This is a genomic window from Bacillus sp. PK6-013 (assembly GCF_054161445.1).
Genome location: NZ_CP096417.1, coordinates 922348 through 980018 on the forward strand (window position 1 = coordinate 922348; position 57671 = coordinate 980018).

Annotated in this window: 62 protein-coding genes (2 of these 62 only partly in view); 38 read left to right on the top strand and 24 right to left on the bottom strand. The window is 45.2% G+C overall.

The window, feature by feature from the left end; all coding sequences use genetic code 11:
* Positions 1-313, bottom strand: partial view of an NAD(P)/FAD-dependent oxidoreductase gene (locus tag M1E03_RS04570; protein ID WP_458110699.1) — the start only. It extends 755 nt beyond the left edge of the window; the window shows 313 of its 1068 coding nt (coding positions 1-313); the start codon lies at positions 311-313; its stop codon lies beyond the left edge, outside the window.
* Between the two features lie 271 nt (positions 314-584).
* On the opposite strand from M1E03_RS04570, the gene M1E03_RS04575 reads away from it, so the two are divergent.
* From M1E03_RS04575 to M1E03_RS04595, 5 genes are all read left to right on the top strand, one after another.
* Entirely contained in the window at positions 585-821 is a 237-nt protein-coding gene (locus M1E03_RS04575; RefSeq protein WP_003184941.1) for a YuzB family protein, read from the top strand.
* Positions 822-977: 156 nt separating this feature from the next.
* The gene (locus M1E03_RS04580) at positions 978-2195 is read left to right on the top strand and encodes a NupC/NupG family nucleoside CNT transporter (protein WP_020452827.1); all 1218 of its coding nucleotides are present in this window, start codon (positions 978-980) and stop codon (positions 2193-2195) included.
* A gap of 126 nt (positions 2196-2321) precedes the next feature.
* Positions 2322-3179, top strand: coding sequence for a diaminopimelate epimerase (dapF, locus tag M1E03_RS04585; protein ID WP_101561510.1), 858 nt, complete (start codon positions 2322-2324; stop codon positions 3177-3179).
* 73 nt (positions 3180-3252) lie between these two features.
* On the top strand, positions 3253-3618 hold the full coding sequence (locus M1E03_RS04590) for a HesB/IscA family protein (protein WP_020452825.1): 366 nt from the start codon (positions 3253-3255) through the stop codon (positions 3616-3618).
* A 102-nt stretch (positions 3619-3720) separates the two neighbouring features.
* Entirely contained in the window at positions 3721-4200 is a 480-nt protein-coding gene (locus M1E03_RS04595) for a GNAT family N-acetyltransferase (protein WP_020452824.1), read from the top strand.
* A 104-nt stretch (positions 4201-4304) separates the two neighbouring features.
* Here the strand turns inward: M1E03_RS04595 and M1E03_RS04600 are convergent, their stop codons facing one another.
* Positions 4305-4529 carry a cold-shock protein gene (locus M1E03_RS04600; protein ID WP_020452823.1) on the bottom strand — a complete coding sequence of 75 codons (225 nt, stop codon included), beginning with the start codon at positions 4527-4529 and terminating at the stop codon, positions 4305-4307.
* Positions 4530-4671: 142 nt separating this feature from the next.
* Between M1E03_RS04600 and M1E03_RS04605 the strand changes: the two genes are divergently transcribed.
* Positions 4672-4872, top strand: coding sequence for a hypothetical protein (locus M1E03_RS04605; protein ID WP_020452822.1), 201 nt, complete (start codon positions 4672-4674; stop codon positions 4870-4872).
* A gap of 34 nt (positions 4873-4906) precedes the next feature.
* Here M1E03_RS04605 and yumC read toward each other — a convergent pair whose 3' ends face one another.
* A complete protein-coding gene (gene yumC, locus M1E03_RS04610) occupies positions 4907-5905 on the bottom strand; it encodes a ferredoxin--NADP reductase 2 (protein ID WP_023856177.1) in 999 nt (332 codons plus the stop codon).
* Positions 5906-6262: 357 nt separating this feature from the next.
* Here yumC and M1E03_RS04615 point away from each other — a divergent pair, with 357 nt between their 5' ends.
* The 4 genes from M1E03_RS04615 (at position 6263) to M1E03_RS04630 (ending at position 8992) form a co-directional block, all read left to right on the top strand.
* Positions 6263-7480, top strand: a complete 1218-nt coding sequence (locus M1E03_RS04615; RefSeq protein ID WP_162157327.1) for an NAD(P)/FAD-dependent oxidoreductase — start codon at positions 6263-6265, stop codon at positions 7478-7480.
* Positions 7481-7669: 189 nt separating this feature from the next.
* The gene (locus M1E03_RS04620) at positions 7670-7798 is read left to right on the top strand and encodes a YuiA family protein (RefSeq protein WP_033155022.1); all 129 of its coding nucleotides are present in this window, start codon (positions 7670-7672) and stop codon (positions 7796-7798) included.
* Positions 7799-7872: 74 nt separating this feature from the next.
* Entirely contained in the window at positions 7873-8193 is a 321-nt protein-coding gene (locus M1E03_RS04625; protein ID WP_011198260.1) for a YuiB family protein, read from the top strand.
* A 133-nt stretch (positions 8194-8326) separates the two neighbouring features.
* Complete coding sequence (locus tag M1E03_RS04630) at positions 8327-8992, top strand: 3D domain-containing protein (RefSeq protein ID WP_023856175.1); 666 nt, start codon at positions 8327-8329, stop codon at positions 8990-8992.
* Between the two features lie 43 nt (positions 8993-9035).
* On the opposite strand, the gene M1E03_RS04635 is transcribed toward M1E03_RS04630, so the two are convergent.
* Complete coding sequence (locus M1E03_RS04635; RefSeq protein ID WP_003184918.1) at positions 9036-9512, bottom strand: divergent PAP2 family protein; 477 nt, start codon at positions 9510-9512, stop codon at positions 9036-9038.
* A gap of 165 nt (positions 9513-9677) precedes the next feature.
* Here M1E03_RS04635 and M1E03_RS04640 point away from each other — a divergent pair, with 165 nt between their 5' ends.
* Both M1E03_RS04640 and M1E03_RS04645 read left to right on the top strand, forming a co-directional pair.
* Positions 9678-11168 carry a leucyl aminopeptidase gene (locus M1E03_RS04640; RefSeq protein ID WP_020452817.1) on the top strand — a complete coding sequence of 497 codons (1491 nt, stop codon included), beginning with the start codon at positions 9678-9680 and terminating at the stop codon, positions 11166-11168.
* Between the two features lie 152 nt (positions 11169-11320).
* Positions 11321-12649, top strand: a complete 1329-nt coding sequence (locus tag M1E03_RS04645) for a Na+/H+ antiporter family protein (RefSeq protein WP_025809768.1) — start codon at positions 11321-11323, stop codon at positions 12647-12649.
* A gap of 78 nt (positions 12650-12727) precedes the next feature.
* Here M1E03_RS04645 and M1E03_RS04650 read toward each other — a convergent pair whose 3' ends face one another.
* Positions 12728-13324 carry a biotin transporter BioY gene (locus M1E03_RS04650; protein ID WP_020452815.1) on the bottom strand — a complete coding sequence of 199 codons (597 nt, stop codon included), beginning with the start codon at positions 13322-13324 and terminating at the stop codon, positions 12728-12730.
* A gap of 103 nt (positions 13325-13427) precedes the next feature.
* On the opposite strand from M1E03_RS04650, the gene M1E03_RS04655 reads away from it, so the two are divergent.
* Both M1E03_RS04655 and M1E03_RS04660 read left to right on the top strand, forming a co-directional pair.
* Complete coding sequence (locus M1E03_RS04655; protein WP_035337616.1) at positions 13428-14021, top strand: sulfite oxidase-like oxidoreductase; 594 nt, start codon at positions 13428-13430, stop codon at positions 14019-14021.
* Positions 14022-14065: 44 nt separating this feature from the next.
* Complete coding sequence (locus tag M1E03_RS04660) at positions 14066-14278, top strand: hypothetical protein (RefSeq protein ID WP_023856171.1); 213 nt, start codon at positions 14066-14068, stop codon at positions 14276-14278.
* Between the two features lie 52 nt (positions 14279-14330).
* On the opposite strand, the gene ald is transcribed toward M1E03_RS04660, so the two are convergent.
* A complete protein-coding gene (gene ald, locus M1E03_RS04665) occupies positions 14331-15470 on the bottom strand; it encodes an alanine dehydrogenase (protein WP_128823051.1) in 1140 nt (379 codons plus the stop codon).
* A gap of 110 nt (positions 15471-15580) precedes the next feature.
* A complete protein-coding gene (locus M1E03_RS04670; protein ID WP_020452812.1) occupies positions 15581-16819 on the bottom strand; it encodes a PucR family transcriptional regulator in 1239 nt (412 codons plus the stop codon).
* 134 nt (positions 16820-16953) lie between these two features.
* Here M1E03_RS04670 and M1E03_RS04675 point away from each other — a divergent pair, with 134 nt between their 5' ends.
* The 10 genes from M1E03_RS04675 to M1E03_RS04720 all read left to right on the top strand — a co-directional run bounded on the left by M1E03_RS04675 (position 16954) and on the right by M1E03_RS04720 (position 30712).
* Entirely contained in the window at positions 16954-18411 is a 1458-nt protein-coding gene (locus M1E03_RS04675) for an alanine/glycine:cation symporter family protein (RefSeq protein WP_458110791.1), read from the top strand.
* Positions 18412-18744: 333 nt separating this feature from the next.
* Entirely contained in the window at positions 18745-19041 is a 297-nt protein-coding gene (locus M1E03_RS04680) for a WXG100 family type VII secretion target (RefSeq protein WP_003184900.1), read from the top strand.
* A gap of 80 nt (positions 19042-19121) precedes the next feature.
* Positions 19122-19361, top strand: a complete 240-nt coding sequence (locus M1E03_RS04685; RefSeq protein WP_020452810.1) for an EsaB/YukD family protein — start codon at positions 19122-19124, stop codon at positions 19359-19361.
* Positions 19362-19375: 14 nt separating this feature from the next.
* Positions 19376-20701 carry a type VII secretion protein EssB gene (gene essB, locus M1E03_RS04690; RefSeq protein WP_224146415.1) on the top strand — a complete coding sequence of 442 codons (1326 nt, stop codon included), beginning with the start codon at positions 19376-19378 and terminating at the stop codon, positions 20699-20701.
* Positions 20702-20737: 36 nt separating this feature from the next.
* Positions 20738-25222: a type VII secretion protein EssC gene (essC, locus tag M1E03_RS04695; RefSeq protein WP_059231514.1), complete on the top strand. Its 4485-nt coding sequence runs from the start codon at positions 20738-20740 to the stop codon at positions 25220-25222.
* Positions 25219-28326 carry a type VII secretion protein EsaA gene (gene esaA / locus M1E03_RS04700; RefSeq protein ID WP_458110700.1) on the top strand — a complete coding sequence of 1036 codons (3108 nt, stop codon included), beginning with the start codon at positions 25219-25221 and terminating at the stop codon, positions 28324-28326. Before essC ends, esaA begins: the two co-directional genes overlap by 4 nt.
* Positions 28316-28804, top strand: a complete 489-nt coding sequence (gene essA, locus M1E03_RS04705) for a type VII secretion protein EssA (protein WP_025809752.1) — start codon at positions 28316-28318, stop codon at positions 28802-28804. The genes esaA and essA overlap by 11 nt, the downstream gene beginning before the upstream one ends.
* A 12-nt stretch (positions 28805-28816) precedes the next feature.
* Positions 28817-29272, top strand: a complete 456-nt coding sequence (locus M1E03_RS04710) for a hypothetical protein (protein WP_023856164.1) — start codon at positions 28817-28819, stop codon at positions 29270-29272.
* Between the two features lie 20 nt (positions 29273-29292).
* Positions 29293-30024: a (S)-benzoin forming benzil reductase gene (locus tag M1E03_RS04715; RefSeq protein ID WP_101561515.1), complete on the top strand. Its 732-nt coding sequence runs from the start codon at positions 29293-29295 to the stop codon at positions 30022-30024.
* Between the two features lie 157 nt (positions 30025-30181).
* Positions 30182-30712 carry an HD domain-containing protein gene (locus M1E03_RS04720; RefSeq protein WP_020452803.1) on the top strand — a complete coding sequence of 177 codons (531 nt, stop codon included), beginning with the start codon at positions 30182-30184 and terminating at the stop codon, positions 30710-30712.
* Here the strand turns inward: M1E03_RS04720 and M1E03_RS04725 are convergent.
* From M1E03_RS04725 to M1E03_RS04735, 3 genes are all read right to left on the bottom strand, one after another.
* Positions 30709-32172, bottom strand: a complete 1464-nt coding sequence (locus tag M1E03_RS04725; RefSeq protein WP_458110701.1) for an esterase/lipase family protein — start codon at positions 32170-32172, stop codon at positions 30709-30711. The two genes, M1E03_RS04720 and M1E03_RS04725, sit on opposite strands and share 4 nt — an antisense overlap.
* A 146-nt stretch (positions 32173-32318) precedes the next feature.
* Positions 32319-33215: an alpha/beta hydrolase gene (locus tag M1E03_RS04730; RefSeq protein WP_095292394.1), complete on the bottom strand. Its 897-nt coding sequence runs from the start codon at positions 33213-33215 to the stop codon at positions 32319-32321.
* 170 nt (positions 33216-33385) lie between these two features.
* Positions 33386-33820, bottom strand: coding sequence for an Rrf2 family transcriptional regulator (locus tag M1E03_RS04735; RefSeq protein WP_020452800.1), 435 nt, complete (start codon positions 33818-33820; stop codon positions 33386-33388).
* Positions 33821-34007: 187 nt separating this feature from the next.
* Between M1E03_RS04735 and M1E03_RS04740 the strand changes: the two genes are divergently transcribed.
* From M1E03_RS04740 to M1E03_RS04770, 7 genes are all read left to right on the top strand, one after another.
* A complete protein-coding gene (locus tag M1E03_RS04740) occupies positions 34008-35117 on the top strand; it encodes an AI-2E family transporter (protein WP_023856161.1) in 1110 nt (369 codons plus the stop codon).
* 56 nt (positions 35118-35173) lie between these two features.
* A complete protein-coding gene (locus M1E03_RS04745; RefSeq protein WP_020452798.1) occupies positions 35174-35395 on the top strand; it encodes a spore germination protein in 222 nt (73 codons plus the stop codon).
* Positions 35396-35468: 73 nt separating this feature from the next.
* Positions 35469-35717 (top strand): YueH family protein, encoded by a 249-nt coding sequence (locus M1E03_RS04750; RefSeq protein WP_020452797.1) that lies wholly within the window; start codon positions 35469-35471, stop codon positions 35715-35717.
* 93 nt (positions 35718-35810) lie between these two features.
* Positions 35811-36212, top strand: coding sequence for a YueI family protein (locus M1E03_RS04755; RefSeq protein WP_026580054.1), 402 nt, complete (start codon positions 35811-35813; stop codon positions 36210-36212).
* A 185-nt stretch (positions 36213-36397) separates the two neighbouring features.
* On the top strand, positions 36398-36949 hold the full coding sequence (locus tag M1E03_RS04760) for a cysteine hydrolase family protein (RefSeq protein ID WP_020452795.1): 552 nt from the start codon (positions 36398-36400) through the stop codon (positions 36947-36949).
* Positions 36950-37026: 77 nt separating this feature from the next.
* Positions 37027-38436, top strand: a complete 1410-nt coding sequence (locus tag M1E03_RS04765; protein ID WP_229029889.1) for a nicotinate phosphoribosyltransferase — start codon at positions 37027-37029, stop codon at positions 38434-38436.
* 176 nt (positions 38437-38612) lie between these two features.
* The gene (locus M1E03_RS04770; RefSeq protein ID WP_020452793.1) at positions 38613-39833 is read left to right on the top strand and encodes an EAL and HDOD domain-containing protein; all 1221 of its coding nucleotides are present in this window, start codon (positions 38613-38615) and stop codon (positions 39831-39833) included.
* 41 nt (positions 39834-39874) lie between these two features.
* On the opposite strand, the gene M1E03_RS04775 is transcribed toward M1E03_RS04770, so the two are convergent.
* On the bottom strand, positions 39875-40222 hold the full coding sequence (locus tag M1E03_RS04775) for a hypothetical protein (protein ID WP_223254849.1): 348 nt from the start codon (positions 40220-40222) through the stop codon (positions 39875-39877).
* Positions 40223-40707: 485 nt separating this feature from the next.
* Between M1E03_RS04775 and degQ the strand changes: the two genes are divergently transcribed.
* From degQ to M1E03_RS04805, 6 genes are all read left to right on the top strand, one after another.
* Positions 40708-40848 (top strand): degradation enzyme regulation protein DegQ, encoded by a 141-nt coding sequence (gene degQ, locus M1E03_RS04780; protein WP_003184860.1) that lies wholly within the window; start codon positions 40708-40710, stop codon positions 40846-40848.
* 186 nt (positions 40849-41034) lie between these two features.
* Entirely contained in the window at positions 41035-41916 is an 882-nt protein-coding gene (locus M1E03_RS04785; protein WP_458110702.1) for a polyprenyl synthetase family protein, read from the top strand.
* Positions 41917-41919: 3 nt separating this feature from the next.
* Positions 41920-42093, top strand: coding sequence for a competence pheromone ComX (gene comX / locus M1E03_RS04790; protein ID WP_009329510.1), 174 nt, complete (start codon positions 41920-41922; stop codon positions 42091-42093).
* Between the two features lies 1 nt (position 42094).
* Positions 42095-44395, top strand: coding sequence for an ATP-binding protein (locus tag M1E03_RS04795; protein ID WP_039072957.1), 2301 nt, complete (start codon positions 42095-42097; stop codon positions 44393-44395).
* Positions 44396-44481: 86 nt separating this feature from the next.
* Positions 44482-45120: a response regulator transcription factor gene (locus tag M1E03_RS04800; RefSeq protein ID WP_003184849.1), complete on the top strand. Its 639-nt coding sequence runs from the start codon at positions 44482-44484 to the stop codon at positions 45118-45120.
* A 16-nt stretch (positions 45121-45136) separates the two neighbouring features.
* Positions 45137-45526, top strand: coding sequence for a hotdog fold thioesterase (locus M1E03_RS04805; protein WP_009329508.1), 390 nt, complete (start codon positions 45137-45139; stop codon positions 45524-45526).
* A 36-nt stretch (positions 45527-45562) separates the two neighbouring features.
* Here the strand turns inward: M1E03_RS04805 and mnhG are convergent, their stop codons facing one another.
* From mnhG to M1E03_RS04840, 7 genes are read right to left on the bottom strand one after another with little or no spacing between them, the layout of a single operon-like run.
* The gene (gene mnhG, locus M1E03_RS04810) at positions 45563-45937 is read right to left on the bottom strand and encodes a monovalent cation/H(+) antiporter subunit G (RefSeq protein WP_023856153.1); all 375 of its coding nucleotides are present in this window, start codon (positions 45935-45937) and stop codon (positions 45563-45565) included.
* Positions 45921-46205 (bottom strand): Na(+)/H(+) antiporter subunit F1, encoded by a 285-nt coding sequence (locus M1E03_RS04815; protein ID WP_003184842.1) that lies wholly within the window; start codon positions 46203-46205, stop codon positions 45921-45923. Before M1E03_RS04815 ends, mnhG begins: the two co-directional genes overlap by 17 nt.
* Complete coding sequence (locus M1E03_RS04820) at positions 46205-46681, bottom strand: Na+/H+ antiporter subunit E (RefSeq protein WP_020452787.1); 477 nt, start codon at positions 46679-46681, stop codon at positions 46205-46207. The genes M1E03_RS04815 and M1E03_RS04820 overlap by 1 nt, the downstream gene beginning before the upstream one ends.
* A gap of 5 nt (positions 46682-46686) precedes the next feature.
* Entirely contained in the window at positions 46687-48165 is a 1479-nt protein-coding gene (locus M1E03_RS04825; protein WP_023856152.1) for a Na+/H+ antiporter subunit D, read from the bottom strand.
* Positions 48158-48499, bottom strand: a complete 342-nt coding sequence (locus M1E03_RS04830; RefSeq protein ID WP_020452785.1) for a Na(+)/H(+) antiporter subunit C — start codon at positions 48497-48499, stop codon at positions 48158-48160. Before M1E03_RS04830 ends, M1E03_RS04825 begins: the two co-directional genes overlap by 8 nt.
* Complete coding sequence (locus tag M1E03_RS04835) at positions 48499-48930, bottom strand: Na(+)/H(+) antiporter subunit B (protein ID WP_003184834.1); 432 nt, start codon at positions 48928-48930, stop codon at positions 48499-48501. The genes M1E03_RS04830 and M1E03_RS04835 overlap by 1 nt, the downstream gene beginning before the upstream one ends.
* On the bottom strand, positions 48927-51329 hold the full coding sequence (locus tag M1E03_RS04840; protein ID WP_023856151.1) for a Na+/H+ antiporter subunit A: 2403 nt from the start codon (positions 51327-51329) through the stop codon (positions 48927-48929). The genes M1E03_RS04835 and M1E03_RS04840 overlap by 4 nt, the downstream gene beginning before the upstream one ends.
* Positions 51330-51574: 245 nt before the next feature.
* On the opposite strand from M1E03_RS04840, the gene M1E03_RS04845 reads away from it, so the two are divergent.
* Positions 51575-51808 carry a hypothetical protein gene (locus M1E03_RS04845; RefSeq protein WP_043054453.1) on the top strand — a complete coding sequence of 78 codons (234 nt, stop codon included), beginning with the start codon at positions 51575-51577 and terminating at the stop codon, positions 51806-51808.
* Between the two features lie 59 nt (positions 51809-51867).
* Here the strand turns inward: M1E03_RS04845 and M1E03_RS04850 are convergent, their stop codons facing one another.
* The 6 genes from M1E03_RS04850 to malK all read right to left on the bottom strand — a co-directional run.
* Positions 51868-53211 (bottom strand): 2-hydroxycarboxylate transporter family protein, encoded by a 1344-nt coding sequence (locus M1E03_RS04850; RefSeq protein WP_023856149.1) that lies wholly within the window; start codon positions 53209-53211, stop codon positions 51868-51870.
* Between the two features lie 273 nt (positions 53212-53484).
* A complete protein-coding gene (locus M1E03_RS04855) occupies positions 53485-54276 on the bottom strand; it encodes a phosphatidylserine decarboxylase (RefSeq protein WP_080131481.1) in 792 nt (263 codons plus the stop codon).
* Positions 54277-54318: 42 nt separating this feature from the next.
* Entirely contained in the window at positions 54319-54801 is a 483-nt protein-coding gene (locus M1E03_RS04860; protein WP_020452781.1) for a DedA family protein, read from the bottom strand.
* A gap of 6 nt (positions 54802-54807) precedes the next feature.
* On the bottom strand, positions 54808-55344 hold the full coding sequence (gene pssA / locus M1E03_RS04865; protein ID WP_020452780.1) for a CDP-diacylglycerol--serine O-phosphatidyltransferase: 537 nt from the start codon (positions 55342-55344) through the stop codon (positions 54808-54810).
* A gap of 525 nt (positions 55345-55869) precedes the next feature.
* Positions 55870-56577 carry a response regulator gene (locus M1E03_RS04870; RefSeq protein WP_020452779.1) on the bottom strand — a complete coding sequence of 236 codons (708 nt, stop codon included), beginning with the start codon at positions 56575-56577 and terminating at the stop codon, positions 55870-55872.
* Positions 56570-57671, bottom strand: the 3' portion of a protein-coding gene (gene malK / locus M1E03_RS04875) for a malate sensor histidine kinase MalK (RefSeq protein WP_023856146.1). 500 nt of this gene lie beyond the right edge of the window; only the last 1102 of its 1602 coding nucleotides appear in the window; the start codon falls outside the window, past its right edge; it ends in the stop codon at positions 56570-56572. Before malK ends, M1E03_RS04870 begins: the two co-directional genes overlap by 8 nt.

Below are 57671 nucleotides of genomic sequence, written 5' to 3' on the forward strand. Positions count from 1 at the left end.
AGCCCAGCCCGATGACGGCGTCATCATAAGATATCGGCTCCCTGTCATGAAACAAAACTTTTTTTCCTTCCAAATCAACAGACGAAATCGTCCCGTATTCAATCTTTAACTTCGGGTGATCCGGGAAGGACACTCTGATATGATGATCGGAAATCGTCCCCGCAGCCAGTGCGTAGTACTCCGTTTTCAAACAATGGTAAGGGTTTTTGTCGATTAAAGTGATCATCACATCATCTGGCAGCTGGTTAGGCAGCAAACGATGAATGATCCGCATATTTCCGTACCCGCCGCCGAGCAAGACTAAATTTCTCATTGGTAATTCCCCTTTTCCCCTCAGATTAAGAAACTAACCTTTTTCATTGCAAAATTAAAAAACTATGTAAATACCCTCTAGAATTATATCTAATTTGATGTAAAATCACAATATTTCTCGGGAAAATAACCTACATATCGGCTTTAAATCGATAATTAGTAAAACCCTTTAAGGTATTAATATGTTACAAAAGCTTTATTCCTCAGCCTAAAACTTTGACTATTGAAACGTAAATAGGGTACGATAAAAAAGCGATGTGAGGTGAAATAAAGTGTTTCCAATCGTTGAGTTTTGCGTCAGCAATCTTGCCCAAGGTTCTCAGGAAGCAAAAGAAATATTGGAGAAAGATCCGAATCTGGACGTCGTCGAATACGGCTGCCTGAGTTACTGCGGACAATGCATGCAGACCATGTATGCTCTTGTAAACGGAGAAATGGTGACAGCGAATAATCCGGCTGAATTGGTCGAAAATATATACAAGTTCATTGATGAAAATGAACTTATTTAAAAACGGGGTCATCTTGGTGATCTCGTTTTTTCATGCAAAGCCTTCGTTTGAAAGGGTTTACATAAAAAGAGAAAAAATTCTTAAAAATTTTTGTGGACAGGCCAATCATTAATTGTTATCTTAATAAAAGTTTAAAAAATAATAAGAGGTGTGGTCATGAACATTTTATGGGGACTTCTTGGTATTCTGGCGATTTTCGCGATTGCTTTTCTGCTTTCTGAGCACAAGAGTAAAATTAACATAAGAACGATTTTAATCGGTTTGGCGATGCAGCTCCTGTTCGGATTCATCGTTCTCAAATGGGAAATGGGGCGGGAAGTGTTTCTTTCGTTTACGAAAGCCGTTCAGCATCTCGTCAATTATGCGAATGAAGGAATCAGCTTTCTCTTCGGGCCTCTCTTGCAAGTAGGAGACAGCGCTGCCTTCGCTTTAAGCGTTCTTCCTGTTATCATCTTCTTTTCATCGCTGATTGCGGTTCTTTACCACTTACGGATCATGCAAGTCATCATCCGCTTTATCGGCGGCGGATTGGCAAAACTGCTCGGAACAAGCAAAACGGAATCTCTTTCTGCAGCTGCCAATATCTTTGTCGGACAAACTGAGGCGCCGCTTGTGATTAAGCCGTTTATTGCAAACTTAACAAAGTCGGAGCTGTTTGCCGTTATGACAGGCGGACTCGCATCAGTGGCCGGTTCTGTTTTGTTCGGTTACGCCCTTCTTGGGGTTCCTCTCGAATATTTGCTTGCAGCGAGCTTTATGGCTGCACCCGCGGGCTTGATTATGGCAAAAATGCTTATTCCCGAAACTGAAAAATCGAAAATTGAAGAAAAAGATATTCAAATGGCTGAAGACGAAGACGCAGCAAATGTCATCGATGCCGCTGCAAAAGGGGCATCAACAGGTCTTTCTCTTGCTTTGAATGTCGGTGCGATGCTCCTTGCATTTGTTGCTTTGATTGCCGTTTTAAACGGAATTCTTGGAGGAATCGGTGGATGGTTCGGTTTTAAAGACCTTTCGCTTGAATTCATTCTCGGCTATGTATTTGCACCTCTCGCCTTTGTCATCGGCGTCCCTTGGGATGAAGCAGTTCAGGCCGGAAGCTTTATCGGTCAAAAGCTCGTACTGAATGAATTTGTCGCTTATTCCAATTTTGCTCCGATGTTTGATCAGCTTTCCGTCAAAACCGCTTCGATTATCAGCTTTGCGCTGTGCGGTTTCGCAAACCTGTCTTCTGTGGCGATTTTGCTCGGAGGATTGGGAGGAATGGCGCCGAACCGCCGTTCCGATATCGCCCGTCTCGGCTTGAAAGCCGTTGCTGCCGGAACATTGGCCAACCTTACAAGCGCGGCGATCGCCGGTATGTTTATCGGATAACATGATAAAAGCTCCCTGCAAATGAACGCAGGGAGCTTTTATGTATGAAAAACGGGGGATAGCCATATTGTATCCATCCCTTTCAGCTTTTATACTAGAAGAAAGTAAAAAAATGTGGAGGCGGCTATGAATTCTTTTCGTTTTACTAAAATGCACGGCTTAGGAAACAGCTATATATACGTCAATCAGTTTGAAGAACATCTCCCTGAGGAGCTGTTGTCAGATTTGGCCGTCAAAGTGTCTTCCGTTTACACCGGAATCGGTTCAGACGGAATGATACTCATCTGTCCTTCAGATCAAGCGCCGGTTAAAATGAGGATTTTCAACAGCGACGGATCTGAAGGCAAAAACTGCGGAAACGGTTTGCGCTGCGTTGCAAAATACGCGTATGAACATAAACTGGTGAAGGAAACATCCTTTTTAATTGAAACTCTTTCAGGCTTGGTAAAGGCTGAGATTGAAGTGAAGGAAGGAAAAGTTGTATCGGCTACAGTCGATATGGGTGAACCGCGCCTTCTCAAATCAGATATGCCAATGCTCGGTGAACAGGGATCGGAGACGATCAATGAAAAGATGATATTCGGCGGCCGGGAAATGAAAGGTACCGCTGTATCCATGGGCAATCCCCATATCGTCTTTTATTTAGACGATATTGAAAAAGCGCCGCTTACGTCGATGGGACCGCTCATTGAAAAAGATGAAAGGTTTCCGGAAGGGGTTAACGTAGAATTTGTTGAAGTCGAAAACGGCAAAGAACTCCATTTCCGTGTATGGGAAAGGGGTTCAGGAATTACCCAGGCATGCGGAACGGGCGCCTGCGCAGCCGCAGTGAGTTCGATACTCAACGGCTATTCCAAACGAGACACGGACATTACTGTCCATCTCGCCGGCGGCGATCTGATCATTAATTGGAAAAATGACGGACGCGTCATGATGACAGGACCCGCTGAAACGGTATGTGAAGGCGAGTTTTTTATATCATGAGTCGGTCCGTTTGAGAAATCGGGCGTGCAACTTTATAATAAAGTACACATGAGCTTTTAGGAGGTGTGATGTTATGAGCGAAAAAACAGTTACGGTCACGGAAGCGGCTGCTCTTCATATCAAGGATATGATGAAAGAGCATGAAGAGGAGAACGCATTCTTGAGAATCGGAGTAAAAGGCGGCGGATGCAGCGGTCTGTCATACGGCATGGGTTTTGAACACGAAAAAAACGAAGACGACAATGAATTCGTCCAGCATGGAATCACAGTGCTTGTAGATCAAGAAAGCCTGGATATTATGAACGGTACGGTCATTGATTTTAAACAATCGATGATGGGCGGAGGCTTCACCATCGATAATCCAAATGCCATCGCTTCATGCGGCTGCGGATCATCATTCAGAACCGCAGTGAATGCAGGGAAGCCTGAAGAGTGCTGACATATTGGCATCAGGTCAACGATATGGAATGAGAAAAACGCCTTTCATTGCGATGCATCATCGTGACGAAAAGGCGTTTTATTATGATCTGGGGGGAAAGAAATGAAACTCGTATCAACGCTCGGCTTGTCAAAAGCGGACGTTACCGCGTTTTTTCATAAGCATTGGGGAAGTCCGGACATGGTCAATTCACACGGAACATTCCGCTGCGATGAATTGGAAGGATTCGCTGTGACAGATGAAAAAGGCGATATAAAAGGCCTGATTACGTACTTCATCGCCGGAAACGAATGTGAAGTCGTCTCCTTGGACAGTATTGCCGAAAACAAAGGGATCGGCTCACTCCTTTTAAACGAAGTGGAACGTGCTGCAAAGCGAAAACAGTGTCAATCGATTAAACTGATCACGACGAACGATAATATGCGGGCGTTTATGTTTTATCAAAAGAGAGGCTATACAATGGCCGAGCTGTATGTAAACGCAGTTGAAGAAGCAAGAAAAGTAAAGCCTGAAATTCCCTTTGCCGCTGATAACGGCATTCCGATTCGGGATGAGATTCTTTTGGTAAAAGATTTAACATAATCTGTTTTCCGCTTCGCTCGGGAAATGCCGGAAGGCAGCAATGCAGCCACCCCGCTCAAGTGCTGAGCAAGGTTTTTGCAACGGGGCTTCCGGAACAATCGTGTTTATTTCTGGTTAAAGATTCGGTTGAGATTGCTCGTGTTGTTGGTGATTGAGGTGATATAGCGGCTTCCGCTTACCATTTCCTTGTTGCACAGAGGGCATAGAGGGCGATCGCTGCTCGTGAAATTTTTTCTCATCCATCCGTTGCAGTCCTCAGCGGTACATTCCCACGTACTGATATCTTCCTTTGGCAAAGGCTCTTGATTGCGATTGTTGTAGTAAGACATATCGTCACTTCCTAACAAGGGTTTTTTGGAGTTCATTTAAGAATATTTTGTGAATCTTAAGACATTCTATTCGTCAATTTGTTATTCTATACTGGACAGGTTTATTTAGAGTCCAAGCCCAGTAAAGAAAAGGGGTTCAACCATGGAAAAAATCAACTGCAGAAGCTGCGGCGGGCTTACGCCTTACGATTCAAAAGTCTGTGAAGCATGCGGCTGCGAAAAACCGCTTCCAAAAGCACAGAAAATTACGGACCGGATTGTCTTGACTGCGGCGGGAGTGGTCGGTATCTTAACGATTGTGCTGATTTTGGGAACGATCTTCTCATATTTGAATATCATATAATGAAAAGGAGCCGGTGTCAGGCTCCTTTTCATTTTTATTTGTTTTCAAACATGCTTGTAGAGTGCAGCGGCTGCACGCGCGCTTTAGGATCCATGTAAGCTTTTGCATTATTGACAGCGGTCGGTGCTTCTCCAAATCCGCTGGCAATCAGCTTGACTTTTCCTTCGTATGTGCAGATGTCGCCGGCTGCATAGAATCCCTCGATGTTCGTTTCCATTGTGGACTTGACGACGATCGAATTTTTCTCGATTTCAAGCCCCCAGTTTTTGATTGGTCCGAGAGATGAAACAAAGCCGAAGTTGACGATCACATCGTCGACATCGATGATTTCTTTTCTCTCGCCTTTCACTTCCTCGATGACGATCTGTTCAATCCGCTCGGCGCCGATCAGTTCGGTCGGAACAAACGGTGTCAGCACATTGACTTTTGAATTGTGCAGGTTTTCGACGCTGTGTTCATGTGCGCGGAATTTATCGCGGCGATGAATAATTGACACCTCTTTAGCGATCGGTTCCAGCATGAGCGCCCAGTCGACGGCGGAGTCGCCGCCGCCCAACACCGCAACGCGTTTGCCCGCAAATTGATTCAGATCATCTATAAAGTAATGAAGGTTTGCATTCTCGTATTGAGCCGCAGATTCAAGCTCGAGCTTTCTCGGCTGGAATGCTCCGTTTCCAGCTGTAATAATCACCGTTTTAGAATAGTGGATTTCTTTGTTGGTGACGAGCTTGAAAATGCCGTCTGCTTGTTTTTCAACGCTTTCGACGGCTTGTTCCAGACAAACGGTCTGATCAAATTTCGCCATTTGCTCTTTTAAATTGTCGACCAGCTCCTGAGCGCGGATTTTAGGGAACCCGGCTACATCGTATATGTATTTTTCGGGATACAAAGCGGACAGCTGACCGCCTAGCTGCGGCAGGCTTTCGATAATTTTGACGCTCGCTTGCCGCATTCCGCCGTAAAATGCGGTAAACAAGCCGACAGGGCCGCCCCCGATAATTGTAATGTCATATACTTTTGAGTCTTCACGCATGAAAATAATGCCCCCTAAATGAAAATTGTTCTTAATTATATCATATCACATAAAATAAATACGAGCGCGTCTGTTTTTTTAAGATCGGAAAATATTACCGTCTGATCTAAAGTCTGCCGCCCGAGCATATTTAATCTTGAAAAAGCAAAAGCGAGCGGCTATGATGTAGTTGTGAACATTTTGTTAAAGATTCGTGAATATTTTTCGACGCACAGCCGAAAAACATTCCGTTGTTCGGCAAATTAAAGTGAAGGGTTTCACAAACTTTTTTTCATAAAAAGCCTGAAGCCGGCAGAAGATAACCCAAAGGCTATTTTTAATCCGGCTTAGCAGTAAAATACAGAAAAGGTGGATGTGATTCCGTTGAATAAGCCAAAAGTAGTAGTATTAGGTGCAGGTTATGGTGGATTAATGACCGTTACGAAACTTGTTAAAAAAATCGGCGTCAATGAAGCGGATGTTACGCTTGTCAACAAGCACAATTATCATTATGAGACAACCTGGATGCACGAAGCGAGCGCAGGTACGCTTCATCATGACAGATGCCGCTATCAGATTAAAGACGTCATCAATACATCCCGTGTCAATTTCGTTCAGGATACGGTAAAGAAAATCGATAAAGAAGGAAAGAAAGTCGTCCTTGAAACCGGCGAGCTTAGTTACGACTATCTTGTCGTAGCGCTGGGGGCCGTCCCTGAAACTTTCGGAATTTCTGGATTGAAAGAGTATGCTTTCTCCATTTCAAACATCAACTCGTCCCGGCAGCTTCGCGAGCACATTGAATATCAGTTTGCGACGTATAACACAGAAGCCGAGAAGCGCCCGGAACGCCTGACGATCGTTGTCGGAGGAGCGGGTTTTACCGGCATTGAATTTTTGGGCGAATTGGGCAACCGCATTCCTGAGCTGTGCCGCGAATACGATATCGATCGCCAGCAGGTTCGTTTAATATGCGTGGAAGCCGCGCCGTCCGTTCTCCCGGGCTTTGATCCGGAGCTTGTCGATTATGCGGTCAACTACCTTGAAGGAAAAGGCGTTGAATTCAAAATCGGCACGGCGGTGAAAGAATGCACGCCTGACGGAATCATCTGTGGAAAAGACGATCAGACCGAAGAAATCAAAGCAGGCACTGTCGTATGGGCCGCAGGTGTCCGCGGCAACCCGATCATAGAAGAATCAGGCTTTGAAAACATGCGCGGCCGTGTGAAGGTAAAACCTGATCTGCGCGTTGAAGGCCATGATGATATATTTGTTATCGGAGACTGCTCGCTGATCATAAATGAAGAAACCGAAAGGCCTTATCCGCCGACTGCGCAGATTTCCATGCAGCAGGGCGAAACGTGCGCAAACAATTTGGCCGCACTGATTCACGGCAAAGAAACGGAAACGTTCTCATTCGATAATAAAGGCTCTGTCGCTTCTCTCGGCGAACATGATGCAATCGGCGTCGCATTCGGGAGAAAGATGACGGGAACGACGGCGTCCATGATGAAAAAAATTATCGACAACCGCTCGCTGTTCCTGATCGGCGGGCCGGGACTTGTTCTGAAAAAAGGAAAGTTTAAATTTTTCTAAGCGGAATCGAAGCCTGCAGCGGAAGCTGCGGGCTTTTTATTCGGGGTTAAAAACTTCAAAAACGAAAGAAAAAGGAAGATAGCTTAGCTTTTAAGCGCTTACATCGAATGATCTGTTATATTTTCTGACTTTATTATTGACAATGTTCATGATATATTATCAGAAAATTAAGAAAAAGGTGAGTAACTAATGAAGACGACATCAACCCATCGCCTTGAATCAACCTGTACATTTTGTTCGGGAAAAGGCTATTTTCAGCTTCTGCTCGGTGGTTCGGAAACGTGCAACAACTGCAAGGGAACGGGAAAAGACCGCTGATCGCCGCTTTCCAATGATTGACTCAAGTTCCTTCCCCAATGTACACTAAAAGAGGTGAATTGGGGGTGGAGGCTTTGATTAGTTTACCAGTTGTCATCATTTCAGTTGTCTTATTTTTCGTCCTGTTTTTCGGCATCGGTTTTCTGCTGAATATGCTGCTCAGGATGTCATGGATCATGGCTGTCATTTATCCAATTGTATGCCTTTTCATTGTGAATAAAGAAAAGCTGATTCGCTATGTAGAGGCGCCGGGAGAGGCATTTTCCGGCCTTTTTGACAGAGTGGCTTCATTGGCAGCTGCCGATATCATCATTTTAGCCAGCGGAATGGCCGGAGCCCTGTTGTCGGGTGTTACGATTAAAGCGTTGCGAAAAAGGGGATATCAAATGTTTTAAGCCTTCTTCTTCAAGGGAGAGGGTTTTTTGAATTTAATTTTTTCACTTTTCTTAAAATTTTTCCGCCATCTGAATATTTCTGTTTCCGCTTGGAAACAACTAGATGGTGAGAGGAGTGGAAGATTTGAGAAAAGTGATGACAATGTTCCGGCGTTTCTTGATGACAGTTTTGTTTGTCTTTGCTTTTATGACGACCTTCTTTGCCGTTTCAGGCGTGGAAGCACAGGACATATCCAGCTGGGCGAAAGAACGCGATTTGTCCTTGAAACAGCTGATGCTCACCTTTAAATCACTTCCGAAAGAAAAAGCGGAAAAAACGTCTCTGTCTGCCGCAGAACAAATTAAAAACAAACCGAAATCGCTTGAAGATGCCTTTGACTGGACCAAGTATCCGAAGCAAAAAGTCACCGCGACCGGATATACAGCAGGGGCGGAATCGACGGGAAAACAGCCTCATCATCCAGATTACGGGATTACATATTCGGGAGTCAAAGTTAAAAGAGATTTATATTCAACCGTTGCTGCCGACCCGTCGGTCTTTCCGATCGGCACGATATTGTTCATACCGGACTACGGCTATGGCGTTGTTGCGGACACCGGATCAGCCATCAAAGGGAACCGGCTTGATTTGTACTATGAGACGGTTGAAGATGTTTATAAAGAGTGGGGCAAAAAAACACTTGATGTGTATGTCATTAAAAAAGGAAACGGCACCATTACCGAAGAGGATCTCCTGAAACTGAATGAAAATAAATCGATGCAAGTATTCAGACAAAAATATAAAATGGCGAAAGAATAAGAAAAAACGTTTAAGACCTGTGCGTCTTAAACGTTTTTTTGCTCTACATCAATAAGTAATCGAGAAGCAGCGTCAGGGCAATGCCGGTCAAACCGCCGAAAAAAACTTCAATCGGCTGATGGCCGAGCAGTTCCTTCAGCTTCTTCTGTTTTTCTTCCTGATGGCTTTTAGGGAAATCTTTCGCTTCGTTGACAAAGCGGTTAAAATCGCGGACAAGCCGGTTGATCACTGTTGCTTGTTCTCCGGCATGTCTTCTCACTCCGGTTGCATCAAACATCGTAATAACGGCAAATATTGCGGAAACGGCGAACAAAGAAGAATCCATCCCGTGATCAAGAGCCACGCCGGTTGAAAGCGCCGTAACGGCTGCTGAGTGTGAGCTCGGCATTCCGCCAGTGCTTGTGACGAGCCGCCAATCCCATTTTTTCGAGACGACAAAGTAAATGGGCACCTTGATAAACTGAGCGAAAAAGATCGCGGCAAAGCTCGCCAGTAAAGGAAAGTTTGTGAGGATTTCCATTTTGCAGAACATCCTTTCTATAAAGAAAATAGAGATGAATTCAAAAAAGCACTCAGTTATTTGCTAAAATATATAATATGAAACCCCATCGGGAAAAAATGTTTTTCCTATTATAACATTGTTGTTTCAATTTTACTCACTTTGCTGATAAGGAGCTGTGAACGCATGTTTTATGCCTTTAAAGACTTCGAAAAAAAAGAAACGCTTTTAATCGGACTGTTTAAAAAAAGCCAGCTGTACGGGAAGGCGGAAGAAATCGACCGCCTTTTGGACGGCCAGCTTTCTCAGCTGCTGAAAGACGGGGATGTATCTTCCAAAAAAACGAAAGTGTCTAAAATATTTACCCCTTCCCTTCAGGGAGTCAAACGCATCTATATCGTCGGATTGGGCCGTGAAGCGGAATTTACCTTCGAGGATGCGAAACAGTGCTTTGCCGAAGCTGTTCAGCAGATTCACAAAGATCGAAAGCAGGAGTTAACCGTCATGCTCGACAGCTTCGTATCTGAAGAGGTACCAGCCGCTGACGCCGCGCATGCATTGGCTGAATCGTGCATGCTGTCATGCTATGAAGTGCAGGATTACAAGCACAGAGCAAATGTACCTGATCAATGCCTGCAAAGCGTCTATGTTTTGACAGACCATGACCTGAAGGAAATTCAGGCGAGTCTGCATGTCGGGCAGGTGTACGGAAATGCGACGAATTCGGCGAGAACCCTCGTGAACATGCCGGGGAACATGCTGACAGCGGCGGATCTCGCGTCATACGCCGCTGAATTGGCAGCAAAATACGAATTTGAATGTGAAATTCTCGAAAAGGCTGAAATGGAAGAGCTCGGGATGGGCGGTCTCCTCGCGGTCAACCAAGGATCAGAAGAGCCGCCGAAAATGATCGTCTTAAAATATCAGGGAAAGGAAGCATGGGATGATGTCATCGGTTTAGTCGGCAAAGGGATCACGTTTGATACCGGCGGCTATTCGATTAAGACGAAGAGCGGCATTGTCGGCATGAAGTCAGATATGGGCGGAGCCGCCAGCGTTTTGGGAGCGATGGAAGCGATCGGTGAATTAAGGCCGGAACAAAACGTGCTTGCCGTGATCCCATCGACTGATAACATGATTTCGGGAAGCGCAATGAAGCCGGACGATGTTATCGTTTCCTTGAGCGGCAAGACGATTGAGATCTTGAATACGGACGCCGAAGGAAGGCTGGCGCTCGCTGACGGACTGACATATGCAAAGCACCACGGAGCCTCCGTGTTGATCGATGTCGCGACACTGACCGGAGGTGTCGTCGTAGCTCTGGGAACGGAAACGACAGGCGCGATGACAAATCATGATCCGCTTTATCAGCAGGTGAGACAGGCGGCTGAAGAAGCGGGAGAAGCGATTTGGCAGCTTCCGATTACAGAAAAAGACAAAAAAAGAGTAAAAAACAGCCAAATGGCCGACCTTAACAATTCACCGGGCAGGGAAGGCCATGCGATTATGGCCGGAACGTTCCTCGGTGAATTCGCCGAGCGGACGCCATGGGTTCACCTTGACATCGCCGGAACGGCAACGACATCTCAAAGTTCATGCTTTGGACCGAAAGGCGGAACGGGCGTGATGGTAAGGACGCTTGTCACGTTTGTCGAGCGGTTTTCGGATCAATTGTAGGTTTTTATCCCCTTTGACAGAAGGGGATTTTTTTTATGAAAAATACAGAAGAGCCTCATTGACGCATTCATAAAACATGTGGTAATATACGTTCATTACTTTAATTATCTACTACATTAGCAAACTAAAGCGTTTGTTCGGAGGTTTCAAATATGAATGCAGTTGTGATTGCTGTTATTGTCATGCTTATATTAAGCCTGCTGCGAGTCAATGTTGTTCTTGCCTTGATTGTGGGCGCTCTTGCAGGAGGTCTGACGGGCGGTCTCGGTCTCGGCCAGACGGTCAGCGTATTCACGGAAGGACTCGGCGGGAACGCAACCGTCGCTGTCAGCTACGCGCTCCTCGGCGCATTTGCGGTCGCTTTGACGAAAACGGGTCTTCCGGATGCCATGGTTGAAGCTGCTGTCAAGCTGATCGGCAAAGAAGGCGATACAAGGCGCAAAACCCTTTCAAAAGCGCTGATCGTCTTCGTGATTTTAATCATTTCTTGTATGTCTCAAAATATCGTTCCGGTTCATATCGCATTTATCCCTGTTTTAATACCGCCGTTATTGAAAATTTTGAATGAGCTGCAAGTGGACCGCCGCCTGATTGCGTGTGCGATGACATTCGGATTGACAGCTCCGTATGTTTTGCTTCCCGTCGGCTTCGGTCAGATTTTCCAGGGGATTTTGAAAGACAATATGAAAGATGCCGGCCTTTCGGTCACATTGGCTGATATTCCGATCGCCATGATCATCCCGATCGCCGGGATGATTGCCGGTTTGGCTGCTGCTGCTTTTGTATACCGCAAACCGCGCACGTACGAAATGAAGGAAATCGCCGGTCAAAAATCGGCGGCTTATACGAAAAAAAGCCTTTCGATTGCCGCTTTGGCCATCGCTGTATCACTAAGCGTACAGCTTTATTTGTCTCAAAGTTTAGACGTCGACGGAATGATCTTCGGCGCGCTCAGCGGTTTGGCGGTCTTGTTTTTAAGCGGAGCGATGAAGCGCGGCGAAGCGGACGAATTGATCACAAACGGCATGAACATGATGGCGTTTATCGGATTTGTGATGCTGGCCGCAGCCGGTTTTGCCAATGTGCTTGAGAAAACGGGCGATGTCAAAGCCCTTGTTGAAGCGTCAACAGGTTTCATCAGCAATAATCAAGTGATCGGCGCATTGCTGATGCTGATTGTCGGTTTATTGATCACAATGGGGATCGGTTCATCATTTGCGACGATTCCGATTATCGCAACGATATTTGTGCCGCTTTGCATGCAGCTTGGCTTCAGTCCGATGGCGACCATCGCTATTATCGGGACGGCGGCGGCTCTCGGGGACGCCGGTTCACCTGCGAGCGACAGCACGCTTGGCCCGACATCAGGCTTAAATGCAGACGGACAGCACCACCACATTTGGGATACTTGTGTTCCGACATTCATCTTTTATAATATTCCGCTGATTTTGTTTGGCTGGATCGCGGCGATTGTTCTTTAAAAAAATTCCCCTCACTTTGAGGGGAATTTTTTTCTATGTTTGTTAAAATAAAAAGAGAACCGCACCGCCTGCTCTTAATTAATAGGTCGGGTTTCTTCTGAAGCCTGCGCCTTTTTGAACCGCCCGGAAAACCTTTGAGGCGAGCGCGGCGAGCAGAACGGAGAATGCCAAGTCTTTCACGAAGAACCAGGTCATCATCTTCCAAACGGCAGAATAAGACAACGGTGTATTGAGCCAAGTTGAAAACGCGAGATACGTATAATTGACGCCAATCAGATAAATGATTAGTGTACCGATCAATGAAGCTGTGAAAAAGTGGCCAGTTCTCGGTTCTGATACTTTGTCCGTGATCCAGCCCGCGGCATATGCGGCAGGAATGTAGGATAGAATAAATCCGGCGCTTCCTTTGAAAAGAACGGAAATACCGCCTGAAAAAGAAGCGAATACAGGAGCGCCTACAAAGCCGACTAACGCATAAACGATCATGGATAGCGCACCTAATTTGCGGCCGAGCAGAAGCCCGGCAAGCAGACAGAAGAAAGGCTGCATCGTAAGCGGAATACCGCCGATTTGCAGAAACGGGGCAAACGAAGTGATATTAGCGCCGATCCCCATGAGGGCGGCAAACATTCCGACAAGCGCCATATCAGCGGCGCGAAGTTTCTTTTTATTCATGATCTTTGTTCCTCCTCAGTGATTCAACACAACCTTATCGTAAGAGATCGTAAAATAGTTTGTCAACCACTTTTTAAACAAAGTTAACAAAGGGGGTTCTTTCGTGTTTTTTGGAAAAACAAAACCGCACAAGTCCGACAGGGTGCCTCCAAACCAAAATGTCACGACATCTTTTCCTGTTCTTCATGCAGGCGATGTTCCGGAATACAAAGACCTCTCAAAATGGAATTTGCAAGTCTACGGACTTGTCGAACAGCCGCTCCTGCTGTCTTTGAATGATCTGCATGACATGCCGCAGAGCGAAGTGTCCAATGATATTCATTGTGTAACAGGCTGGTCCAGGCTCGATAATGTCTGGGAAGGGATCAAAACAAAGGAGATCGCTGAAAGAGTAAAGCCGCTTCCCGAAGCCAAATTTGTCATCTTGCATGCAGAGGAAGGCTGGACGACGAATGTTCCGCTCGAAGACTTTTTAAAGGATTCGTCTCTTTTGGCTCATTCCCACAACGGCGCCCCGCTCACACCGGAGCACGGTTTTCCGCTAAGAGCGGTCATGCCGCATCTGTATTTTTGGAAAAGCGCCAAATGGCTGAGGGGCATTCAGTTTACAAAGGAAAACCATCCGGGCTTTTGGGAGAAAAACGGGTACCATATGAGGGGAAATCCTTGGAAAGAAGAAAGGTACAGCTTTGATTAGCGGGGGAGGATGAAATGTTTTTCGTATAGCTGCTCATATTTTGCATGCTGACCGTATGTTTTTGGCTTTTGATCGCATCATTCAAGAAAAAGGCTTTTGCTGTTTTATTAGCGCTGACAGCTGCGGCGGTTTTGCCGCTGTTTGCCGCAGCCGGCGATGCCTCAGACAGGACGCTGTGGAGAATCGTTCTGTTTGCGGTGATCCCTGTTTCTGTGATTACCGCAAAATTGATTCAGGATCGGCGGAAAACGGAATAAAAGAAAAAGACAGAGTCTCGGAGCTGTTTCCCGGGGCTCTGTCTTTTTGATGCTATGCACCGGTGGCTGACGACGAATTTTCGATCGCAAGCTCTGCCGGAACGTAATCATAGTTTAAGTCTCTGGCTACGGCTTCATAAGTAATATGGCCGTTTGCTGTGTTTACGCCGGCTTTTAGCGCACGGTTTTCAAGTATTGCTTTTTCCGCGCCCTTATTTGCGATTTCAAGCGCGTACGGAACTGTTACATTCGTCAGTGCGACTGTGGATGTCCGCGGAACGGCCCCGGGCATGTTGGCAACGGCGTAATGGACGATTCCGTGTTTGACATAGGTCGGATCGTCGTGGGTTGTGATGTGATCCACCGTCTCGACGATGCCGCCTTGATCGATTGCGACGTCAACGATCACCGAGCCCGGTTTCATCTGTTTGACCATCTCTTCTGTCACTAAAGTCGGCGCTTTGGCACCCGGGATCAGCACCGCGCAGATGAGGAGATCGGCTTCAGCGACGGCATCAGCGATGTTGACCGGATTGGACATCAAAGTTTTGATTTGGTTGCCGAATTGATCATCAAGCTGGCGCAGACGTTCCGCGCTTAAATCGATCATCGTCACGTCAGCTCCCAGACCCGCCGCGATTTTTGCCGCATTTGTGCCGACAACGCCTCCGCCGATGATCGTCACTTTCCCGCGCGCGACTCCTGGTACCCCGGCCAATAGTATGCCTTTTCCGCCTTTCGGCTTTTCAAGGAACTGGGCGCCGATTTGAGCGGCCATCCGCCCGGCTACCTCTGACATCGGCGTCAGTAAAGGAAGGGAGCGGCCGTCGCTGACCGTTTCATAGGCAATGGCTGTCACGCCTTTTTGCTTTAATGCTTCAGCCAGGGAAGGCTCTGCGGCCAGATGCAGATAAGTGAACAAGATAAGCCCTTCTCTAAAATACGGATATTCTTCAGGAAGCGGCTCTTTGACTTTCATCACCATATCAGCTGCTTCCCAGACGGCTTTCGCCTGTTCTGAGATCTCCGCTCCCACTGAGACGTAATCTTCATTTTCAAACCCGCTTCCAGCCCCCGCGTCTTTTTCGATGATGACGCGGTGTCCTGCCGCGATCAGTTGAGAAGCTGCACCGGGAGTCAAGGCAACACGGTTTTCATTGTTTTTGATTTCCTTCGGTACGCCGATAATCATCCCATCATTCCTCCTTTTTCTGTAAAAATGTTGTTGTTTTAGTTTATACTGACTTTTTAGAATTTTCTTTGTTTGAATCGAAAAATAAAAAAACATGCATTTGTGGAATTTCACAAATGCATGTTGCGAAGCTTGATTTCCAGATAAATCGTAAATTTTTCATTGATGTTTTTTAAATCGATTTCGGCGATTTTACTGATGCGCTTCAGCCTGTAGTTCAGCGTGTTGACGTGAATGTTCAGCTTTTTGGCGGCGGTGTTGACGTTGCTGTCGCATTCGATAAACTGCTCAAGCGTCTCGACAAGATTGGAGTGGTGCTCCTTGTCATATGCTTCAAGCTGCATTAAAGAATAGTTTGGATAGCTTGCGTGTTTCCGTTTTTCGCTGAGCACGTCGAGATACTGATAGATGCCGAGTTCTGAAAAGCTGACGAGCTGCCTTGTTTCTTCGGGAAAACGCTCCTTGACCTTCAGCGCCGAGAGCGCTTCCTGATAAGACTGGTGTACAAGGGTGATCAAGCTGTACATTCCGCCGATCGCAATCGTGCAGTTGTTCAGTTTATAGCGCTCTTCAAGCTGCTTTTGTATATTCGCGGCAAATTGCTTTAAATCATTGAACGGCTGTCCCTTTTGCCCCGTTTTTGGCGAAGCGAGGACAATCAGCTCATTATAATCGATTGTAGCCAGAAGAATTTGCACCTGCTGCGTCGTCTCCAGCAAGTAGTGGAGCTGTTTTTCGGTTTTTTCTTCGATTTCGTCTTTCAGCCGGATGATGATGACCGAGTAAGTTGAAGGTACCCCGATACCAAGCTGATGAAAGCCGTCGGAGATCTCCTGATCTTCCGAAATATGCCCGGTCAAGAGCTTCCAGAAAAATTCCTGGCTGCGCTGTTCATTTTTTCTTTTTCGGACTTGATAAGGCAGCAGCTTGTTTTTGACGGAATCCGCAGCCAGCTTCAAAAGATGAAGCTCGTCTTCCGACAGCGTTTTTTGGCTTTCCAGCGCCCAGATAAAACCGATAACCTCGCTGTTTTTCCAGATTGATATCGCCACGCGGCTCGACAAGCCGACTTCATCGATTTGCTCGACCCTGATCGGTTCGTCGGTTTTCATCAAGGCGGGAATCGTTCCATCTTTCCAAAGCTTGTTGATGACCTTTTCCGGCACGCGTCTTCCGATGATCGTTGACGTTCTCGCCGGGTCCGTGTAGTCGCTGTGGGTGCTGTAAGCAAGGAGACGGTGGTTGATGTCTTCTATTGTAATCGGACAGTCCAGCACCTCGCTGATATGATCTGCCACATCTTCTAAACGGTCATATTGATATTTAAAAGGATTGTTTCGATTGTTCATAAAAAAACCCCTACTTTTATGTTTGCATGAAAAAATTTTGACATATACCCATCTTACTTTTATTATGAATATAGTTGTTTGTTAAAATCAACAAAAAAGTCGCTGGCGATTTATTATTTTTCATAAACGTAGCGATGTATTACACCAAATTTAATTATTCTGAAATAAGAGGAGTAGGAACATTGGCGATTCTAGAGAAAATCAACGGCTTTTTATGGGGAGTCCCGGGCATCATTCTGCTTGTGGGAACCGGTTTATTTTTGACGTTCATCCTGCGGGGGCTTCAATTTAAAAGATTGATATATGCATTCAAACTTGCATTCGGGAAAGAGAAAGAATCAGCCGGAGCAGACGGTGATGTCAGCAATTTCAAGGCGCTGATGACGACGCTTGCCGGAACGATCGGAAACGGGAATATTGCCGGTGTAGCCACGGCGATTACGGTTGGAGGTCCGGGGGCTTTGTTTTGGATGTGGCTCGTCGGTCTTTTAGGGATGGCTACGAAATACAGCGAAGCATTGCTCGCCACGAAATACCGCGTCAAAAATGAGCGGGGCGAATATTCGGGCGGACCGATGTACTATGTCGAAAAAGGGCTCGGGAAGAAGTGGAAGCCGCTTGCCGTTTTATTTGCATTGTCAGGTGTGCTTGCCTCTTTTGGAATCGGGGATTCCGTCCAGTCCAACACGATTTCGGAAGTCGTCACACACAGCTTCGGAATTCCAGGCTGGATCATCGGTCTTGTGCTCGCGATATTGACAGCCGCGATCATCTTCGGCGGTTTTCAGCGTGTCAGCACGGTTGCGAGCATTTTCGTGCCGGTCATGGCGATTCTTTATATCGGCGGCTCACTGATCATTATTTTCCTTCATTATGATCAAATCATTCCGGCGTTCCAGCTGATTTTTTATCACGCCTTCAATCCGGTGTCAGCCGCTGGGGGCTTTACAGGTGTAGTCGTGTCTGAGGCGATCAGAAACGGCATGTCGAAAGGAATCTTTTCAAATGAAGCGGGTCTTGGTACCGCTGCTTTGATCGCAGGAAACGCGAAATCCGATCACCCCGTCAAGGCTGCTTTGGTTGCGATGACGGGAACATTCATCGTCACATTGATCGTATGTACAATGACCGGGCTCGTCCTCATTATTACGGGATTTTGGGATCCTTCAGGCGGTCTGCTTTCTGGTGTTGCCCACGATACATCGCTTGACGCCGGCGCGCTGACAAACGCCGCGTTTGCTTCTTCGCTCGGAGCCGCGGGTAAATACATCGTGACGTTTTCAGTTATTTTCTTCGGCTATTCAACCATTGTCGGTTGGTATGTATATGGAGAAAAATGTCTGGAATATTTAGTTGGTTTAAAATGGGTGCCGGTTTACCGTGTCGTTTATGTCATCGCTGCATATTACGGTGCAGTCGCAAGCCTCAATACTGTATGGGCTTTTGCCGACATGGCGAACGCATTAATGATGATCCCGAACTTAATCGCCCTTGTGCTCTTATGGAAAGTCATTCGGGCGGAAACTGACGATTTCTTTTTGCACCATTATAATAAGGAAAAACAAAAATCAGCCGGCTTGAAAGTGGGCTGATCGAGACAAGCCTGCCTCTCTTAGAGGCGGGCTTTTTTTGCGCTTATGCAATCCTTCCTTTATCCTATGGAAACGGTTCAGACCCAAGTGGGTACACAGAACCATGTCATTTGATTCAAATGTTACGAGAGAAGAAAATTGAGATAATTTTACTAGATTTCTATAATTTTTGCTGGGTGGAAATAGAGGAATGATAAACCTTTAGACTCATTTTGTAAAATAACAACAGATTTGTTTGACTGTGCCTCAATCTTGTTTTTATAATAAAAGCGTTCAAAAAAATAAGTTATTTAGCCCATATCTAGGGCGAATAGCGCAGGAGGTATAAGGAATATGTCAGGAATCATTCGTGTTACGCCGGCTGAATTGCGGCAAATGGCTGACAGATATCAAAAAGAAAGCGGAGATGTGACTGAACAGGTCAATCAGCGCCTTGATCAAATGATCAACCAGCTTCAAGATATGTGGGAAGGTGAATCAAGCCGTGCGTTCTCAGAGCAATATCAAGAGCTAAGACCTTCTTTTATTAAAATGGCTGAACTTCTAAGCGACGTTTCTAAACAACTTCATCAGACTGCTAACACTCTTGAAAGCACTGACCAAGACATCGCTAGCCAAATCCGCGGCTAATTTACAGATTAGAAGAATGAGAGAAGCGCCTAATTCAAAAGAAGATGACGGCGCTTTTTCTATTGAGAGGTGATGAACTGGTGTATGTTGACATTACCATCGATTTAAAACATTACGACGGCAGCGCCTTTGACCTCAGACTGTCAGATTACCATTCTGTTAAAAAGGTAATCGACATCGCGTGGCAAGCCAAAAGCATACCGGTACCTCCCCGGGAAGGCTACTGGGTAAGGGTGACAAATAAAGATGCCGTTTTTTCAGGCGAATATACATTATCGCAATGCGGAATTACGACAGGTGACCGCCTGGAAATTTTATGAAAGGATCTGGGTGAATGGCAGAGAAAAAGAAAACGTATCTCGAAGACCAATTAGAGGCCGTCATGACGAAAGAAGACGGTTCATATATCTTTCGTTTTCAAAGAGAAAAGATCAATCTTGTGAACGGCTTGGAAGCAAACGTCATCAAAGAAGTCGATCCTTCCTTTAATAAAGAAACCGTCATGACCGATGATGAAGTCCAAATTTTGATTCAGCCTCCTTCCGAATATAAAGAATTTCGTTATATAAAAGGAAAAAATAAAAAAAGCAAATGGCTTTTTGCGTACCAGCTCGTGAAAGCCGTCGAAGAACATTCAATTAAAAGGCTGCACCTGATCGCTGCGCCTGAAAACATTGTCTTTGACAAAGGATTAACACCTAAATTTTTACATTATGGAGTGAAAGAAAGCATTCCGCCATATGAAGACGACGAAGAAAGACTTTTCAATGAAGTGAAAGCCGCTGCTGCGCTTGCTGTCGATGGGCAGTTTACTTTTGAAGAGTATTTAAAATACAGCGAAACCATCAAGTTTTCAGATCAGGTAAAAGACATCATCACAAGCGGGACGTACGGCGATTTGAAAGCCGTCATTCAAAAGAAGATCGATGAACTGGATGCCGAAGAAAAAACGCTTGTCCATCTTCCGAAGAAGAAATGGAAGATTCAAAGGTACATAGGGTTAGGACTTATTTTATGCTTAATACCGGCTGTTTTATTTTCCTTCTACTCATTATTCTTTGCACAACCGAAACAGCAGGCGTTTATCGAAAGCAACCGCTACTTCTTAAATAAACAGTACAGCAAAGTCATCAGTACGCTTGATAAATATGATGCCGGCGAGATGCCTGATTCTGTTCAATATCAGCTGGCTTATTCGTATGTGCTTGTTGAGAGCGCATTGAAGGAATTGGACTGGCAGGAAGATGCTTTAAAAAGCCTGACGCTCCAAGTCGATCCGAATAATTTCCTTTACTGGATTCAGATCGGACGGGGGGATAATAAGGGGGCTCTTGAGACAGGCAGGAAACTGGAAAACGACCTTCAAATTATCTACGCAATCACAAAATATATGAGTGAAATAAAAGCGGATGACCAAATGTCGAGCGATGAGAGAGAAAAGCTCCTGGAGCCGCTGCAAAAGGAATTTGACGAATTATATAAGACATTGGAACAAAATAAAAAAGAGCAGAAGAATACTGATGAAAACCAGCAGGCAAACACCGAGCAAAGCCAGGCGGACGTAGAAGCCGCAAAGGCTGAAAAGGAGAAAGCCGAGCAAGAGCAGGCGAAAAAAGAAAATAAAGAAAAGGAAGACAAAAAGAAAAAAGATGATAAATAAAAGCGAAAACACCTGTTGTTGGCAGGAGGCGGGGAAATGAGTCTGTTATGGATTTTTTATCATAAAAACTATCAAAAAATAAAACTGGATGATCAGAACAGCCGCACGCTCACCATCGGGCCGGATTTGAAACATTCTGTCACGATCAAGCATTTTTCGTTTGAAAAAGGCCCGGTGGTACTGGAAAAGCAGAAGGACTCAGACGCTTTCAACGTGCAGCTGGGAGGGGAGACTGTTTCTTCTTTAAAGCTTGGCGGAAAGGCGTCCGTCCAAAGCGGCGCTGAACAGCTGACACTTTTTTTAGCCGAAGAATCCGACAGCGTTCCCGCCTACTATTTGGGAGAGAGACAGGAAGTCGTCATTTCTTCCCTTGATCAAGAAGCGGATGTTTATTTCAATGAAACGGATTCATTCTTTGGAGAAAAAGGTACATTCTCCTTCATCCGCCTCGACGGGCGATGGAATGTCCTGCCGAATGGCGCCAAAATTTATTTGAACGGAGAAGAAGTGTCCGCTTCGGTCTCCGTGCAAAATGGAGACGAAATCGCATTTGGACTGAATATTCTTCGCATCATTGAAGATGACCTCTTGGAAATCGAGGGGTTCGGGCAATATGATACGTCTTTGGAGAACATTCTCAAGCCGAGCTCCGAGACAAAAAATAAATATCCGCAATACCGCAGGCCGCCGAGAATGATTTACGATCTGCCGGATGAAAAGATATCCTTCAGCTTCCCGGCACAGGAAAGCGACGGAGACAACAGAGGCTTATGGCTGATGATTCTGCCTCCGATCGTCATGCTGCTCGTCATGGGGATCGTGGCGCTCATTCAGCCGCGGGGAATCTTTATCATCGTCTCCCTTGCGATGTTTATGATGACGCTGATTACGTCAACCGTGCAGTACTTCCGCGACAAAAATCAGCGTAAAAAAAGAGAAGAAAAAAGAGAGCGGGTCTATACCCTTTACCTTGAAAACAAAAAGAAAGAGCTGCACGAACTTGCAGAAAGGCAAAAGTTCGTCCTTGATTTCCATTTTCCTACATTTGAGAGAATGAAGTATTTAACAAAGGAGATCAGCGGACGGATTTGGGAAAAATCGATTGAAAGCGCCGATTTTCTGCAAATCCGCCTTGGAACGGGAAATGTTGCATCTTCATACCAAATCAATTTGAACGGCGGAGATTTGGCCAATCGCGATACAGACCATCTCCTTGAACAAACGCAAAAAATGGAAGAGGTCTACAGAGAACTGAAAAATGCGCCGATCACCGTGAATCTTGCTGAAGGCCCGATGGGCGTCGTCGGAAAATTGTCCGTCGTCAAAAATGAAATTCATCAGCTTGTCGGCCAGCTCGCATTTTTCCACAGCTATCATGATTTGCGCTTTGTCTTTATTTTTGACGAAGCCGAGTATCAAGAATGGGAATGGATGAAGTGGCTTCCGCATTTTCAGATGCCTCATATTTATGCGAAAGGGTTTATTTACAACGAACAGACAAGAGATCAGCTCCTTTCAAGCATATATGAAATTTTGAGAGAACGGGATTTAGATGAAAACAAAAAGAATACTTTGTATAAGCCGCACTTTGTGTTTATCATCACAAATCAGCAGCTCATCGCGGAACACGTCATTTTAGAATATTTGGAAGGCAAGCAGAAAAACCTCGGAGTGTCGACAATCGTGGCGGCAGAGACGAAAGAAAGCCTGTCCGAAAACATTCATACCCTTGTTCGGTATATTACTGAACAGGAAGGCGACATTTTGATCAAGCAAAAGAAAGCCGTACAGATCCCGTTTCAGCTGGATCACCACAACAGGGAAGACAACGAACTGTTTTCCCGGACGCTGAGAACGCTTGACCACCAGACGGGCATGACGAATTCGATTCCTGATACCGTATCGTTTCTCGAACTGTTCCAAGTGAAGGAAGTCGATGACATCGGTATTGGCCAAAAATGGTTGACAAGCGAATCGGCCAAATCTTTGGCCGTACCGATCGGCTATAAAGGAAAAGACGACATTGTTCATTTAAATCTTCACGAAAAAGCCCACGGCCCCCACGGGCTGCTTGCCGGAACGACCGGTTCGGGTAAAAGTGAATTTTTGCAGACTTATATTTTGTCTTTGGCCGTTCACTTCCACCCGCATGAAGTCGCATTTTTGTTAATCGACTACAAAGGGGGCGGAATGGCGCAGCCGTTCCGGAACATCCCGCATTTGCTCGGAACGATTACTAACATTGAAGGCAGCAAGAACTTCAGCAACCGGGCGCTGGCGTCCATTAAGAGTGAGCTGAAGAAAAGGCAGCGGCTCTTTGATCAGTATAAAGTCAACCATATCAATGACTATACAAAGCTTTACAAACAGAAAAAAGCGAAAACGGCGATGCCGCACCTTTTCTTAATTTCAGACGAATTTGCCGAGCTGAAAAGCGAAGAACCGGAATTTATCCGCGAGCTTGTCAGCGCGGCAAGGATCGGCCGAAGTCTCGGGGTGCACTTAATCTTGGCGACGCAAAAACCGGGCGGCATCATCGACGACCAGATTTGGAGTAACTCCAGATTCAAGGTCGCCTTGAAGGTTCAGGATGCGAATGACAGTAAAGAAATCCTTAAAAATGGGGATGCGGCTACCATCACGGTAACGGGCCGCGGTTATTTGCAAGTCGGCAACAATGAGGTGTATGAACTGTTCCAGTCTGCATGGAGCGGCGCCCCTTACATGGAGGACGGCTACGGCACAGAGGATGAAGTGGCGATCGTCACAGACACCGGTTTAATTCCTTTGTCAGACGTTGACGCCGATCATACTGCGAAAAAAGAGGCCGTAACGGAAATTTCCGCAGTCGTCGAACAAATTGAACGGATTCAAGAGGAAATGGGAATCGAGAAGCTTCCGAGCCCTTGGCTGCCGCCTCTTGAAGAGCGCATACCTAAAACACGCTACCCGTCTGAGGAAGCGGATGCCTTTAACTTTGCTTATATCGATGAACCTGAAAAGCAAAGCCAGGAGCCGATCAGCTATCGCATGATGGATGACGGCAATATCGGCATCGTCGGATCGTCAGGCTACGGAAAATCCCTAACCGCTACGACGTTCATGATGAGCTTTGCCGAACAATATACACCGGAAGAATTGCATTACTACATTTTCGACTTTGGCAACGGAACGCTGCTTCCGCTTGCAAGGCTTCCGCATACCGCGGATTATTTCTTGATGGACCAAACGAGAAAAATCGAGAAATTCATGGTCCGGATCAAGGCGGAAATCGAGCACCGGAAAAATCTTTTCCGCGCAAAAGAAATCAGCCATATCAAGATGTACAATGCGCTGAATGAGGAAAAGCTGCCGTTTATTTTCATAACGGTCGACAACTTTGACATCATTAAAGACGAAATGCATGAACTTGAAAGCGAATTTATCCAGTTTTCACGCGACGGCCAGTCGCTTGGAATTTATTTAATCCTGACCGCGACAAGGGTCAATGCGATCAGACAGTCGCTCTTGAACAACCTGAAAACGAGGGTTGTCCACTACCTGATGGATCAGTCTGAAGCATATTCGATCATCGGAAGGCCGGAATTCAGCCTTGAACCGATCCCTGGACGCGTCATTATCAATAAAGAAAACCAATACTTCGCACAAATGTTTATGCCTGTGGAAGCGGACAATGATATCGAGCTGTTTGAACGGATCAAATCCGACATTCAGGCGATCGCAGAACGGTCGGAAGGCATGAGAAAGCCGGCGCCTGTGCCGATGCTGCCGCTGGAGCTTTCCGTTACGCAGTTTGTGAGAGATTATCCGCTTCAGCCTGAAAGAGGCCTTATTCCAATGGGACTCGATGAAGAATCTGTCGAACCGGTATACTTTAACCTTGAGAAAAATAAGCACTGCCTCATCATGGGTCAGACGCAGCGCGGAAAAACAAACGTCATCAAGATCATGCTCGAGCACCTGCTTGACCATGACACGAAAAAAATTGCCGTGTTTGATTCGATAGACAGAGGGCTTTCTCAATATGCGACAGAGGATCAAATCAGCTATCTTGAAACAAAAGACGACATTATGCTCTGGCTGGCTGAGACGGAAGAAATTTGCCGGACAAGAGAAGCGATGTATTTGGAAGCCGTTAAACAAGGCGAAATCGCCAACCTTGATTTTTCACCGATGGTCTTTATCGTCGACGGACTTTCACGGTTCCAGCAGACAATCGACGCATCTATTCAGGATAAAATGGCGATGTTTATGAAGTCATACGCCCATTTAGGCTTCCACTTTATACCTGCCGGAAATCACAGCGAGTTCACAAAAGGCTATGATTCGCTGACAAGCGAAGTCAAGCAGGTCAGACACGCCATGCTATTGATGAAAAAATCCGAGCAGAATTTGATTCAGCTCCCATATGAACGCCAGGAGCCGGAAATTCTCCCGGGCTTTGGCTATATCGTTGAAAACGGCAAAGAGAGGAAAATTCAAATTCCTTTATGTGCCGTAGAAAGGAAGAAAACGAAATGACGGAACAACAAAAAAGCACGCTGAAAATTATCAGCGCCTTCGTCACGATCATCTTGCTGCCCGTCTTGTTCTTTCATTTCATCGGTGAGAACCCGACGAAAAAGGTATCGAACGCGACAAGGGAAATCGCTGTCGTCAATGAAGATACCGGCATTTTGAAAGATGACGGAACCGTTGATGAAGATGCGCTGCTGGGGAACGAAATCTCGGCTTCCCTGGTTGACCGTCCGGACTATAAATGGACGGTCGTCAACCGGAGCGCAGCAGAAAGCGGACTTTCGGAGAAGCAATACGATGCGATTGTCTACATTCCGTCGGACTTTTCGCAAAACATTTTAAGCTATAACCATGAGCGTCCACAAAAAGCGGAGCTGGAATTTAAAATTCAGGACCAGCTTGACGCCGTCAACAAGGAAAAAGTCCAGCGCGAACTTCAAGACGCGCAAAAAACGGTGAGCAAAAAAATGTCTTCCCTGTATTGGCGCTTTGTCAAACAGGGAGTCAAAAAGGTCAGAAAAGAGTTTGACAGCATCGTAAACAAAGAATCAGAGTTCCAAAACGCGATGTACAATTTTTACAAGCCGAGCTCCAACAATTTAGCGGGCGAAGTAGAAAGACAAAAAGAGATGATCGACAGACTGAAAGAATCGATCAATGAAACAGAAGGCACATCAAAAGAGCGCAACGCAGGCGTAGAAGAATCCAAAAAACAATTGGACAGCTTCGTCGACAACGTCAATCAGTACAAACAATATCAAGAAAAGCAGTCGGAACTGCTTCAATCGGCCCAGGCGGACAGTGAAAAACAAATTCAAGACGGCCTGACATCTATCAAAGACAAGCAAGCCAGCGCCCAAAGCCGCTTCAGCGAACAAATGAACGGCATGGCAACTTCGCTCAATGGTTTACAAAACCAGTTTAGCTTGACTTCTACCTCTCTTGAAAACCTGCAAAAAACGCGGGAGGATCAGATTTCAATCCAACTGAATGGGATTAATTCGATCCAAAATAAGTTGATAGATAATTATCAGGCTGAAACAAGAAAAGCTAATTTGAATAAAATTGAGCCTGAGTTGATTGACCAACGTTCAGAGCTGTCGAAAGGCTCTGAAGATGATTCGCAGAATGGAACCGATCCTGGTTCGGATGATGAGGATAAAGGTGATGAAGACAAGGATGATGAAGAACAGCCGAACAGTTTAGAAATCAATCTTCAAGAACAGCAGGATGAATTGAAAAGCATTGCGGCTGAGCTCAAAGAATTATCCGACGGGCTAAAAGATTCTTCCGATAATGATAGTGGAGATACGGGAGGTACGGAACCATCTCCTGAAGAACCGGGTCCCGACCAAAGCGGAGACCCTGCTACTGAAGATCCGGCTTCAGATCAGAGTGAAGGCACTACTAGTGAAAACACGAGTTCTGATCAGAATCAAGAATCGTCCGCCGTAACCGAGGAAAACGGACAACAAGACGCATCAAATCCTGAAGATCCGACAAATGATCAAGCAACAGGTGAAGATGGAGATACCCAGAACCCTGGGAATGAACAGCCTTCGCCTTCAGAAGGATCAGATGGCGAGGTTGCCAAATTAAAAGAGCAGCTAAATGAAGCTGCTGCCCGGCTTAAAAAGGTGGAAGAAGACCTTCGTACAAAACAAGACACTCATAATGAAGAGCTGAAAAAAAAGCTTGAAAACCTGAGTGGAGAAATTACAAACCTAAATGAAAACATTGAGGATTTAAAGAAAGAAATAAAAGATCTGAACGATGATATTGATGCTATCTATAAAAAAATTCAAAATATAGAAGAGAGAGTATCAAAATATCTTCCAGAAGATAGCACCTTAAAAAAAGCTTTTGAATCTAACATTCGTACGAGAGATGTCGATCAACTGCTCAATTACTATAAGTTACTATCAAATTATGAAACAACGTTTTTCGGTTCAGTCAATTATTCAACTAAGGAAAGCGTCATTTCCGGGACACAAGACGGCCTCAATACAGTCCTTAAAGTTGGTAAAACCGAAGCGGAAAAATGGGAAAACCTTAAAAACAACATGCTGTTATCAAATGAGGACATTCAAGATTACACAGAAGGTATGTCCGATTTTGTAACAACCTACGGCGCATTCATTGATGAAAAGCAAACAGAAACGCTGAATGAACTCAGCACGATTTCAGAACGAGCAAATGCCGTATCTGAACAGCTGCGCAATCCGGAAGGCGCCGGAACGGCGGTCATGCAGGGAGACGCGACAGATGGAACGATGGTCATCAGCATGCAGGACACGCTCGGAAATGACATTTTGCAGCTGTCTAACATGCTCGGTTCCTTGTCGGAAACGCAATCAGGCGTCATCGAGTACACGGGCAATATTCAGGAAAGTGTGAACGATGTTCAGAAAAAAGCGGATACCCTGAATTCAAACTGGGGCCAAAATGTCGCGACGACAAAGCTGATCCGCGGAGACGTGTACGGCATTCTCGGCAATGCGTTCGGAGGAAACGACGGATATGTATACGATCATCTTGCAAGTCCGGTGAAAATCAGCGGGGATGTTCCAGAGTCGAAAGCGCAAAACGTACCGCCGGTCGTCATTCTCGTGATTGTGATGCTTTCCAGCTTGCTGATCGGATATTTCAGCCACCATTATCAAAATGCTCCGCTCTTAGTCAGAGGCGCGCTGTTTGGCATTTTGAATATTATAGTCGGACTGATGATCAGTCTGTTCGGTTTGAACATTTACTCACTCGCAGACGATCAGGCCGTCATGTGGTCGGTCTTTACGATCTTGCTGTTGGTCGCAAGTTCAGCCATTATCCGGACGGCGTTTATGCTGGGATCGATCGCAGGCGGAATCGCAACAGCCGCTATGGTGCTGTTCTATGTAGCGCCGCTGCTTGACTTGGCGATGCCGAACTTCAGCTTTAACAATCCGGTATCAACCGTATATATGTCGATTCAGTACGGAACTGGAAGCCAGTTTGCACTCGGAATCGGAGCATTAATTTTAATCACGATCATCGCGATTGCTGTTCCTTTTATTATCGATTTTGCAAAATCAAGAACAGAAGAAAGCGAGACTGACCATGATGCTTAATGCGAAATGGGGAAAGAAGGGGATCATGGCAGTCATGCTCTCCTTCTTTCTTTTCACTCCGTTCGTGAAGGCGGAGGAAACCGATAAAGTCGATGTAAAGCCAAACGAGTATGAAAAGCAGGATATTAAAATCGAGACGGACTATCTTCAGGAAGAAGAGACGGAATACAAGGAAGAAATATCAATTCCAGAAGAACTGAAGGAATTCTCATTTACAGATTCGAAAAAAGAAGATGCCATCGAAAAGCTGAAAAGCCTGTCCGGAAGCTTCACGAATGAAAGCAATTCCGTGGCGTCAAAGCTGAAGCAGCTTGACCTGTCATTCTCGGCAAATCCGTCCTTATCGGGACGGGAAGATGACGCTGCGGAAAGCCGGCAATCCATCTTCCTGCCCATTTTATACGGTCTGCTGATCCTCTTATGCATCGCAGGTCTGTTCTTTTTGATTCCGAAAGTCAGCGGGCAGCAGAAAAAATAGGAGCGCTCAACAATGAAAAATCCGAGGTTCTATAAGGTGCTATCTGCATGGTTAGCTTTTGCATTGGCGTCGATTTGGTTATTAATGCTTGTGGCAGTACACGGGCTGCTCATATTAGAATCCATTTTCTATTACATTGTGGTCATCTGCACATTAGGCATCATTTTACTGATATACCCATCGATGAGGGAGGGACACGATCAGGCAATGGCGGACTTTGTCCACTACGGTTATGGCTTGCTAGGATCGGGTGTGGCACTCGCCATCATGATCTTTGCTTTGATTCGCATTTTAAAAGGGAAATGCGGTTCATGGACGCAAGGTCTGCTTGTTTTTGGGGCAGCTCTCCAGCTGATTGTGTTCGAATGGTTCAGTTTACTGACGGCGGTTTTTTACGTGCTCGCCGCGTTTCTTCCGGAACAGAAAACCGCTGCACTTGAGAAGCAGGCTGATGAATCAGTACAATAATGGATAAGGAGGGACGCCGTATGCATTTATCCATTGTTACCGGAGCGTCAAAAGGGCTTGGCGCCGCGATTGCCGAAGGGCTTTTGCAAAAAGGCCATATTGTTCACGCTGTCTCAAGGACCAAGTCTGAAGTCAGTCATGAGAGGCTGATCCGGCATGAGGCTGATCTGACACAGCTCGCCGAAACAGAAAAGTGGTTTCGGCAATTGACAGAATCTGTCCAAGCCCGCGATTTTACTTCGATCACCTTGATCAACAATGCGGGTATGGTGACGCCGATCAAGCGCGCCGGTGAAGCTGAACCGGAAGAGCTGAGGCTGCATTATGACTTAAATTTGTTAGCTCCGGTGATTCTCAGCCAGCTGTTTACCAAATGGCTCAAGCCATACAAAGGTAAAAAATCGATTGTCAATATATCATCAGGTGCGGCCAAAAACCCTTATAAAGGATGGAGCGCCTACTGCAGTTCAAAAGCGGGGCTCGATATGTTCACGAAAACATTCGGCTTTGAACAGGAAGATCAATCTGATCCGGTGAAAATGATTTCTTTCTCACCGGGGATCATGGATACCGGCATGCAAGAGGTAATACGTTCATCATCGAAAAAAGACTTTCATGAAATTGAACGATTCAAAACCTATCAAACAGAAGGAAAGCTGAGAAGCACGCCTTACGTCGCCGGCGTTCTGCTCGATCTGCTTGAGACCGACTTTGAAAACGGCAGAGTGTATGACATTAAAGAGTTTTTGTGAAAAATAAAAAAACAAGCACATCAAATCGATTGTGCTTGTTTTTATTTTATTATGGCGCCGGCTCATATAGCGGAATTTTAAATATGATGTGTCAGATCAATTGAGATTTACATGAAAATATGTTAGGATTCTAAAAATATATAAAGGAGGGGTTTACATGAGAAACGTAACATTAGTGGATGTATTCACCCATCCAATCGCACAAAAATATTTAACACGCTCCGGTGTAGCTCATGCCGTAGCCTGCGCTTACCACGCATACCGCCTGGCGGTGCGAGCGGGAGTAGACCCTGATATCGCGACAAAAGCGGCTTTGCTGCACGATATCGGTCATTATGAATGGTATACCGACGGGGAATGGGATTATGAAAAATACAAGCAAAACGACATTCACGCGATAAAGGGTGCCGAGCGCGCTCACAAGCTTCTGATCCGCCTCGGCGAAGATCGGAAAGCGGCAAAAGAGATTGCTTTGGCGATTTTGCTTCATACGGATTCCTATTTGCCAGAAGGGGACCTCGATAAAAACAAGCTGCAGGAAATCGTCAAAAAAGCAGATGAGCTGGATGAAGAGCCGGGCGGAAACCACCATTACCGCAAAATCGATCATAAGCTGGCGCTTGAAAAGATCAGAAAACTTGACCGCATGGTCGATGAATCTTTATCTCCCATGAAAAGAACGGTTTAATCGGACAAAGGGCTGTTTTCAAACTTCTCCCCTTTGTCATTTACATAAATAGAGCGGATGATCGTCCTGTTAAACGGCGAGTTGTCTGCCGTTTTTCCTGAAAGGTCGATCGTCACCGAATACATGCCCGCTTTTTTGAATGACAGGCTGTTTTGCAGCGCATTGATGGAAGCTGGTTTCAGCGACTTTTTCTCGGCCTGTTTTCCGTTTTCATAGCGGATAGAACGAACGGACGTCTTAACATTCGCAAGATTTGCCGATTCTCTGGTGACTGCGTTTTTAATTTGCTGGTTCAGAGGAGAATCGAACGTCACAATGAACAAAAACGCCTCTTTTTGTTTGACAGATGATGCGATCTTCCATGTACCTGCTGCCGGATTTTTAATGGCAGCGGAATGGACGAATCCCCCTTCAAAAACATCCGCCGTCTTTGCTATTGAAAAATCTTTGAGCGGCTTGCCGTGCGGATCTGTCAATTTGATATTTCCCGAGGAATGATTGCTCAGCCAGTGAACGGTTATTTCCTTGACGCCTTTTTCAACGGCGAATTCCTCTTCTCTCAATCCATGATTTTCCCCTCCTCTGATGAAAGGGTACGATAGGTTTTCCTTGATGGCCGCTGTTTCATTTGCATATGCCTGAACCGTCAATAAAGGCATAAATACAGGAAATGTGAGGTTTCCTTTAATAATCGAGAAGTGATCCCACTTCCCTGTATTCAGGTTTGTGGCGTAAGGGAGTCTCGCATTTTTTTCGGTGACGGCTCCGTCATTTTCGCCAAACATGTTTAAATAGACGCCTCCAAAAAATAAAACGCTGCCGAACCCGCCGATTTTATTGCCTGCCAAGGTGAAATATTTGGTTTTCGATCGATTGGGATGATTGTCGGTCTGATCGCGGAACGATTTCATAAACCCTGTTTGGAGAGAGTAAACGGCGTCATTTTTCTGGCCTAAAATATCGGCGAGCCATCCTGCCCAGCTGCTGTAGGCAAGGTCTGCCAGCTGCGAACCGTGATGGGGGGTTCCGAGCGTAATCAAGCGCTCGACATAATGGTATGCGTTGTGATGAATCAGCGCCGACTGACTGTCAATTCCGCCTTTGCTGTAGGAAACGAGAATGACCTTGCGGCCGAAATGCTGGTAGATTTCGCGCAGTTTCGCGGCCAGCATCGCTCCGTTATCCTGCATGTCTTTATCGGGGTGGAGATCGATAAAAGCCGCATCATATCCGTTTTTCCACGCCTGCTCCGCCATGTCATTTTCGTCAAACCAAGCGCTTGAAGAGCCGTTTAATCCATGGACAAATACAATCGGCGGTTTTGCGGGATCAGGATGTTCAACAGGGTCTCCCGCGAACCAGTGGCCCGGATCGCCTCCTCCTCCTTTAAATCCTCCCGCTTTCGATACATGCGGATACACGACCAGCAAAACAAGCATGAGCAGTACCAGTTTTTTCATCGTTGTTCACCTCATGGTTTTGTTGTAAGCGTTTTCATCTTATTTTCTGAAGGTGAACTTTATACCGATATACTGAAAAAAATTTAGAAAATATTCATAAAAGATAGGAATATACACTGAAAGGCCGGATATCCGGCCTTCAATGTTCATGCTTTTCCAGGCTTTAAATGTTTGCGGAAGAACGATTTGACAATGTCAAGGGTATGAGCCTGGGTAAAACCGTTATGTCCGGCCCCGTTTATTTTATACATAAGGGCTTCATGGCCCTCTTTTATTAAGGCTTCAAACAATTGGACGCTTTGTTCATAAGGGACGACATCGTCCTGATCCCCGTGCATGATCAGAATGGGGGGCGCGTCCCTGTGAACATAGCTTATCGGACTCGCTTGTTTCGCCTGTTCTCTGTTTTCTTGAACAGGTCCACCGATCAGCTTGGATTCCGGTGAATTGGGTGAATCATGGTCGAAGATGGACGGATACTTGCTCATGGACAGAAGATCAACCGGGCCGAACCAGTCCGCAACCGCATCGACTTTGCTCGATACATGACGGTATTCGTCCTGGCCTTCTAATTCTTCAATTCCTTCGGTCAATCCAAGCAAAAGAGCCAAATGGCCGCCTGAAGAATCCCCCCAGACTCCCACTCTATCAGGATCGATGTTATAGCGGTCGGCATTTGCTTTTAAAAAGCGGACAGCTGTTTTCACATCATGAAGCTGAGCCGGAAACAGCGCCTCTCCGCTGCCTCTGTATTGAACGCTTGCCACGATATAGCCTTGCTCGACAAATGGAACCAGCTGGGGGATAAAGGCGGATGTATCCTGTTTTGTCCAACCCCATCCGCACCCTTGCAGATAAATAATCAGCGGGTATGTTTCTTGATTGCCTTCCCGGTTAAATAACGCATCCATTGGATTGCGGCGCACCAGCAAATGTAATGTCAAAGAAGTGTCTTTCACTTTTGTGTACTCAATATTCGGTATGAGCTGAATGTAAGAGTTGGTGTTTTGCTCCCAGTTGATTTCTTTTATATGATTCGTCATGTTAAGTCCTCCCTTAATGTGCTGGAAATCCGAATTCGTCTGTGTTGATCACATGGTACCCACCTCCTTTTATTTTGTTGTAATGAACAATATTACAACGAGGCGAAAAAATATAATACCAGACGCTAGTTGTAAGTGTGGTTATTACAACGAGTCGAAAAAATCATGCCTCATTGAGAAGCATTCTTTTTTTGGATAATCAGATCAGTCAATTCTTTTATAGAAATTTCTTTGAGTATAGTCTCCATGGCTGTTTGCGCTTTTAATAAAATAAGCTCAAGAACCTGGTGGATATTCGCACCAACCCAGCAATCAGGATTGGGATTTTCGTGAGTGTGAAACAGTTCGCCTTCACCGACAACTTCGACGGCTTTATAGACATCATACAAAGAAATGGCGCCGGCATCCCGTAATAAGTGAGCGCCGCCTGTGCCGCGCTTTACTTCAATCAAGCCCGCTTTTTTCAGCAATCTGCTGATTTGGCGGATGATGACCGGATTGGTATTGACGCTGTCTGCGATTTGCTCTGATGTCAAATGGTCGCTTCGGACTTGCATCAAGGATAACATATGTACGGCTATCGTAAATCTGCTGCTGATCTTCATCAAATCACCCTTTCGTTGTAATTATTGTATTTACAACGGATGAAGCTGTCAATCTTTTTTGCTCAAAAAGGTGTTGAAATGAAACCCTGTCAAAGCTTTTTCGTATGAATGGAAGGAAAACAGTTGACAGACGTTAGTGGGAATAGTAGTTTTTAGATTAATGAAAAAAGCCGGGAGGAAACAAAGCTTGTTTAAATCAAAAACCCATTTTTGGACGCTGCAAATTTTATTGGTTCTTCTTATTATTTATGTGTCGACAAAAGTGTCTTTTCTTTTCGAACCGATCATTGTATTTGCATCGACTTTATTTACTCCGATTTTAATTGCGGGAATCTTGTATTTTATATTCAATCCGATCGTGCGGTTTCTTGAGAAAAAGCTGCCGAGAACGCTGTCCATTCTGCTGATCTATTTAGTGTTTGTGGCATTCATCGGGTTTGTGCTGTCAGCTGTCGGTCCTGTGTTTACAAAGCAGGTGACCGATCTGTTTAACAGCATCCCGTCCTATGTGAAACAGATCCAGATTTTCATTAAGCAAATGTCGAATTCGCAGTGGTTCACTTGGATGATGAATCAGGACTTCGTATCGGTTGCCAAAATCGAAAGCTCAATCGGCGAATATCTGACGAGCCTGCCTGAGAATATTACAGGGAGCCTGTCTTCTGTATTCGGTGTTGTGACCAACATTGCGATCACGGCTGTTACCGTGCCGTTCATCCTGTTTTATATGCTGAAGGACGGCAACCGTTTCCCGAATTTGGCTGTCAAGATTCTGCCTGACAAGTACAAAAATGAAGGACTGAAAATTTTTAAGGATTTGTATGAGACGCTGGCGGCTTACATTCAAGGACAGTTGATCGTTTGTATGTTTGTCGGAACGGCTTGCTTCATCGGTTTTTGGATCGCCGGTGTGAAATACGCGCTGATTCTCGGCGTGATTATTGCCGTGACGAATATTATTCCATATGTCGGACCGTTTCTTGGAGCGACACCGGCTGTCATTATCGCTTTTCTCGACTCGCCGACGAAAGCACTCATCGCGCTGATCATCGTCGTTGCCGTTCAGCAGACTGACGGAAATCTGCTGTCGCCGCTGATTATCGGCCGCCGCCTGAATACGCATCCGCTGACGATCATCCTTTTATTAATCGGCGCCGGAAGCTTCGGAGGCATTCTCGGCATGATCCTGGCCGTTCCGGCTTATGCCCTGCTCAAGGCTTTTACATTGAATATCGTCCGCCTTGTCCGTTTAAGGCAGAGGTATAAAAAAGAAACGGCGGAAAATGCTGAAGTCTGAACGTTTTGCCCATTTTCACATATGATGCTAATAAATTGAATGGCGGAGGTGTGAAGATGCCGGCGATCGTCGGACCGATTTTTATCAGGCAAGTCGTTGATGACAGCGCAGCCTTCTTTGGAGATGTGTTTGCCATTTCCCCGAAGTGCACGGATGTTTCCGGAGGAGGAGCGGGTACATTTTTAACAGGGGACTACGGTTTGATTCAAAACAATAGCAATAAAACATCCTTCACAGATGCGGATGTGATCGACGGTTTCAAGTCATTGAACCTGTGACAGCCTCTTTTAAAGAGGCTGTTTCTTTTTTATAGTATAATGGGAAAAAAGATAGATAAGGCAGGTGACAAAGATGAAAATAAGGAAGGCAAACATCTTGAACAAAGATCAGATGATCACAGACGTTTACCTCCATGAAAATAAAAAGGAATTTCATACGCTTGTGGCTGTACCGCAACTGGAGTGGAGTAAGCTGATTTCTTATGAGGAAGAAAAAGCAGAGCTCGCCGAAAAGCTTGACCGGTCATTGTCGAAAGTGGCTGAAGCGGATGCAGCCGAGGAGCTGTCCAAAAAGATTGTACAATGGGTGACCGAAATGTAGCCCGGGCTCATGCCCGCTGTTTTCATGGGCATACTGATAAAAAAACGCAGCTTAAAACAAGCTGCCAGCAAGATAAACTGGAGGGTCTAAGACGTGAGCGACCAATCAATGGATCAATATTTACAGCAGGGAATGTATGGACCACGCGAAACGAAGCCGGATGAACGCAGACTGTTTTTAGGCTCGCTGAGGGAACGGGTTATCATCGCATTGACGAAAGGACAAGTGCTGCGTCCGCAGGCATACCGCGAAGTCATCGATGCGCTTGGCTCAAAAGCGGATGCGACATTATTGCTGAACGGTGAAATCGACTACTCTCATTTATCTCCTTACATCAAGGAGTCCAATAAACAAGGTGTTTCTTTTTCCATCGTGTCCGACCAGCAATCGGATACTCCCCTTGGACTTGTCCTCGCAGCGCGTGAGGCTGTAGAGAAAGAATCGATTTATGTTCAGGACGACATCTTTGAGCAGTCGGTTTTAAACAAGAGATGAGGCACGGGTTTTCGCACGCGTCTTCCACAGGGCGTGCGAAAACCCGCGGTTTTTGTTTTTTTCTGAAAAAGAAAAAACCCGCTGCTGGCGCGGCTTTGCAGCCATATCCGCTTGATTCGCCATTCACTTGTCCGTTTAGATAAGTTATAATGTTACCTATCATACAAAAGGCGGGGAGGGCGGCAATGAAAAAAGCTCTTATATGTATAGATTATACAAATGACTTTGTCGCAGCTGACGGAAAGCTGACGTGCGGAGAACCAGGCCGGGAAATCGAAGACGCCGTGACGCGTCTCGCGGAAACGTTTATTCAAAACGGCGATTACGTCGTATTTGCAGTCGATTCACACGAGGCCGGCGATTCGCATCATCCGGAAACCCGTTTGTTTCCTCCACATAATATAAAAGGTACATCAGGACAGGATTTATACGGAAAGCTTGAAGCGCTTTATCGAAAACACGAACATGATCAGAATGTCTATTACATGGAAAAAACAAGGTACTCTGCTTTTGCCGGGACAAACCTCGAGCTGAAGCTTCGTGAAAGGGATATTAAAGAACTGCACCTCGTTGGCGTATGCACAGATATATGCGTGCTCCATACCGCAGTAGACGCTTATAATAAAGGGTTTAATCTTGTCATTCATCAAAACGCAGTGGCTAGCTTTAACCCGGACGGGCACGACTGGGCTCTTTCTCATTTTGCAAACACCCTGGGAGCCTCAGTGTCAGATTGAGGAAGGAGAAATGAAGGTTGGAACACCGTTTTACAGACGACAGTCTAGCACTACACACAGACCTATATCAAATTAATATGGCGGAAACGTATTGGCGCGACGGCATTGATCAAAAGAAAGCCGTTTTTGAACTGTTTTTCAGAAAGCTCCCTTTTGACAGCGGTTTTGCCGTTTTTGCCGGTCTTGAAAAAGCGATTGAGTTTTTGCGGGATTTCAGATTTACTGAAAGCGATTTAGTTTATTTAAAAGAAGAGCTGGGCTTCAAAGATGACTTTCTCAGCTTTTTAAAAGATATGAGATTCACCGGTTCGCTTTATTCCATGCAGGAAGGCGAAATCGTGTTTGGAAACGAACCGATCATGAGGATCGAAGCGCCTTTGGCCGAAGCGCAGCTGATTGAAACGGCTCTGCTCAACATTGTGAATTACCAAACATTGATCGCGACAAAAGCCGCGAGAATCAAAAGTGTGATAGGAGATGAGACGGCGCTCGAATTTGGAACAAGGCGCGCGCATGAAATGGACGCGGCGATGTGGGGAGCAAGGGCCGCGATTATCGGCGGGTTCGATGCGACAAGCAATGTCCGCGCCGGCAAGCGTTTTGACATTCCGGTATCGGGCACGCACGCCCATGCGCTTGTTCAAGCCTACCGCGACGAATACACGGCATTTAAAAAATATGCGGAAACCCATAAAAAATGTGTCTTTTTGGTCGATACATATGATACGGTGCGTTCCGGCATTCCAAATGCAATCAAAGTGGCGAAGGAATTCGGTGATCAAATTGAATTTTCGGGAATCCGCCTGGACAGCGGAGACCTCGCCTATTTGTCCAAGAAAGCGAGAGCCATGCTGGATGAAGCCGGTTTTACAGATACAAAAGTCGTCGCCTCAAGCGATCTTGATGAGTATACGATTATGAACCTGAAAGCCCAGGGCGCAAAAATCGACGTCTGGGGCGTCGGCACAAAGCTGATTACCGCTTATGATCAGCCGGCTCTCGGCGCGGTTTACAAACTCGTTTCCATCGAAGAAGACGGAAAGATGGCAGACACGATTAAAATTTCTTCGAATCCGGAAAAAGTGACGACTCCAGGCTTGAAAAAGGTGTACAGAATCATCAATCAGCTGAACCATCATTCAGAAGGCGATTATATCGCTTTGGACTATGAAAAGGTCAATGAACAGGAGCGGCTGAAGATGTTTCACCCCGTTCATACGTTTATCAGCAAGTTTGTGACGAATTTTGATGCGAAAGACCTTCACCAGCCGATCTTTGAAAAAGGCGAGCTTGTTTATGAGAATCCGAGCATTCAGGATATTAAGCGGTATGTTCAAGAAAATCTCAGTTTGCTTTGGGAAGAGTATAAGCGGATCAGCAAGCCCGAAGAATATCCTGTCGATTTAAGCGAAGCTTGCTGGAACAACAAGATGCAGCAAATTCACGAAGCAAAAATCAAGGCGAAAAAAGGTCTGGATCAAGGTTGACTCTGTAAACGATAGTTTTTAATATAACTGGGGATTGAAACAGATAATTTCTTCGGGGATTATCTGTTTTTCAATATTAAGTTCAATATTTGGGCGGATTTTTTAAGCGGACGGGATTTGCTCATTAATTGATATACTTAAAAGCGAAGGCACCTCAGTCGCTAGGGGGAAGAAGAATGAGGGTATTCGTTGCCAGACAGCCAATATTCAACAGAAAAGAACAAGTTGTCGCATACGAGCTTTTATACAGAGAAAGCGAGAAAAACTTTTTTTCCGGTATTGACGGTGATCAAGCGACAACAGAATTGATGATTAACAGCTTTTTAAACATTGGAATCGATAAATTGACAGAAGGCAAAAGGTATTACGTGAATTTTACCGAAGGTCTTTTGGCATCAGGGCTGCCGACTTATTTTGATCCGGACCAGCTCGTTGTAGAAATCCTTGAAGATGTGCCGATCACCCCTGAGCTTATCGAAAGGTGCAGGCATTTGAAAAGCCTCGGCTACACGATTGCCCTTGATGATTTTTGTTTAAAGCATCGCGTGGAGAGGGACTTGCTCCATCAGCTTTTGGCATCCATTGATATTTTGAAGATCGATTTTTTCAAAACGACGCGGCAGGAAAGACAGAGCATCCTTCGATCATGCCGGAACCACCGTCTGACGTTCCTCGCTGAAAAAGTGGAGACGCGAAAGGATTATGAGCAGGCTGTAAAAGACGGATTTCAACTGTTTCAAGGCTATTTCTTCAGCGAGCCCGCTGTGATTGACGGTCAGGACATTACATATCATTTCCATGCTTACTATGAGCTGCTGCATGAATTAAGCGAAGATCAGCCTGATATTGAAAACGTCACAAATATTATAGAACGCGATTTGTCGCTTTCCTACCAGCTGCTGAAGCTGTTGAACTCTCCAGCCAATCGGCCGATTCAAAAGATTAAAAGCATCCGCCAGGCTATCGTGCTTCTCGGATTTAAAGAAATCAAAAGGTGGATCTTCATCCTCTCATTTAAGGATTTAACGAAAAAACAAAACTCCAGTAAGAACGAAGTCGTCAAGATTTCGCTGATCCGCGCGAAGCTTTGCGAATTGCTGGCGAAAAAAACGAATCGCCCTCAGCCGGCTTCTTATATGCTGACAGGCATGTTTTCATTTATCGATACACTGCTTCACAAAGAACTGGCGGAAGTTATCAGCGAACTGCCGCTGACGGACGAAGTAGGACAAGCACTGCTCGGCAAAGAAAACGATTATCGAAAAATCTTGCGGCTTGCAAAATCGATCGAACGAAACGAATGGGAAGACAGCACGCCAGAAACAGAAGGCTTAACAAAAGATGAAGCGTATCAATGCTATCTTGAAGCCGTTGATTGGTGTCAAAAACTTTTATAAAAAAATTCCGGCTCCTTTTTAGGGACCGGAATTTTTTTGCGCTAAGACCAACGCAGGAGGAGGAATATTCTGCTGCGGGGGCTGATAAGCATGATGCGGATGCCGTCGGGATCGAAAGAGGCATCAAGCTGGCTGCGGACGCCGGTTTGCCTGAGCAGGGCAAGGACGGTATTTTTTTGGTTGCTTTGGGCAGCCGTCATGATTTGGTGAGCCAAAGCACGCGATGCTGAAAGCCTGCTTAAAATTCTTTGTCCGTCAGCCATCAAGCCCTCCGCTTCTTTTGCCGAACGCGAAAAGGCGCTGGCTTCAACTTCCGGATAGACCTGCCGGCAGCGGATATGTTGGTATGGATGCATCCAAAAGCAATGAGAAGGAAGCAATATGAACACCTCGTTTCAATTTTTACGGGTCAAATTGCGGTTTTTGCGGTGTAAGGCGAAGGGTCGGTTTTTTTTAAGGGCCGAAATGCGTGTCGGTCTATTGCGTGTTTTTCGGTGGTGCATACCCGATCTGCGTTCCTTGAACAATCAAGTTTTTCTATTCCCCGCTAGTTATTACTTTAGACTCAATGTCTCAAAACGAACAAAAAATAACTGAACTTGCGGTGCTAAAGGGGTTTATTAGTGATCTTTATTTGATCCCTTTAAAAACAAACTAAAATTTTATGTTTCATTAGGAATTGAGAACTAATCGTAAGTCGTGTAGAATGGGTGTTATGGTCTATTTAAAGTTTGCGGTGTAACGCATGAATTTATATGCAACTTTTCGGTGAAAAAGAGACCAATTCCCTTTAAACTTGTATTAACAGATCAAATACCTATGACTCGTTCACTATACACAAATTGATTGATCTTCCAAAAGGAGTGTGGAATCGGTGGAAAAGCAACAAATTGAAGAATTAAAACAACTGCTTTGGCGGCTAGAGAATGAAATCAGAGAAACAAAGGACTCCTTGCGCAAGATTAACAAAAGCATTGATCAATACGATAAGTACACATATCTAAAAACCTCGTAAAAAGACTTGTTTCAGACAAGTCTTTTTTTTTTGCAAACAAATCCAAAAAAAGGATATATTATTATATAATTGTTAAATAAAAAAATTGCTCTGTCAATCGGGAATTTGATTTAGTAAAATATTAAGAAAGGAGGGAGCACCATCTCTAAGCTTTTTTGTCTAGATCACAGTAAAATCAAGCAAAGAATGAATCATTTTATAGACGTTGAGATTCCCAACGCGGACTTAAATCGGACGCTGCACGCTTTTCTAGATGCAAAGGACCAGTTGCATTTCAGCGAGCTTGCTTTTTATCATTACCAAAGTTTCGGTGGCACGGACACTGATGCGGCGGAAACGCTTGGAGCGGGCATAGAACTTTTGATTCTTGCGTTTGATATATTCGATGATTTAGAGGATGAAGACAGCCCCGATGAACCTTGGATGAAAATAAACCGTTCAGTCGCAATGAATGCGGCGACTGCACTTTATACAATAAGCATTAAAGTGATCAGTTCGGTGTCGAAAGAACCGGTGTTTTTTGAAAAACTGATGGAATATATACTTCAATCGATGCAGGGACAGCATGACGATCTCAGCAACCGGCCTGCCACTGAAGACGAGTGCCTTGACATGATTAAGCGTAAATCCGGGGCGCTGACGGCTCTGCCATGCGTACTGGGAGCGATGCTTGCCAGGGGTAAATTTGACCCGGCGGTTGAAAAGTATGCATATCAGCTGGGCATTGCTTCACAAATCGAAAATGATTATAAAGCACTTTTTTATGATTCAAAAAGCGATATCGCCAAGAAAAAGCGGACGCTTGCGTACTTATATTTGTCAAGAAAATTTAACCAGCCGTCGATTGATTTATTAAAAACATTTGAAACTGAGGATAAAATTGCCGATAAAGAAATAAAATGCTATAAAGAGAAATTGAAAGCAGCAGGCGTCACTCAGTATATGTATGTTATGAATCAGCTCGCTATTCAGAAATTTAAGAAGGGAGTCGAGGAGCTGGAGTTGGGGGAGCTGAAAAAACAGCAGTTGACTTCGTTTGTATTGAAGATGTTTGGGAAGGAGGATTAGGGTGTGCAGGAGATCGTGAGCTTTTTAGTTCAACATCCAGAAATTTTAGAACAGGTTATTAATGGGAATGCCTGTCTATTAGGGGTGGATATAGATCAATTAGAAAGTATTATTGATGGATTTAAATTACTAGAATCATCAATTGGAAGGCCTGTTCCTTTTTGGAGAAGTATTTAAAATGAAATTTTCCTTGAAAATTATTTCAGTTATACTTGTCTGTCTTAGTTTTATCTATAGCTGTTACGTAGTTTATATATGTTATAACAATTTATTTGTAGGTGCATATTTAAAATACAATTCAGACAATCAACTTGTGGTCGATTATATACAAGAAGATTCACTGGCGGATTACACAGGCTTAAAAGCTGGGGATATTATTCTTGAAGTGAACAATAAAAAGCCGTCTAAAGACCAGCCGAAGAATAGTATACTAGCTAATGTTAGTTCCCTTTCTATTGAGAGGAACGGACAAATCATCACTACTGATACAAGAGACACCATCATTAGCTATGATATCTTATTTACTGTTTTAATCCCGATAGTGTTTTATTTGTTATGCTTGCTTTGTGTTATTTTAATTTTAAAATCTAAAAAGAAACAAACATCTTCATTTTTACTAATCCTATTTTTGCTTACTGTATCGATTGCTTATGTAAGTGCAGGAGGAGTTTCAAGAGGTAATGTGTTTAGTAGGTATGTAAATTTATTAACCTTTATATCAATTCCAATCAGTTACTTGCATTTTATATATCAATATTTTAAAGAGATAGGCAGAAAACTATGTAGTAATAAGGTGTTTTTCTTTTATTTACTGCCGGTTTTAAATCTAGTTCTTGAGATTTTTAGTGGTACTTTTGAAAAACTTAATGGACCTATTCCTTATATTAATTTGTATTCATTTTTCATGGGATTAGTATTAGTGATATCTGTGTTTGTTTACGGTATGGTTAAACATAAAAATACAGAGCAAACATATTTTTTAAAAATGCTGATGCTTGGCAACTTTTTTGCGGTTTTTCCTTTTATTGCATTTTATGTTATCCCGGTCTTAGTCATTGATGATTTTATCTATTCTGCAGCAGTAGTTGCTCCGTTTCTATTAATTATTCCTTTTACATTAGTTTATCTATTTATATCAAACAAAATGTATGACGTGGAATTTTTGATAGGAAGGTTAAAATATTATGGACTGCTTGCAATCATTCCAACCATCATCATGGTTTCTACTGTAAAGCTGATGAAATTTCAAGAAGGAGACTATTATGATGCAAGATTAGCAATTTATGTCTATCTTATAATTCTAGGGGTTTTCTATCTTAAAGAAATTCTTGACTATCGCTTTCGTCTGAAACGTTTTTCAGAAAAGTATAACTACCAAGACAGTATATTTAAGTTTACACAAACGATTCGAACACACTCATCTTTAAATCAGGTTTTGTTGGAATTGAAACAAACAATTCTCGATGTTTTGATTGTCAGCCAAGCCCATGTTCTGAAAGTTAAAAGCGACGGGACAATATCTTTGCTCGAGGGAGATACCGAAGAATATCCGTGGATCCCGTACGAACAAGAAGTAACCAAGGTCATCACCGACATCGGCAAAATCGTCGAAGTCGACCGCGGATTTTTGATTAAGATCGGTGAACGGGGCGGGACTTCTTATGTCATGCTGTGTTTGTCGGTTTTAAATACGCCTAGGCTGACGCGCGATGAGATTTCGTGGCTTGAGACGCTGGCGTTTTATACGAGTGTTTCCCTGGAAAACGTCTTGAAAATCGGCGAGCTGATGGAGCATCTGGAACATGTGAAAAAAGAAGGGCCGAATCCGGCGTGGCTGAATAAATTGATGTTTGCGATTGAAGAGAAGCAGAGATCTGATTTGGCCCGTGATCTTCATGATTCTGTGCTGCAGGACATGATTTCCTTGAAGCATCAAAGCGAGATGTTTCTGGCTGATTTTGAAAAAGATAAAGTCTGTACGAATCAAATCAGGCAAAGGCTCATCAATATGAATGAGCAAATGTCCACCGTCATCCAGACGACAAGGGAAACGTGTCAGGAGCTGAGGCCGCAGCTGTTGTACGATCTCGGACTGGTCAAAGCCCTTTCGAAACTGGCGGCACAGCATCAGGAGTCCTCATCGATCGATAAGATCCGCCTCAATACGGAAAGGTTCTCAAAGGTGCTCGACCTGGACACGCAGCTGAATTTGTACAGAATTGTGCAGGAGCTTTTAAGCAATGCGGTTAAACACTCGAAAGCTAATGAGGTTTTGATTATGCTTGTCTGCATAAAAGAAAAAGTTGTTCTTCATTATGAAGATGACGGCATCGGTTTTGATCCGGACAAGCTTTATCAAAACAGCGCAAGCATGGGGCTGTCGGGTATTCGCGAGCGAGTCCGCGCGCTGAACGGCAGTCTGGATATACAGACAGCAGAAGGGAAAGGCTTCAGGGTCGCCATTGAAATGGAATTGTAATGTTTAGTTAACATTTTTGCTTGGCATCCGCCAAGTTTTTTCTATAAAATGGTGATAGGGCAAGGTTACGCAAAAGGGAGGAAATTATGAGAAGATTACTTGTGATCGATGATCATCCGGCTGTCATGGAGGGGACGAAGGCAATTCTTGAAACGAACCAGGACTTTGTTGTCGATTGCCTCAGCCCTGAAGCCAGCGAACAATTTCTCAAGAAGCATGATTTTTCTGCGTATGACCTGATCTTAATGGATTTAAATTTGGGTGAAATCAACGGCATGGACCTATCTAAGAAAATCCTTGAGACGTGTTCATCATGCAAAATTATCGTTTACACAGGCTATGAAGTCGAAGATTATTTTGAAGAGGCGATTCGTTCCGGCATGCACGGCGCCATCAGCAAAACGGAATCGAAGGAAAAGATTATAGAGTACATATATCAGGTACTGGATAATAAAATTGTCGTCGATTATGATTATTTCAAGCAGCTGATTACACAGCAAAAATCGAAGTCAAACAGCCAGCAGACTCAGCACGATCTTTTGACTGAAAGGGAATGCCTGATCTTAAAAGAAGTCGAAAAAGGCTATACAAATCAGGAAATCGCTGATGCGCTTCATTTAAGCAAGCGGTCGATCGAATACAGTCTGACTTCCGTATTCAGCAAACTGAATGTAGGATCACGGACAGAGGCTGTTTTAATCGCGAAATCTGAAGGCGTACTTTGATGAAGGGACGATTGTGATGGAAACGAAACATACACTTCTTGAAGCGTTGGGAATCGAGTTGAAGGAATGCAGCAAAGAGCGGTGTGTTGCGGTCATGCCTGTCGACGAAAGAACGCGTCAGCCATTCGGTTATCTGCATGGAGGTGCGTCCGTTGCGCTTGCTGAAACGGTGGCAAGCATCGGGGCATATCAGCATATCGATCCAAAAGAGCAGGCATGCTTCGGGCTTGAGATCAACGCCAACCATATTAAATCGGTGAAAGACGGAACGGTTAAAGCGGTCGCAACGCCTCTGCATGTAGGCAAATCAACAATGGTGTTTCAAATTGAAATACGCGATGAGCAAGACAGCCTGATTTGCACGTCCAGGTGCACGATGGCGGTCATCAGCCGCCCTTCATCGTAAACCAAAAAAACTCGCCTTTTAGGGCGAGTTTTCTTTTTATAAATAGGAATCTTCCTTCTTTTTAATCAGAAAATTTCTGTTGCCTTCATAATCGTCCTGTACGCTTTTCTTTTCCATTTTTACGCCGGTGTTATAGGCGGCCCTTGCGATCAGGTGGGCGCCTACAGGAGACGTCAGAAATACAAAGACGATACCGAGCAGTACTTTGGCCGTAATGAAGCCGTGCAGAAACCAGAAGTAAAAGAATACGCCGAGCAGCACGCTGATGATCCCCAATGTCGCTCCTTTAGAAGCGGCGTGGATTCTTGAGTATACGTCAGGCAGCCGCAGCGTTCCAAAGGAAGCGGCTAACGATATCAGTGCGCCAAGAAGGACCAAGACGGCGATAAGCAATTTAGCGGCTTCGATCATTTTCGATAATCTCTCCTTTCTCAAGGAATTTAGAAAATGCGACGGTGCCGATAAAGGCCAGAATACCGATCAAGAGGATGACCTCCAAATATGCTGTCGTATTTAACAAGATGGACACGAGAGCCGTAATTCCGATCAGGTTGATGCCGATCGCATCAAGCGCCACCACTCTGTCCGGGATGCTCGGCCCTTTAATGACCCTCAGGACATACAGAAAAGTGGAGACCGCCAAAATGCCGAGTGACAATTGCAAAATAAATTCAAACATCAGCGGCTTACCTCCTTAATGGCCTCTTCAAACGAAATGCGGATATCACTGATGGCTTTCTCAGCATCATCGATATCGACCGCATGAATATAAAGAATCGAACGGTCATCAGAGATATCGACAACCAATGTGCCCGGTGTCAGCGTAATCAGGTTCGCCAATGTCGTGATTTCCCAGTCCGCTTTAAGGTCTGTCTTGAAGGCGAAGATGCCGGGCTTATTTTTTAACCTTGGGGATAAGATCGTCTTTAATACGCTGACGTTTGCGAGAACGAGCTCTTTAATAAAAATAAACAGCAGTTTAATGATCGCCCAAATGTTAATTAAGTAAAAGCGGCGGCGGAAAAAACGCCTCATCAGAAAGAGCGAGAATAATCCGATCACATAACCGACGACAAGCCCGGCAGCAGTGTAGTCATTGTTCAGAAACATCCAGCACAACGCAAGAATAAAGTTCAACAATATTTGTAATGCCATGCGATCTACTCCTTCAAAACGGCTTCAATATATTTTTCGGGGTTGACGAGCGTATCAGCCGCCTGATGGAAATACGGCGCGATAAGCTCGGTTCCGAGTCCGATGGCAAGCGACAGAAAGAGCAGTACCGCTGCCGGATACATGTAGCCTTTTAGCGGTCTTTTGGCCGGAGCATCTTCCTGTTCATCCCCCCAGAAGCCGTTGATAAATATTTTCATGATGGAATACAAGACGAGCAGACTGGATAAAAGCATCAGCAGCGTAATCACGAATTCACCGCTTAGAAAGCCGCCCTCTGCAATTTTCAGCTTGCCGATGAATCCGCTGAAAGGAGGGACCCCTGCCAATGAAACTGCTGAAATCATAAACATCCAGCCGAGCACCGGATGGTTTTTGATCAGGCCGCTCATTTTTTTCAGGTTGTTTGTCCCTGTCAGAGTAAACAGCGCTCCGCCAAGCATAAACAGCGCTCCTTTAATGATCATGTCATGAATCAGATAGTAGACAGATCCTTCGATCGAAGCCGGCGTATTGGCGGCGATACCGAATAAGATCACACCGACCGCAGTCACAATATTGTAGATAATGATTTTTTGAACATCCCAGTAGGCGATCGAGCCGATGACACCGAAGATGATCGTAAGGGCCGCAAGCCAGACCATTAATTGATGAGTAAAAGCCGCGTCTTGGGTGAAAATTAATGTAAACACCCTTGTGATCGCGTACAGGCCGACTTTGGTCAGAAGTGCGCCAAACAGTGCGGACACAGCGGCAGGCGGCGCATAATAAGAACCAGGCATCCAGAAATACAGCGGGAAAATGCCGCCTTTTAAACCGAAGACGATCAAAAATAAAACAGCGATGACCGTGATCAGCCCGGTTTGGCCCGATTCACTGATCCGAACGCTCAAATCCGCCATGTTTAATGTGCCCGTCACCGCATATAAATAAGCGACTCCGATGACAAAGAGGGCGGAAGAGATAATGTTAAAGACGATGTACTTCAGAGATTCCCGCAGCTGGATCTTCGTGCCGCCAATGACGATCAGCACATAAGAAGCCATCAGGAGAACCTCAAAAAATACGAACAGGTTAAACAAATCCCCGGTTAAGAAAGCGCCGCTAACTCCGGCAAGCAGGAACTGGACCGCGGGATAATAAAAGAAACGCTCGCGTTTTTCGCCGATGGAGCGAAACGAATAAAGAACCGTCAGAAATCCGATAATGGCTGTCGTTAACGCCAGAAGGCTGGCGAATTGATCAGCGACAAGGCTGATCCCGAACGGCGGCTTCCACCCGCCGAGATACAAGGTCTGGATTCCGTCCGTATAGACGGTCTGCACAAGAACAGCGGCCGCCGCGATCGCCGCAATGGAAGATATGGCGCTGAATGCACGCATCAGCACGATCGACTTGTTCATAAAGATGAGCAGAACTGCGGCCATTAAAGGAATCAGTATTGGCAGAATTACAAGATTATTCATGTTGATCATTTCCCCTCATTTGATCCATATCATCCATTTTCAGCTCTTGGTAGGCGCGGAAAGCCATGACCAGGAGAAACGAGGTGACCCCGAAAGCAATGACGATCGCCGTTAAAATCAACGCCTGAGGGAGAGGGTCGACATAGGTTGACGACTCTTCATTTAAAATGGGAGGCGCTCCTTTTTTTAACCCTCCCATTGTCAGCAAAAGCAGGTGGACGCCATGGCTAAGAACGGCAGTTCCGATAATCACCCTCAGAAGGCTTTTTGAAAGCAAGAGATATGTCGCCGCCATAAACAAAATTCCTACAATAAAAGACATTAAAATCTCCATTATTCTCTCTCCCCAATCGTCTGAATAATGGTCATGGTCACGCCGACCACTACGAGATAAACCCCGATATCAAACAATACCGCGGTGGCAAGCTCCGTTTTCCCCAAGAGCGGAAGGTTAAAGTAATCAAACGCGTGGGAAAGAAACTGAGCGCCGAATAAAAATGAACCGATTCCGGTGGAAACGGAAATGAATAAGCCGACGGCCGCCACATAGATAAAGTTGACGGGCAAAATGTTCTGCACCGTTTTTAAATCATAGGCAAGCAGCAGAAGGACGAGCGAAGACGCCGTCATCAATCCGCCGATAAAACCGCCGCCCGGGTTATTATGGCCGGCAAAAAACAGATGGAAAGAAAAGAGCAGAATGATAAAGGATGCAATCTTTGTAACGGTTTGCAGGATCACATCATTCGTCTGAACCTTTTTCAATGCTCTTCCCCTCCTTTCCCCATTCTGAGCCTGATCATGCCGTATATTCCTAAAGCGGCTATGACAAGTACAGTAATTTCAAACAATGTATCAAATCCCCTGAAGTCGACCAATATCACGTTGACGATATTGTGGCCGCCTGCGAGTTTATAGCTGTTTTCAATAAAATACGATGCGATGCTTTCAAGGGAGCGCTGGCTGTTTGCAGAAAGTGCGAGCAGCGTCACAACAGTTCCGACTCCGACCGAGACAAGCGCATTTGTGACCCTGAACTTAGCCGACTTCGGCTTGAATCTGAGCTTCGGCAAATGATAGAAGCAAAGCAGGAACAATGCGACTGAAATCGTTTCGATAATCAGCTGCGTCAGCGCGAGATCCGGCGCTCTGAAAATGACGAAGAACAGCGCAAGCGTGTAGCCGATGACGCCGAGCCCGATAATCGCCGTCAGTCTTGATCTTGCGAAAACGGTGGTAAATGTTGCGGCAATCATGACGGCTGACAGAACAAGCTCATAGATGCCGATTGAAGCATTGCCTTTCACATCGTATGAAAAGCCTCCGGTAACAACGAGCGATCCGCCGATGATCACGATAAAGAAGACAAAAACATAGACGAGATAATCGCGAAGAAACCCGGTCATATACGTTCTTGTAATCTTGTTGGAGCCTTTTTCAAGCCCAGACAACGAGCTGTCGTACAGTTTGTTGAGCGTCAGTTTTTCCGGGAAGAGGCCGTAGACCTTCCGCCATTTTGACAAGGTCAAATAGGCGAGAACGCCGAGAGCAACGACGCCGATTGTCATGTAGAGTTCAGATGAAAAGCCGTGCCACATGTAAATATGAACCTTGAATTTTTCGTCTCCGTCCAAAAGGGTCGGCATAATCGACGATGCAGCCGGTTCAATGATGCTGTATGACAGAATGTTCGGGAAAAAGAAAAAAATCACCACGAGAGAGACGAGGACAATCGGCGAAATCAGCATGCCGAGTGGAGCCTCATGCGCTTGTTTTTCAAGTTTTTCAGGCTGATATTTCCCCCCGAACGTTTTAAACAGCAGAACCATGCAGTAAATGAACGTAAACACGCTTCCGATCCAAGCCAGAACAGGAAGCACAAAACTCCATGTGTCGGCGTTATACAAATTAAAATCCGTAATCCTGAGCATGCTGGTGAAAAACATTTCCTTGCTCAAAAAGCCGTTGAACGGCGGCAGACCAGCCATTGAAAACGCGCCGATCAGCGTAATCGTAAACGTAATCGGCATGATCGTCATCAGACCGCCAAGCTTGCGGATATCCCTCGTTCCCGTTTCATGATCGATGATTCCGACTGCCATGAACAGGCTGCCTTTAAATGTCGCGTGGTTGATCAAGTGAAAAACGGCGGCGATTACTGCAACCATATAGTATTCAAAATTTTGATAGTGCAAAGCTGCGGCACCGACGCCGAGCATCGACATGATCATTCCGAGCTGGCTGACCGTAGAAAAGGCAAGTATCGCTTTTAGATCAGTCTGCTTGACGGCGTTGAACGAACCCCAGAAAAGCGTGACAATCCCCGTGAGGGACACGATCCAAAACCATTCCCCGGAAAAAGCGAACACAGGGGTGAATCTTGCAACGATATAAATTCCCGCTTTTACCATCGTGGCGGAGTGCAGGTAAGCACTTACAGGCGTTGGTGCTTCCATCGCGTCTGGAAGCCAGATGTAAAAAGGGAACTGCGCAGATTTAGTGAAGGCTCCGATTAACACCAGCACGAGAGCCGGAATGAAAAAGCCGTGGCCCGAAATTAAATCAACTTGGTTGATCATTTCTCTGATCGAGAATGAACCCGTAATCGTGTAAAGAAGAATGAAGCCTCCAAGCATGGAAAGACCGCCGAAAATGGTGATAAGCATCGATTTTGTCGCGCCGTATCTTGATTTTTCCCGCTTGTACCAATAGCCGATGAGCAAAAAAGACGATATGCTGGTCAATTCCCAAAATAAATAAAGTACAATGACGTTATCAACGAGAACAACGCCGAGCATTGCCCCCATGAACATGAGCAGATAAACGTAAAACGGTCCGAGCTGCTCTCTTTCTTTAGATAGATAATAGATGCTGTAAAGGACAACCAAAGACCCTATCCCTGTAATCAGAAGGGCGAATAGCAATCCGAGTCCGTCAACGTATGCGGTAAAGTTAATGCCAAAGGACGGAATCCATTCCAGTACAGCCTTTAATGTTCCGCCATCCGCCGTCATTTTGATCATGCGGAAAAAATAAATAAATAATAGAACAGGAAGAACCAGGACAAACCAGCCTGTATGAATCTTTCTGACGTTTTTCGCCAATAGCGGAATCAAAAAGGCGAGTGCAAAAGGCGATAAAATTGCAATATGTAAAGCCGTCATATTAACCTCCCTTTAAGGTAGCATGTATAAATACATTCTGTTCCATACTAAAATTTTCAAACGTTATGTACTTTTTTAGAACTGGTGACCTAGACAAATTATAACTCAAATTTTAATCGGCTGCATGATCTCATGATAACCGCGGTTTATGCGGTCTTATGAACCTGAAAACAATTTTAACAAAAAATGCGGCATTTGTATAATGGAAAGTTTTTTTGAACAAGATGAATTTGAGGTGATGAAAGATGAGAAGGAAAGCTTTTATCAGCTTAAGTTTATTTTGTTCGCTTTTTGCGGGAGCGTTTATGATCAACAGGGAAATGACGCGTGAACAGAATCCGGGGATAGGAACGGACGAAGGCCCTCAATATCGCGGGGATTACACGCCGCTTCAGACGGGAGCGGAAGATCAGTCCTTAACGGGAAAAGAAAGAGCTCCCTTTAAACCGAGAGAATATATCAGAGTTGAGAAACGCTGAAAACAAAAAAGGAATCCGATCGTATAGATCAGACTCCTTTTTGTTTTTTTATGCGGCCCTTACGAGGTGAAGAACCTTAGTAAAACGGTCGCCATAATGACGGTTGCTGCCCCGCCGAGACGCGTTGAGATTTGCGCAAACGGCATCAGCCCCATCCGGCCTGAAGCCGAAAGAATAGCCACGTCCCCCGTACCGCCGAGACCGCTGTGACAGCCGGTGACAATCGCTGATTCAACAGGGTACATGTTCATTAATTTGCCGACAAAGTAGCCTGATGTCACCATGGCAATGACGACTGAAGCGCAGACGGCGATGAAGCGCAGGGAAATAACGGACGCCACATCATCAAGCGGGATGTAAAGAATGCCGAGCCCGACCATCAGCGGCCAAGTGAAGCTTGATGACATGAATTTGTAAAGCTGGTGTGCGCCTTTTTCCATGCTTGCAGGCAGAAGCTTTGCATATTTTACGGCAGCCGCCGCGATGATCATCAGGATCGCTCCCGGAATTGCGATGAACTTGGAGACCAAACCGCCGAAAATGAAGAAGGAACATGCGATTAAAACGCCGGCACCCATTAATTTCAAATCGATTTTCGGCTCCTCTTCTTTTTGGTTGAAAATTTCATCGTCTTTTTTCGATTTGACGAGCCTGCCGTTACCATTCAGCTCAGGCCGCTTTTCGCCAAGCTTTTTCATCAGTCCGGCTGAGATGATGGCAACGACGTTTCCGATAATAGCGGCCGGAATGAGCTGTGAAACAAATACATCTGTGGATTGTCCCAAAATTTGCGAGTAAGCGAGTGACAGCGGCAGGATTCCTTCGCCGATGCCTCCGGCAATAATCGGTACAATAATAAAGAAGAAAGCTTCATAAGGACTGTAGCCAAACAACAGACCGACGAGAATACCGGCGGCAACCGCTGCGACCGTCCCGGCCAACAACGGAACGAACATTCTCATAAAACCTTGAATCAGAACCGTGCGATGCATTCCTAAAATACTTCCCGCGACTAAACATGCGATGTAAAAATACAGAAAATTCGACGTTTTCATCAAAGTCGTAACCGCTTCCATAGATGCGGGGTTAAGCACTTTGAAAAAGACTAAAAACGAAGGAACAAACAGCGAGAGAATGGCAGGTCCGCCGATATCTTTTAAAATCGGAATGCGCTGTCCAACATCTCCGAGAATAATACCGAGAATCATAATGATCGCGAAACCGCCAAGCATGTCATTCGGCAATTCGTTATAGTAAGCTGCCAGAAAAATAATCAGCGCAAGCGCAATGTATAGCGGAAACGGAATCACGCCGATTTTCCAATTGATCAACTTCTGGAAAAAATTTTTATTTTCTTTATGACCGTGATTTGTAATCGGTTTCAAATCTTTTGCTGCTTCCATCAAAAACACCCCCATGTTTGTATGTGTTCAATTGTAGAAGAAAAGTGTCAATTCTGTGCGTTTTTTAAATTAAAATAATCGATTGATAATTAAATTAAAGCGAAAAAGAGCGGGAAAAGAGGAGGAATCTGCTTGATTTTGATCAATTTATAGGTCTTTTGGTTTATTAGGGAGTCGTATCCAGGTAAAAAAGGGAATTCCCTGTCCGGGGAGAAAGCTTTTTTAAAGCAGCAATTTAAAAAAGCCCCCGAAGCTGTTTTCGGGGGCTTTGCATTATGATTTTCTTTTGGCAAGAGATCCTAACGCCTCTCCCATTTTCACTTGAAGAGAGGGGTGAAGGCGCTCATCAGGAATAAAGGTATCCTTTTCAAACAGCAGGATAACGGTCGAGCCGAAAGAGAAATATGCGATTTCGTCGCCTTGACGCCATTCTTTTGACTCCTCGAGCATCACGATCGAGTTAATATACATCGCCCCGACCTTCACAAGCAGGGCGGACCCATATTGATGCTTAAATTCGGAAATCATCCGGTAGTTTTTTGTCAGCGGCGATTTCCCGTAGGTCAAACCGATTTGATTCACGGGGTAAGACGCGCTTCCCAGCGAATATTGCGTTTCAAGTGTACCGTCAGCCGGGCTGTGAATTCTGTGGTAGTCCCTCGGGCTTAAATAGATAATGATATAGGTTCCGCCGATATAGCGGTTCACGATCTCGGATCGCCCGATCATTTCTTCTACGGAATAGAGCTTTTGTTTGACGGTAAATTGCTTGTCGCGCGTGATGGCGCCCATTTCTTCGATGACTCCGTCCACAGGGCTGACCAGGCTGTTTGGTTCAGCGGGAAGGGGGCGTGCACCGCTCTTTAATTTTCTGATGAACAGCTCGTGCAGGCTGTTAAAAGAGCGGACATCTTCCAGCATCTCTTCTGTATTGATATGAAAGGTTTTGATATAGGAGGGGATGAGAGGTTTGCTGAGCTTTGACTGAGCAAACTTTTTCAGCATCCGGGACACGCCCTTTTTATTCGTCAACTCGATCAAAAACCGGTAAAGCCGCTTTTTCAAGCTGTTCACTCCTTTACTGATCACACGGGATGCAAGCGGTATTTAAATCACGCCGATTGTGTATCCGATCGTAATAAAAACGAGACACCAAATAAAAGCCCCTGATCCGGCATAAATCAGGAACCTTTTCATGTCCATCTCGTTCATGCCGGACAGATAGCATGTCACATGGCGGATTCCGGGAACAAAGTAGCCGAAAAGAATCGTCCACGGGCCGTATTTTTCAAACCAGCGGTGCACGGTGTCCAGTCTTTTCGGCGTCAGACCGATCCATTTCCCGAACTTATCGAGCAGCGGTTTACCGATTTTCTTCCCTAGAAAGTAACTGATGAGCATCCCTGATACCGCACCTGAAAAGCTGATCAAAAGAGACAGCTCATAGTTTAATAGATGAATAGAAGACAGATAACCGACAAATGTCATCATGACTTCATCGGGTATCGGCAGGCCTACAATTCCGAGAACAAGCATCCCGAATATCGCAAAATACCCGTATTGGGAAATCAATTCTTTTGCCAACTCCATGAAAAACTAGCTCACTTTCTTCAATAGTTTTTTCCCCTTCAGGCTGATGACTTTGATTTTGCTGACCATGAGAAAGGACAGGAACAGCATAATCAAAATGTACGGCTTTTTGCCAAGGATCTCTGATAAAAGGTTTAAGCAAACCAGAATTGTTCCGGCTGCGGTGATCGGAAGGCCTGTAAAATAATCCTGGTTCTCTGATTGAATATTAAATCGCGCCAGCCGAAGCGCTCCGCAAACAGGGAATAACAATGTCGAAGGAAGGCCTAAGATCGGTGCATCATAAAAAACGATTGAATAGGTGATGATGGCCGGGGCGACTCCGAAAGTGATAATATCAGACAAAGAATCCAATTCTTTTCCAAACGGGCTGACGGCATTTAATCTGCGCGCGGCCATGCCGTCAAGGCTGTCCAAGATAGCGCCGATCAGAACAAATATAATGGCTAAGAATAAATACCCTCTGAATGCAAGCAATATTGAAGAGATGCCCGAAACAAAGTTTCCAATCGTAATTAAAGAAGGTATGACTGATTTATTCAATGTTTTCGCATCCTTTAAATAAAAACGTTTTATATAGAAATTAAACAATATTAAATTGTATACGATTTGCTTCCTGTCTGCAATAAAATTCCTGAAATGATTGATAACCAGACTTTTTCATCATACCATAAAAGTGGTAAAGACACTGGCGGCGTCAAAAAAATTTATATTTTGTTAAGGTAACAAAAAAATGAATAAGAGAGCAGACGCTCTCTTATTCTATCGTTCGGTTGGCGTTTTCCTTTAATATAAGCCGATAAATCAGGCCAGCGCGGGAATCGTCAAACGCAAGGCGAAATCAGCATCAGACGCTTGGTATTTCTTTGAAGAAGGAAGCGTGGACCCGATGCTGTTGATAGCTTTGAGCGAAGCCGAAGAACAGAGCGGATTCGTTCGGGTCGAACCCTAAGCGCAGCGAGCGCGATAAATCCTTGTCCGGTAACGGCGGCATGCGAGAAGTCAAGCGTGACCGTCACAAAAAAACGCCCGCTGTCTTTAGGAAGCAGCGGGCGGGGAGGGGACATGTTATAGATATTGGTTAATCACGTTCAAGTCATTTGTATTTAATTTATATTGGAAAACCGGTCTGCCGATCGTGCCGTAGGCCATTTCTACGTTGAGAACTTCGATTTCCTCCAGAAACTTCAAGTATTTGCGAATTGAAACTTGAGAGATTTCCGTGTGATTGGCCAAATCTTCTGTTGTGAACGTCAAGCTGTCAAACGATCTGATGCTTGACCAAATGAGATTCAGCGTGCTTTTGGTCAGCCCTTTTGGCAAATGCATCTTTTCGGGCGCGCGTTTTTTTTGAAAAAGTTCGAAATCCAGCTCTTTTTGGCTGATATTCCGGTTGCTTGCATAAAGCTGCTGCTTCCGTTTGTAATCGGTTAGGGCGCTTTGAAACCGCTCAAATTCGAACGGTTTGATTAAGTAATCGACAGCCCCGTACCGCAGCGTTTTTTGAACAACATCCATTTCACTGGCCGCTGAGATGACGATCACGTCGACAGCTTGATTCTGGCGTCTGATCTCAGTGAGCAGCTCGACGCCGTTCCTGCCCGGCATATAAATATCGAGCAGGATCAGATCGATGTGCTCTTCCCGGAGGAAGGTGAGAGCCTCTTGAAAAGAAGCTGCAATTCCCTTCAGCTGAAATCCCTCTACCTGGCTGAGGTAACGTTTATTCAGCTCTCTTACCATCGGGTCATCTTCAACAATTAATACATCAATCATGGTCATCCTCCTTTGGTTCATACGGAATGCGGAGACTGAATGTCGTTCCTTCATTCTTTTCGCTTGTCACGATGATATGTCCATTTAAATTTTCAAGGCTTTGTTCGACGAAATAAAGCCCGAACCCCCGGTTGGAGCCCTTTGTTGAAAAGCCTTGATCAAACATTTTCTGCTGTTCCTCCTTGGATATGCCGACTCCCGTATCCGTGACTTCAATATCAAGCTGTCCGTCATGGTGGCGGAATGAAATCGAGATATTTTTCTTATCAGTTGCGGAAACGGCATCCAGGGCATTGTTGAGAAGGTTCCCGATAACGGTGATTAAATCGTGTATCACCGCTGTGTTGGCTGTATCCGGAATCCTCGTGCTGCAATGAACCTCCAGCGAGGCCCCCTGTTCCCGGATATAGCTCTGCTTGCCGAGCAAAAAGCCGGCGAGCACCGAGTTTTTAATATGGTTGATAATTTCGCTCGCTTCAGACTGCTGATAGATCGCAATGTCTTTTATATAGTTTCCAAGCTCGTCGTAGTTCTTTAATTGAACGAGACCGAGAATCACGTGGAGCTTGTTCATAAACTCGTGCGACTGCGCCCTGAGCGCGTTTGCGTACATTTTCACACCGGACAGCTGCTCAGCTAAGTGCTTCACTTCGGTTTTGTCGCGGAATGTGGCAATCGCTCCGACGATGTTTCCCTTTTTTAAGTGGATCGGAACTTCATTAAAGACAAGTTCTAGCCCGTTGATTCTAACGTCGCGGTCCAGAACGGGCTTCTGAGTATCGATCACTTGTTTCAGGCGGTTGTTTGGCAAGATGTCGGTGACATCCCGGTCGATCGGATTCTCTTCGATCCCCATTTTATGAAACAGGCGCTTCGCTTCCGCGTTGGCGAGCTTGATTTTTCCTGTTCGGTCAACGGCGAGTATCCCTTCTTTTGTCGACTCAAGCATCGCGCTTCGTTCATTCAAAAGCGTTGCAATTTCATACGGTTCCATACCGAACATAATCGTTTTTACTTTCCTCGCCACGATGACAGCTCCGATGATTCCGGCGAAGATGCTGAGGACGATGACCGTATATAAAGGGCGGAGATTT

Coding starts and splice junctions, on each gene's coding strand:
- M1E03_RS04580 (WP_020452827.1), top strand. CDS start 978: ATGAACATTTTATGGGGACTTCTTGGTATTCTGGCGATTTTCGCGATT.
- dapF (WP_101561510.1), top strand. CDS start 2,322: ATGAATTCTTTTCGTTTTACTAAAATGCACGGCTTAGGAAACAGCTAT.
- M1E03_RS04590 (WP_020452825.1), top strand. CDS start 3,253: ATGAGCGAAAAAACAGTTACGGTCACGGAAGCGGCTGCTCTTCATATC.
- M1E03_RS04595 (WP_020452824.1), top strand. CDS start 3,721: ATGAAACTCGTATCAACGCTCGGCTTGTCAAAAGCGGACGTTACCGCG.
- M1E03_RS04600 (WP_020452823.1), bottom strand. CDS start 4,529: ATGTCTTACTACAACAATCGCAATCAAGAGCCTTTGCCAAAGGAAGAT.
- M1E03_RS04605 (WP_020452822.1), top strand. CDS start 4,672: ATGGAAAAAATCAACTGCAGAAGCTGCGGCGGGCTTACGCCTTACGAT.
- yumC (WP_023856177.1), bottom strand. CDS start 5,905: ATGCGTGAAGACTCAAAAGTATATGACATTACAATTATCGGGGGCGGC.
- M1E03_RS04620 (WP_033155022.1), top strand. CDS start 7,670: ATGAAGACGACATCAACCCATCGCCTTGAATCAACCTGTACATTTTGT.
- M1E03_RS04635 (WP_003184918.1), bottom strand. CDS start 9,512: ATGGAAATCCTCACAAACTTTCCTTTACTGGCGAGCTTTGCCGCGATC.
- M1E03_RS04640 (WP_020452817.1), top strand. CDS start 9,678: ATGTTTTATGCCTTTAAAGACTTCGAAAAAAAAGAAACGCTTTTAATC.
- M1E03_RS04645 (WP_025809768.1), top strand. CDS start 11,321: ATGAATGCAGTTGTGATTGCTGTTATTGTCATGCTTATATTAAGCCTG.
- M1E03_RS04650 (WP_020452815.1), bottom strand. CDS start 13,324: ATGAATAAAAAGAAACTTCGCGCCGCTGATATGGCGCTTGTCGGAATG.
- M1E03_RS04660 (WP_023856171.1), top strand. CDS start 14,066: ATGCTGACCGTATGTTTTTGGCTTTTGATCGCATCATTCAAGAAAAAG.
- ald (WP_128823051.1), bottom strand. CDS start 15,470: ATGATTATCGGCGTACCGAAGGAAATCAAAAACAATGAAAACCGTGTT.
- M1E03_RS04670 (WP_020452812.1), bottom strand. CDS start 16,819: ATGAACAATCGAAACAATCCTTTTAAATATCAATATGACCGTTTAGAA.
- M1E03_RS04675 (WP_458110791.1), top strand. CDS start 16,954: ATGTATTACACCAAATTTAATTATTCTGAAATAAGAGGAGTAGGAACA.
- M1E03_RS04680 (WP_003184900.1), top strand. CDS start 18,745: ATGTCAGGAATCATTCGTGTTACGCCGGCTGAATTGCGGCAAATGGCT.
- essB (WP_224146415.1), top strand. CDS start 19,376: ATGGCAGAGAAAAAGAAAACGTATCTCGAAGACCAATTAGAGGCCGTC.
- essC (WP_059231514.1), top strand. CDS start 20,738: ATGAGTCTGTTATGGATTTTTTATCATAAAAACTATCAAAAAATAAAA.
- esaA (WP_458110700.1), top strand. CDS start 25,219: ATGACGGAACAACAAAAAAGCACGCTGAAAATTATCAGCGCCTTCGTC.
- essA (WP_025809752.1), top strand. CDS start 28,316: ATGATGCTTAATGCGAAATGGGGAAAGAAGGGGATCATGGCAGTCATG.
- M1E03_RS04710 (WP_023856164.1), top strand. CDS start 28,817: ATGAAAAATCCGAGGTTCTATAAGGTGCTATCTGCATGGTTAGCTTTT.
- M1E03_RS04715 (WP_101561515.1), top strand. CDS start 29,293: ATGCATTTATCCATTGTTACCGGAGCGTCAAAAGGGCTTGGCGCCGCG.
- M1E03_RS04720 (WP_020452803.1), top strand. CDS start 30,182: ATGAGAAACGTAACATTAGTGGATGTATTCACCCATCCAATCGCACAA.
- M1E03_RS04725 (WP_458110701.1), bottom strand. CDS start 32,172: ATGAAAAAACTGGTACTGCTCATGCTTGTTTTGCTGGTCGTGTATCCG.
- M1E03_RS04730 (WP_095292394.1), bottom strand. CDS start 33,215: ATGACGAATCATATAAAAGAAATCAACTGGGAGCAAAACACCAACTCT.
- M1E03_RS04735 (WP_020452800.1), bottom strand. CDS start 33,820: ATGAAGATCAGCAGCAGATTTACGATAGCCGTACATATGTTATCCTTG.
- M1E03_RS04745 (WP_020452798.1), top strand. CDS start 35,174: ATGCCGGCGATCGTCGGACCGATTTTTATCAGGCAAGTCGTTGATGAC.
- M1E03_RS04750 (WP_020452797.1), top strand. CDS start 35,469: ATGAAAATAAGGAAGGCAAACATCTTGAACAAAGATCAGATGATCACA.
- M1E03_RS04760 (WP_020452795.1), top strand. CDS start 36,398: ATGAAAAAAGCTCTTATATGTATAGATTATACAAATGACTTTGTCGCA.
- M1E03_RS04765 (WP_229029889.1), top strand. CDS start 37,027: ATGGCGGAAACGTATTGGCGCGACGGCATTGATCAAAAGAAAGCCGTT.
- M1E03_RS04770 (WP_020452793.1), top strand. CDS start 38,613: ATGAGGGTATTCGTTGCCAGACAGCCAATATTCAACAGAAAAGAACAA.
- M1E03_RS04785 (WP_458110702.1), top strand. CDS start 41,035: ATGAATCATTTTATAGACGTTGAGATTCCCAACGCGGACTTAAATCGG.
- M1E03_RS04795 (WP_039072957.1), top strand. CDS start 42,095: ATGAAATTTTCCTTGAAAATTATTTCAGTTATACTTGTCTGTCTTAGT.
- M1E03_RS04800 (WP_003184849.1), top strand. CDS start 44,482: ATGAGAAGATTACTTGTGATCGATGATCATCCGGCTGTCATGGAGGGG.
- M1E03_RS04805 (WP_009329508.1), top strand. CDS start 45,137: ATGGAAACGAAACATACACTTCTTGAAGCGTTGGGAATCGAGTTGAAG.
- mnhG (WP_023856153.1), bottom strand. CDS start 45,937: ATGATCGAAGCCGCTAAATTGCTTATCGCCGTCTTGGTCCTTCTTGGC.
- M1E03_RS04815 (WP_003184842.1), bottom strand. CDS start 46,205: ATGTTTGAATTTATTTTGCAATTGTCACTCGGCATTTTGGCGGTCTCC.
- M1E03_RS04820 (WP_020452787.1), bottom strand. CDS start 46,681: ATGGCATTACAAATATTGTTGAACTTTATTCTTGCGTTGTGCTGGATG.
- M1E03_RS04825 (WP_023856152.1), bottom strand. CDS start 48,165: ATGAATAATCTTGTAATTCTGCCAATACTGATTCCTTTAATGGCCGCA.
- M1E03_RS04830 (WP_020452785.1), bottom strand. CDS start 48,499: ATGGAGATTTTAATGTCTTTTATTGTAGGAATTTTGTTTATGGCGGCG.
- M1E03_RS04840 (WP_023856151.1), bottom strand. CDS start 51,329: ATGACGGCTTTACATATTGCAATTTTATCGCCTTTTGCACTCGCCTTT.
- M1E03_RS04845 (WP_043054453.1), top strand. CDS start 51,575: ATGAGAAGGAAAGCTTTTATCAGCTTAAGTTTATTTTGTTCGCTTTTT.
- M1E03_RS04850 (WP_023856149.1), bottom strand. CDS start 53,211: ATGGAAGCAGCAAAAGATTTGAAACCGATTACAAATCACGGTCATAAA.
- M1E03_RS04860 (WP_020452781.1), bottom strand. CDS start 54,801: ATGGAGTTGGCAAAAGAATTGATTTCCCAATACGGGTATTTTGCGATA.
- M1E03_RS04870 (WP_020452779.1), bottom strand. CDS start 56,577: ATGATTGATGTATTAATTGTTGAAGATGACCCGATGGTAAGAGAGCTG.